At 70.8% G+C, this 55,076-nt stretch carries 47 protein-coding genes and 1 tRNA gene (1 of these 48 cut by a window edge); 9 read left to right on the forward strand and 39 right to left on the reverse strand.

Translation table 11 applies throughout. The features are described 5' to 3' along the window. The 13 genes from aroC to QNO09_RS25520 form a co-directional block, all read right to left on the reverse strand. Positions 1-337 carry the 5' portion of a chorismate synthase gene (gene aroC, locus QNO09_RS25460; protein WP_283972563.1) on the reverse strand. 848 nt of this gene lie to the left of the window's left edge, so only the first 337 of its 1,185 coding nucleotides appear in the window; it begins with the start codon at positions 335-337; its stop codon lies beyond the left edge, outside the window. Positions 338-476: 139 nt separating this feature from the next. Further along, entirely contained in the window at positions 477-890 is a 414-nt protein-coding gene (locus QNO09_RS25465; protein WP_283972564.1) for a hypothetical protein, read from the reverse strand. A gap of 51 nt (positions 891-941) precedes the next feature. Continuing rightward, a complete protein-coding gene (locus QNO09_RS25470) occupies positions 942-1,769 on the reverse strand; it encodes a shikimate dehydrogenase (RefSeq protein WP_283972565.1) in 828 nt (275 codons plus the stop codon). Positions 1,770-1,780: 11 nt separating this feature from the next. Then, a complete protein-coding gene (mltG, locus tag QNO09_RS25475; RefSeq protein WP_283972566.1) occupies positions 1,781-3,466 on the reverse strand; it encodes an endolytic transglycosylase MltG in 1,686 nt (561 codons plus the stop codon). Between the two features lie 121 nt (positions 3,467-3,587). Beyond that, entirely contained in the window at positions 3,588-4,052 is a 465-nt protein-coding gene (gene ruvX / locus QNO09_RS25480) for a Holliday junction resolvase RuvX (RefSeq protein WP_283972567.1), read from the reverse strand. A gap of 18 nt (positions 4,053-4,070) precedes the next feature. After that, positions 4,071-6,743, reverse strand: coding sequence for an alanine--tRNA ligase (gene alaS / locus QNO09_RS25485; RefSeq protein WP_283972568.1), 2,673 nt, complete (start codon positions 6,741-6,743; stop codon positions 4,071-4,073). Next, positions 6,743-7,096 carry a hypothetical protein gene (locus QNO09_RS25490; protein WP_283972569.1) on the reverse strand — a complete coding sequence of 118 codons (354 nt, stop codon included), beginning with the start codon at positions 7,094-7,096 and terminating at the stop codon, positions 6,743-6,745. Before QNO09_RS25490 ends, alaS begins: the two co-directional genes overlap by 1 nt. 9 nt (positions 7,097-7,105) lie before the next feature. Beyond that, a complete protein-coding gene (locus QNO09_RS25495; RefSeq protein WP_283972570.1) occupies positions 7,106-7,546 on the reverse strand; it encodes a DUF948 domain-containing protein in 441 nt (146 codons plus the stop codon). 177 nt (positions 7,547-7,723) lie between these two features. After that, positions 7,724-8,338 carry a 30S ribosomal protein S4 gene (rpsD, locus tag QNO09_RS25500; protein WP_062925769.1) on the reverse strand — a complete coding sequence of 205 codons (615 nt, stop codon included), beginning with the start codon at positions 8,336-8,338 and terminating at the stop codon, positions 7,724-7,726. Between the two features lie 304 nt (positions 8,339-8,642). Next, on the reverse strand, positions 8,643-9,995 hold the full coding sequence (locus QNO09_RS25505) for a replication-associated recombination protein A (protein WP_283972571.1): 1,353 nt from the start codon (positions 9,993-9,995) through the stop codon (positions 8,643-8,645). 80 nt (positions 9,996-10,075) lie between these two features. Beyond that, complete coding sequence (locus tag QNO09_RS25510) at positions 10,076-10,732, reverse strand: vitamin K epoxide reductase family protein (protein ID WP_283972572.1); 657 nt, start codon at positions 10,730-10,732, stop codon at positions 10,076-10,078. Positions 10,733-10,964: 232 nt separating this feature from the next. Then, the gene (hisS, locus tag QNO09_RS25515; protein WP_283972573.1) at positions 10,965-12,227 is read right to left on the reverse strand and encodes a histidine--tRNA ligase; all 1,263 of its coding nucleotides are present in this window, start codon (positions 12,225-12,227) and stop codon (positions 10,965-10,967) included. 11 nt (positions 12,228-12,238) lie between these two features. Next, complete coding sequence (locus QNO09_RS25520; RefSeq protein WP_283972574.1) at positions 12,239-12,946, reverse strand: MBL fold metallo-hydrolase; 708 nt, start codon at positions 12,944-12,946, stop codon at positions 12,239-12,241. A 167-nt stretch (positions 12,947-13,113) separates the two neighbouring features. Here QNO09_RS25520 and QNO09_RS25525 point away from each other — a divergent pair, with 167 nt between their 5' ends. Both QNO09_RS25525 and QNO09_RS25530 read left to right on the forward strand, forming a co-directional pair. Further along, positions 13,114-13,959, forward strand: coding sequence for a peptidylprolyl isomerase (locus QNO09_RS25525; RefSeq protein WP_283972575.1), 846 nt, complete (start codon positions 13,114-13,116; stop codon positions 13,957-13,959). Between the two features lie 136 nt (positions 13,960-14,095). Next, a complete protein-coding gene (locus QNO09_RS25530) occupies positions 14,096-15,325 on the forward strand; it encodes a DUF349 domain-containing protein (protein ID WP_283972576.1) in 1,230 nt (409 codons plus the stop codon). Between the two features lie 81 nt (positions 15,326-15,406). On the opposite strand, the gene relA is transcribed toward QNO09_RS25530, so the two are convergent. The 15 genes from relA to pgsA all read right to left on the reverse strand — a co-directional run bounded on the left by relA (position 15,407) and on the right by pgsA (position 30,881). Next, positions 15,407-17,929 (reverse strand): GTP pyrophosphokinase, encoded by a 2,523-nt coding sequence (gene relA / locus QNO09_RS25535; RefSeq protein ID WP_283972577.1) that lies wholly within the window; start codon positions 17,927-17,929, stop codon positions 15,407-15,409. A 192-nt stretch (positions 17,930-18,121) separates the two neighbouring features. Beyond that, positions 18,122-18,661, reverse strand: a complete 540-nt coding sequence (locus QNO09_RS25540; RefSeq protein ID WP_283972578.1) for an adenine phosphoribosyltransferase — start codon at positions 18,659-18,661, stop codon at positions 18,122-18,124. Further along, positions 18,658-19,776: a protein translocase subunit SecF gene (gene secF / locus QNO09_RS25545; protein WP_283972579.1), complete on the reverse strand. Its 1,119-nt coding sequence runs from the start codon at positions 19,774-19,776 to the stop codon at positions 18,658-18,660. The genes QNO09_RS25540 and secF overlap by 4 nt, the downstream gene beginning before the upstream one ends. Before the next feature lies 1 nt (position 19,777). Continuing rightward, positions 19,778-21,544: a protein translocase subunit SecD gene (secD, locus tag QNO09_RS25550; protein WP_283972580.1), complete on the reverse strand. Its 1,767-nt coding sequence runs from the start codon at positions 21,542-21,544 to the stop codon at positions 19,778-19,780. 132 nt (positions 21,545-21,676) lie between these two features. After that, positions 21,677-22,168 carry a preprotein translocase subunit YajC gene (gene yajC, locus QNO09_RS25555; protein WP_283972581.1) on the reverse strand — a complete coding sequence of 164 codons (492 nt, stop codon included), beginning with the start codon at positions 22,166-22,168 and terminating at the stop codon, positions 21,677-21,679. Positions 22,169-22,353: 185 nt separating this feature from the next. Next, positions 22,354-23,424, reverse strand: coding sequence for a Holliday junction branch migration DNA helicase RuvB (gene ruvB / locus QNO09_RS25560; RefSeq protein ID WP_283972582.1), 1,071 nt, complete (start codon positions 23,422-23,424; stop codon positions 22,354-22,356). Positions 23,425-23,452: 28 nt separating this feature from the next. Beyond that, a complete protein-coding gene (ruvA, locus tag QNO09_RS25565) occupies positions 23,453-24,058 on the reverse strand; it encodes a Holliday junction branch migration protein RuvA (RefSeq protein WP_283972583.1) in 606 nt (201 codons plus the stop codon). Beyond that, positions 24,055-24,585 (reverse strand): crossover junction endodeoxyribonuclease RuvC, encoded by a 531-nt coding sequence (gene ruvC, locus QNO09_RS25570; protein ID WP_283972584.1) that lies wholly within the window; start codon positions 24,583-24,585, stop codon positions 24,055-24,057. Before ruvC ends, ruvA begins: the two co-directional genes overlap by 4 nt. Positions 24,586-24,706: 121 nt before the next feature. Next, positions 24,707-25,459 (reverse strand): YebC/PmpR family DNA-binding transcriptional regulator, encoded by a 753-nt coding sequence (locus QNO09_RS25575; protein ID WP_283972585.1) that lies wholly within the window; start codon positions 25,457-25,459, stop codon positions 24,707-24,709. Positions 25,460-25,507: 48 nt separating this feature from the next. Continuing rightward, entirely contained in the window at positions 25,508-26,116 is a 609-nt protein-coding gene (pdxT, locus tag QNO09_RS25580; RefSeq protein ID WP_283972586.1) for a pyridoxal 5'-phosphate synthase glutaminase subunit PdxT, read from the reverse strand. A gap of 13 nt (positions 26,117-26,129) precedes the next feature. Next, on the reverse strand, positions 26,130-27,035 hold the full coding sequence (gene pdxS, locus QNO09_RS25585) for a pyridoxal 5'-phosphate synthase lyase subunit PdxS (RefSeq protein WP_283972587.1): 906 nt from the start codon (positions 27,033-27,035) through the stop codon (positions 26,130-26,132). A gap of 136 nt (positions 27,036-27,171) precedes the next feature. After that, on the reverse strand, positions 27,172-27,714 hold the full coding sequence (locus QNO09_RS25590) for a LemA family protein (protein WP_283972588.1): 543 nt from the start codon (positions 27,712-27,714) through the stop codon (positions 27,172-27,174). A gap of 337 nt (positions 27,715-28,051) precedes the next feature. Further along, positions 28,052-29,215, reverse strand: coding sequence for a glycosyltransferase family 4 protein (locus QNO09_RS25595; RefSeq protein WP_283972589.1), 1,164 nt, complete (start codon positions 29,213-29,215; stop codon positions 28,052-28,054). After that, on the reverse strand, positions 29,212-30,120 hold the full coding sequence (locus QNO09_RS25600; protein WP_283972590.1) for a phosphatidylinositol mannoside acyltransferase: 909 nt from the start codon (positions 30,118-30,120) through the stop codon (positions 29,212-29,214). The genes QNO09_RS25595 and QNO09_RS25600 overlap by 4 nt, the downstream gene beginning before the upstream one ends. Continuing rightward, complete coding sequence (gene pgsA / locus QNO09_RS25605; protein ID WP_283972591.1) at positions 30,117-30,881, reverse strand: phosphatidylinositol phosphate synthase; 765 nt, start codon at positions 30,879-30,881, stop codon at positions 30,117-30,119. Before pgsA ends, QNO09_RS25600 begins: the two co-directional genes overlap by 4 nt. A 216-nt stretch (positions 30,882-31,097) precedes the next feature. On the opposite strand from pgsA, the gene QNO09_RS25610 reads away from it, so the two are divergent. After that, positions 31,098-33,296: an elongation factor G-like protein EF-G2 gene (locus tag QNO09_RS25610; protein WP_283972592.1), complete on the forward strand. Its 2,199-nt coding sequence runs from the start codon at positions 31,098-31,100 to the stop codon at positions 33,294-33,296. A 171-nt stretch (positions 33,297-33,467) separates the two neighbouring features. Beyond that, entirely contained in the window at positions 33,468-35,135 is a 1,668-nt protein-coding gene (locus tag QNO09_RS25615; protein WP_283972593.1) for an AbeC-like domain-containing protein, read from the forward strand. A gap of 138 nt (positions 35,136-35,273) precedes the next feature. Here QNO09_RS25615 and QNO09_RS25620 read toward each other — a convergent pair whose 3' ends face one another. The 4 genes from QNO09_RS25620 to QNO09_RS25635 all read right to left on the reverse strand — a co-directional run bounded on the left by QNO09_RS25620 (position 35,274) and on the right by QNO09_RS25635 (position 39,759). Then, positions 35,274-35,834, reverse strand: coding sequence for an HIT family protein (locus QNO09_RS25620; protein WP_283972594.1), 561 nt, complete (start codon positions 35,832-35,834; stop codon positions 35,274-35,276). A gap of 66 nt (positions 35,835-35,900) precedes the next feature. Next, positions 35,901-37,877, reverse strand: coding sequence for a threonine--tRNA ligase (gene thrS / locus QNO09_RS25625; RefSeq protein WP_283972595.1), 1,977 nt, complete (start codon positions 37,875-37,877; stop codon positions 35,901-35,903). 92 nt (positions 37,878-37,969) lie between these two features. After that, a complete protein-coding gene (locus tag QNO09_RS25630) occupies positions 37,970-39,196 on the reverse strand; it encodes a hypothetical protein (RefSeq protein ID WP_283972596.1) in 1,227 nt (408 codons plus the stop codon). Next, entirely contained in the window at positions 39,193-39,759 is a 567-nt protein-coding gene (locus tag QNO09_RS25635) for a DUF4365 domain-containing protein (RefSeq protein WP_283972597.1), read from the reverse strand. The genes QNO09_RS25630 and QNO09_RS25635 overlap by 4 nt, the downstream gene beginning before the upstream one ends. 169 nt (positions 39,760-39,928) lie before the next feature. Here QNO09_RS25635 and QNO09_RS25640 point away from each other — a divergent pair, with 169 nt between their 5' ends. Next, positions 39,929-40,657 (forward strand): 3'-5' exonuclease, encoded by a 729-nt coding sequence (locus tag QNO09_RS25640; protein WP_283972611.1) that lies wholly within the window; start codon positions 39,929-39,931, stop codon positions 40,655-40,657. Between the two features lie 68 nt (positions 40,658-40,725). On the opposite strand, the gene QNO09_RS25645 is transcribed toward QNO09_RS25640, so the two are convergent. Together QNO09_RS25645 and QNO09_RS25650 are read right to left on the reverse strand one after the other, a co-directional pair. Beyond that, a tRNA-Val gene (locus tag QNO09_RS25645) sits at positions 40,726-40,797 on the reverse strand. Positions 40,798-40,836: 39 nt separating this feature from the next. Next, positions 40,837-41,283 (reverse strand): SRPBCC family protein, encoded by a 447-nt coding sequence (locus QNO09_RS25650; RefSeq protein WP_283972598.1) that lies wholly within the window; start codon positions 41,281-41,283, stop codon positions 40,837-40,839. A gap of 61 nt (positions 41,284-41,344) precedes the next feature. Between QNO09_RS25650 and QNO09_RS25655 the strand changes: the two genes are divergently transcribed. The 4 genes from QNO09_RS25655 (at position 41,345) to QNO09_RS25670 (ending at position 47,370) form a co-directional block, all read left to right on the forward strand. Beyond that, a complete protein-coding gene (locus QNO09_RS25655) occupies positions 41,345-43,762 on the forward strand; it encodes an SCO7613 C-terminal domain-containing membrane protein (protein ID WP_502962343.1) in 2,418 nt (805 codons plus the stop codon). Positions 43,763-43,892: 130 nt separating this feature from the next. Next, positions 43,893-45,551 (forward strand): helix-turn-helix domain-containing protein, encoded by a 1,659-nt coding sequence (locus QNO09_RS25660; RefSeq protein WP_283972600.1) that lies wholly within the window; start codon positions 43,893-43,895, stop codon positions 45,549-45,551. 243 nt (positions 45,552-45,794) lie between these two features. After that, positions 45,795-47,153: a type III PLP-dependent enzyme domain-containing protein gene (locus QNO09_RS25665; RefSeq protein ID WP_283972601.1), complete on the forward strand. Its 1,359-nt coding sequence runs from the start codon at positions 45,795-45,797 to the stop codon at positions 47,151-47,153. 10 nt (positions 47,154-47,163) lie between these two features. Further along, positions 47,164-47,370: a hypothetical protein gene (locus QNO09_RS25670; RefSeq protein WP_283972602.1), complete on the forward strand. Its 207-nt coding sequence runs from the start codon at positions 47,164-47,166 to the stop codon at positions 47,368-47,370. Positions 47,371-47,425: 55 nt separating this feature from the next. On the opposite strand, the gene QNO09_RS25675 is transcribed toward QNO09_RS25670, so the two are convergent. The 5 genes from QNO09_RS25675 to QNO09_RS25695 form a co-directional block, all read right to left on the reverse strand. Then, on the reverse strand, positions 47,426-50,161 hold the full coding sequence (locus QNO09_RS25675) for an exo-rhamnogalacturonan lyase family protein (RefSeq protein WP_283972603.1): 2,736 nt from the start codon (positions 50,159-50,161) through the stop codon (positions 47,426-47,428). Positions 50,162-50,274: 113 nt separating this feature from the next. Continuing rightward, positions 50,275-50,865 carry a hypothetical protein gene (locus tag QNO09_RS25680; protein ID WP_283972604.1) on the reverse strand — a complete coding sequence of 197 codons (591 nt, stop codon included), beginning with the start codon at positions 50,863-50,865 and terminating at the stop codon, positions 50,275-50,277. Positions 50,866-50,872: 7 nt separating this feature from the next. After that, the gene (locus QNO09_RS25685; RefSeq protein WP_283972605.1) at positions 50,873-51,799 is read right to left on the reverse strand and encodes a carbohydrate ABC transporter permease; all 927 of its coding nucleotides are present in this window, start codon (positions 51,797-51,799) and stop codon (positions 50,873-50,875) included. Then, the gene (locus QNO09_RS25690) at positions 51,796-52,797 is read right to left on the reverse strand and encodes a carbohydrate ABC transporter permease (protein ID WP_283972606.1); all 1,002 of its coding nucleotides are present in this window, start codon (positions 52,795-52,797) and stop codon (positions 51,796-51,798) included. Before QNO09_RS25690 ends, QNO09_RS25685 begins: the two co-directional genes overlap by 4 nt. Beyond that, positions 52,797-54,086 (reverse strand): ABC transporter substrate-binding protein, encoded by a 1,290-nt coding sequence (locus QNO09_RS25695; protein WP_283972607.1) that lies wholly within the window; start codon positions 54,084-54,086, stop codon positions 52,797-52,799. Before QNO09_RS25695 ends, QNO09_RS25690 begins: the two co-directional genes overlap by 1 nt. Between the last annotated feature and the right edge of the window lie 990 nt (positions 54,087-55,076).

Below are 55,076 nucleotides of genomic sequence, written 5' to 3' on the forward strand. Positions count from 1 at the left end.
GCCGGGTCAGCGGGGCGTTGCGGGCCAGCCCCGCCAGAATCTCCGGGTCGACCGGATCGGCGGCCATGACCTGCTCCCACTTGGGCCACTCGGTGTTGCCCACCATGATCGCGACCGGGGAGCCGAGCGTGAGACCGTGCCGGACGCCGCCGAGGAAGGTGACCTCGTCCCGCTCGAACTTCATCCGGGCACCGCGCCCATAACCCAGGCGCCGCCTCGCGAGATGGTCCGCCACCATGTCCGTGGTGATCGGCACACCGGCGGGAAGGCCCTCCAGCGTCGCCACGAGTGCGGGACCGTGGGACTCCCCCGCGGTCAGCCAGCGCAACCTGCTCAACGGTGCTCCTCAGTGCTCGCGCTCTGGTTCTGCTGCGTACGCGCCTCGTCGCGTACGGCGACGGCGCGACCGGGTGCGCGGCCCGGTCCGCCGTCTCCGATCCTCCCACGTCGGGGCCGTCACCCCGGCGGCCGGTCCATCAAGCGGACGCGTTCGCGGACGGACCGTCGCCCTGCCGCTGGCGCGGCGCGTAGGCCCCGAGGAAGTCGGCACCGCTCGGCTGCGGCTCGGGCCGGACGTGCTGCGGGGCGTACGCCCCCAGGTGGTCGGCGCCGCTGCCCTGCTGCCGGGCCGGCTGGGGCTGCTGCGGCGCGTACTGCCCCAGGTAGTCCGCTCCGCGTCCCTGCCCGTACCGGGCCGCCGCGTGCACGGGCTGTCCGTCGCGGACGGCACGCCGGTGGGCCATCTTGCGCTTGATCTTGACGACCCACGACGCCACGACGGCGAGCACGATCAGGGAGAGCACCGTGATCTGCACCCAGTCGGGCAGAAAGCCGAGCAGGGACTCGAATATCTGGGACTTGACGGACGCCTGAGGCAGGCCTGTGGACATGACGGACGTTCCCCTCCCCTGTTCCGCCCCCTGCGGAACCGGGAGTGGATCTTATCGGTCCGCGAGAGCCCGCTCCCCCGCTTTTCGCATGGCCCCCAGGGGCGCCGGGGCGAGCCCCGTCATCAGCTCGACCTGGAGCACGGCCTGGTGGACCAGCAGGTCGAGGCCGCTGACGACGGCACCGCCGTACGTCGACCAGCGGGCGGCGAGGTCGGTCGGCCAGGGGTCGTACAGGACGTCGAAGAGGGCCGCCGGGCGCTCCGGCACCGACCGGGCGAGGGCGTCGGTGACACCGGCCGGCGTGGTGCTGATCACCAGGGGCGCGCGCAGGGCCTGCTCGGCGTCCGCCCAGTCGGCGATGCGGACGGCGACGTCGAGCCGCTCTGCCCACCGCCGCATCTCGGCGGCCCGGGCCTCGCTGCGCACGTAGACGGCGATCTCGCCCGGGCAGATCCGGGACAGCGCGGCCAGCGCGGAGGAGGCGGTGGCGCCGGCGCCGAGGACGGCGGCGGCGTCGACCTTGTCGATGCCGTGCTCGCGCAGCGCCGCGACCATGCCGGGGATGTCGGTGTTGTCCCCGACTCTGCGGCCGTCCGCGGTGGTGACGACGGTGTTGACGGCGTCGACCGAGGCGGCGGTCTCGCTGATCTCGTCGAGCAGCGGGATCACGGCCCGCTTCAGCGGCATGGTCAGCGAGAGCCCGGCCCACTCGGCGCCGAGCGTCTCGAAGAACGCGGGCAGTCCGGCCTCGTCCACCTCGAAGCTGTCGTACGTCCAGTCGGCCAGCCCCAGTTCCCGGTAGGCGGTGCGGTGCAGGACCGGGGAGAGGGAGTGGGCGATCGGGGAGCCGAGTACGGCGGCTCGGCGTGCTGCGGCCATCAGGGTCTTCCTCAGTTGTTCCGCGAGGCGTTGAACTGGTCGACCAGCTTCTGGTGTTCGGCGTTCGTCTTCGTGAACTTGCTGGTCTTGCCGTCGAGCGAGATGAAGTAGTACCAGCCGTCGTCCGTCGGGTTGAGGGCGCCCTTGATGGCGTCCTCACCCGGGTTGTCGATCGGACCGGGCGGCAACCCCTTGTGGAAGTACGTGTTGTAGGGGTTGTCGTAGTTCCGCAGCTCGCTCAGGCTCAGGTCGATCTTGCTCTGGTTCTTGATGTAGTTGTAGGTGGAGTCGAACTCCAGCATGCCGTTGGTCTGCGGGTTCGGCTTCATGCGGTTGTAGATGACCTCGGCCATCTTGCGGAAGTCGTCATGGCTGGTGCCCTCGGCCTGGACCAGGCTGGCGACGGTGACCAGCTGCCACGGGTCTTCGAGTCCGAGGCTCTCGGCCTTCTTCTCGACCCCGAGCTCCGCGTACGTCGAGGTGGCCCGCTCGACCATCTGCTTCAGGACGGCCTCGGGCTTCTGCCCCTCGCTCACGCCGTAGCTGGAGGGGAAGAGGAAGCCCTCCAACGGGTCCTTGACGTCGGCGCGGTTCTGCGCCCAGGAGGGCAGGCCGAGCTTCTTGTAGTCCTTCTCGGCGACCGCGGCGGTGGTGCCGGCCTTGACCTTCAGGCGCTTGTCGATGAGCCGGTAGATGTCGGCGTTGCGCTTGCCCTCGGCGATGATCAGATTGTCGCGGCTCTTCGGACTGAGCATCAGTTCGACCGCACTCTCGGCCGACATTTGCTTCTGCAGCGTGTAGACGCCGTTCTGGATGCTCTTGCCGTTCGGGTTCTCCTGCTGGGCCGCGACGAACGCGTCGACGCTCTTGACGACCCCCGCGCTCTTCAGCACCTGGCCGATCTTGTACCCGAGCGCTCCCTCGGGGATCTCGACGGACACCTGCTGCCCGTTGCCGTCGCCCGCGAAGTCCGGGGCGTCGCCGAAACGATCCTGGTAGAACCGGTAACCGAAGTAGCAGACGCCGCCCAGGACGCCGCCGAGCGCCACGACGACCAGCAGGCAGGCCATGCCGCTGCGGCGCTTCTTCGGTTTGCCGCCGCCCCGCCCCCGCTTGTCCTCGCGCCCGCGGCGCTCCTTCGGCTCGTCGCCGTCGTCATCGTCGTCCCCGCCCGCGAAGAAGGCGTGTTCACCCTGGTCAGGGCCGGGGTCCCAGTCCGTCTCCGGTTCCTGCGCCGGCTCATACGCGTCAGGCGTGCCGTAGTGGTCCTGCCGGCCCCCGTCGTACGCACCGGTCTGCTGCGCGTACGGGTCCTGGGGATCGCCGGGGTACGCGACCTGCTGGTGCGGGTCGTTCGACCAGCCGGTGTTGTCGTACTGCTGCTGGTGGTGGTAGCCCTGAGCCTGCTGATGTCCGTGGTCCTGCCGGCCGGGGTTCTGCTGATGGCCCTGGGGCTGTGCCGCGTACTGCTGGTCGTACGGGTACTGCTGCTGCGCCTGACCGTATCCGGCCTGGTCACCGGTAGCCCAGTCGCCGTACTGCGGCTGCTGCGGCTGCTGCGGGTAGTGCTGCGGCTGGCCGCCGTAAGGGGACTGCTGACCCTGCTGGGCCTGCTGTCCATCCCATCCGCCGTCCCCGTACAACGGGTCCTCCGGATGCCACGGTTCGGAGCCTTGGCCCCGGCCATACTCAGTCATCGATCCCCTAGAGCCGCGAGGCGGCGGTCGCGCGGCTTCCGGCCCGGCTTCCGTTCCGCCTCTTGCTGTGCGGCGGTTGTTCGAACGCCGCCGCATCGCGCGGAACGTTACCGTATCGCGATCAGATGACCACTTCGACGCCTTCGCCGGGTGCTTTGCCTGACACCCGTTCGGATTCGAGAGCCTGTTGCAGGATGATCACGGCCGCTGCCTGGTCGATGACGGACCGGCCCTTCTTGGACTTCACGCCTGAGGCGCGCAGTCCCTGACTGGCCGTCACCGTCGTCATGCGTTCATCGACGAGTCTCACCGGAACCGGGGAGATCATGCGGGCCAGTTCCTGGACGAAGCCACGGACCTTGACCGCGGCCGGGCCCTCGCCCCCCTTGAGGGAGCGCGGGAGACCGACCACCACCTCAATGGGCTCGTACTCCTCGACGAGTTGCTTCAACCGCCGCTGAGCCGCCGGGATGTCGCGCCCCGGGACCGTCTCCACCGGGGTGGCGAGGATCCCGTCGGGGTCGCACGAGGCGACCCCGATGCGGGCGTCCCCGACGTCGATCGCGAGTCGACGTCCTCTACGCATGCTTGTCCGACCCGTCTCTTACTTGGCGGTCTCGGTGACCAGGCGCTCCACGGCGTCCACGGCGTCCCCGATGGCGGCCGGGTTCTGGCCGCCGCCCTGGGCGACGTCCGGCTTGCCGCCACCGCCGCCGCCGAGGGTCTTGGCCGCCGTGCGGACCAGGTCGCCGGCCTTCAGGCCACGCTCGCGGGCGGCTTCGTTGGTGGCGATGACCGTCAGCGGCTTGCCGTTCGCCACGGTGAAGAGGGCAACGACGGCGGCCCGTCCGCCCTGGATCCGCCCGCGCACGTCGAGGACGAGCTTGCGCAGGTCGTCGGCGGTGGTGCCGTCCGGGACCTGGCCCGTCACGACAGCGATGCCACGGATGTCCTTGGCGGACTCGGCGAGACCGCCGGCGGCCTGGAGGACCTTCTCGGCGCGGAACTTCTCGATCTCCTTCTCGGCGTCCTTCAGCTTGCCGAGCATGGCGGAGACCTTCTCCGGGAGCTCCTCCGGGCGGCCCTTGATCAGCTCCTGGAGCTGGGCGACGACTGTGTGCTCACGGGCGAGGAAGTTGTAGGCGTCCACACCGACCAGGGCCTCGATGCGGCGGACACCGGAGCCGATGGACGATTCGCCGAGCAGCTTCACCAGTCCGAGCTGGGCGGTGTTGTGCACGTGCGTGCCGCCGCACAGCTCCTTGGAGAAGTCGCCGATGGTCACGACGCGCACGCGCTCGCCGTACTTCTCGCCGAACTCGGCGATGGCGCCCTGCTTCTTGGCCTCGTCGATGCCCATGACGTCGGCACGGACGTCCAGGTCGCGGGCGAGCACCTCGTTGATCTTCTGCTCGACGTCGGTCATCACGGCCGTCGGGACGGCGGACGGGGAACCGAAGTCGAAGCGGAAGCGGCCGGGCTGGTTCTCGGAACCGGCCTGGGCGGCCGTCGGGCCGAGGGCGTCGCGCAGGGCCTGGTGGGTCAGGTGCGTGGCCGAGTGGGCACGGGCGATGGCCTTGCGGCGGCGGTCGTCGATCGAGGCGTGGGCCTTGGCGCCGACGGTCACCTCGCCGACCTGGACGACGCCCTTGTGGACGTAGACGCCCGGGACCGGCTTCTGGCAGTCGCGGATCTCGATGACGGCACCGGTGTCGACCTTGATGCGGCCGGTGTCGCCGATCTGGCCACCGCCCTCGGCGTAGAACGGGGTACGGTCGAGGACGATCTCGACCTCGTCGCCCTCGGTGGCGGCCGGGGAGGAGGCGCCGTCGACGAGGATGCCGACGATCGTGGACTCGCTCTCGGTGTCGGTGTAACCGATGAAGTCGGTGGCACCGGCCTGGTCGGCGATCTCGCGGTAGGCGCCGGCGCCGGCGTGCCCGGTCTTCTTGGCCTGGGCGTCGGCCTTGGCACGCTCCCGCTGTTCCTTCATCAGGCGCCGGAAGCCGTCCTCGTCCACGGAGAGGCCCTGTTCGGCGGCCATCTCCAGGGTGAGGTCGATCGGGAAGCCCCAGGTGTCGTGGAGCAGGAAGGCCTTGTCGCCGGGCAGGACGCTGCCGCCGGCGGCCTTGGTGTCGCTGACGGCCGTGTCGAGGATGTTGGTGCCGGCCTTCAGCGTCTTGAGGAAGGCGTTCTCCTCGGCGAGGGCGACCTTCTCGATGCGCTCCCGGTCGGTGATGAGCTCTGGGTACTGCTGGCCCATCATCTCGATCACGGTGTCGATCAGGTCCTTCACGACCGGACCGGTGGCGCCGAGCAGGCGCATGTTGCGGATGGCGCGGCGCATGATGCGGCGCAGCACGTAGCCGCGGCCCTCGTTGCCGGGGGTGACGCCGTCGCCGATGAGCATCACGGAGGTGCGCATGTGGTCGGTGACCACGCGCAGGGAGACGTCCGAGCCGTGGGCGTCGCCGTAGCGGACGCCGGTCAGCTCGGTGGCCTTGTTGATGACGGCCATCGAGGTGTCGATCTCGTACATGTTCTGCACGCCCTGCAGAATCATGGCGAGGCGTTCGAGGCCGAGGCCGGTGTCGATGTTCTTGCTGGGCAGGTCCCCGAGGATCTCGAAGTTGTCCTTGCCGATGCCCTCGCCCCGCTCGTACTGCATGAAGACGAGGTTCCAGATCTCCACGTACCGCTCGTCGTTGACGGCGGGGCCGCCCTCGGCGCCGAACTCGGGGCCGCGGTCGTAGTTGATCTCGGAACACGGGCCGCAGGGGCCGGGGACGCCCATGGACCAGTAGTTGTCCTTCATGCCGAGGCGCTGGATGCGCTCCTTCGGCACCCCGACGACCTCGTGCCAGATACGCTCGGCCTCGTCGTCGTCCTTGTAGACGGTGATCCACAGGCGCTCGGGGTCGAGGCCGTAACCGCCCTTGTCCTGGGCGCCGGTGAGCAGCTCCCAGGCGAGCTTGATGGCGCCTTCCTTGAAGTAGTCGCCGAAGGAGAAGTTGCCGCACATCTGGAAGAACGTGCCGTGGCGGGTGGTCTTGCCGACTTCTTCGATGTCGGGCGTGCGCACGCACTTCTGCACACTGGTGGCGCGCGAGAACGGCGGCTTGACCTCACCCAGGAAGTAGGGCTTGAACGGCACCATGCCGGCCGGGACGAGGAGCAGAGTCGGGTCGTCCGCGATGAGCGACGCCGAAGGGACGACGGTGTGACCGCGCTCCTCGAAGAAGCTCAACCAGCGGCGGCGAATCTCAGCCGACTCCATCAGTGGTCCTCATTCCGGTTGTACGGGTACGTCTGGTACGCCGAACCCTCGACGTACTTCGGGTGGTTGCGGTTCTCGATGGCCGTGTGGCGCCGGGGTGCCGGCAGCTCGGGGTTCTCGTTGATCCCGAGGGCGTCGCCCAGCTCGGCCTCCCGCACGGCCATGTTGTCCCGGACGTCGAGCGCGAAGCCCACGGCACGGTCCTTGAGGCGGTGACCGGCCTCGATCGCCTTGTTGCCCGCGGTTCTGGCGAGGCTCTCGGGGGTCAGCTGCTTCAGCTTGCGATTGACCTTGGTGGTGGCCCAGACACCGGCGGCGACACCCGTGCTGAACCAGAAGGTACGGCGGAACATCGCTGGCTCTCAGTCCCTCTTCCCTCGGGCGCCGCGCCGGGTGACCGTGCGGCCCACGATCACGGTACGCCGGGGCGCCTTGGCGGGCACGTCCTCCTTGCGGCCGCCGAGGGCCCGGCGCACGCCGTAGCCGAAGGCCGCGACCTTGACCAGGGGGCCGCCGAAGGTGGAGGCGACGGTGGTCGACAGCGCCGAGGCGTTCGACGTGACCTCCTGGACGTCGGAGGCGATCGAGTCGACCCGGTCGATCTGCGTCTGCGCGGAGCGCACCGCCGCGGAGGCTTCGGCCAGCAGCGGGACGGCCTGATCGGTCACGTCCGCCACGAGCTTGGTGGTCGCCTTGAGCGTCTGGGCCACTCTCGCCAGCGCGACGGCGAGGAAGGAGACCAGGATCGCCCAGAAGACGGCCACCAGGATCCCGGCAACCTCTCCACCGGACACTGTGTGCACCCGCTCCCTGAAACGTGCCTGAACATCGAAAAAGTCGTGCGACGAGCCTATCGCGCCGGGGGTGGCGCTCCGTACCGGATTACCCGTGGGGAGCTCGCCGATCGCGAAAGCCCGCCGCCCCGCCCGCCCACAGGGGCGGGGAGACGACGGGCCGGAGTACCGCGTGCCTGCCGAGGATCAGCGGGCGTAGTACTCGACGACGAGCTGCTCGTCGCAGATCACCGGGATCTCCTTGCGGTTCGGCTCGCGGTCCAGGCGGAACGCCAGGGACTTGAGGTTCACCTGGAGGTAGCGCGGGATCTCACCGTCGGGGGCGAAGCCACCCTCACGAGCGATCGTGAAGAGGGTCTTCTCCTTGGAGCGCTCGCGGACCTGCACGACGTCGTCCGGACGGACACGGAAGGAGGGCTTGTCGACCTTCTTGCCGTTGACGGCGATGTGGCCGTGCACGACCATCTGGCGGGCCTGGTAGATCGTGCGGGCGATGCCCGAACGCAGGACCAGGGCGTCGAGACGGCGCTCCAGCTCGATGATCAGGGCCTCACCGGTCTTGCCCTGGACCTTGGAGGCACGCTCGTAGGCGCGGACGAGCTGGCGCTCGGACACGTCGTACTGCGCGCGCAGACGCTGCTTCTCGAGCAGACGGACCTTGTAGTCCGAGTTCTGCTTGCGGCCACGGCCGTGCTCACCCGGCGGGTAGGGGCGGGCCTCGAAGTACTTGACGGCCTTCGGGGTCAGCGCGATGCCGAGGGCACGCGACTTCTTGACCTTGGGGCGGGACTGGTTCGCCACTGTTTTTCGCTTTCCTTGTATCGGCTTGTCAGGGTTGAGGGAGGTCGCATCCGCAGCCGGGGAAACCCGCCTCGGTCCTGGTGGACCTCGGTGGGCAGCCGCTCCCCTGGTCTGGGCACATACGTGCAGCACGCGAGTGGCCCACCGACCGGTTCCGTCCTGCGACGGGTGGTGGTGGGCTGCCCGCGACACCGTTCGACGGTGCGCGACGCTCCTGGAGCCGATCCCGGAGGATCGGGACTCCGGCCGACTGCCCCGTTCTGACTGCACGGGACGCGGCACTCCGAGCGAGTTTACAGGGTGCTCAGGACCGCTTACGACCGAGGTTCTTCCGGGTCCACTCCACCGCGTCCGCGTAGCGGGCCTCCGCGCCGTGCCGGGTCGGCTCGTAGTACGCGCGGTCCTTCAGCTCGTCCGGGGCGTACTGCTGGGCCGCGATGCCCTCGGGCAGGTCGTGCGGGTAGACGTAGCCCTGGCCGTGGCCCAGCTTGGTCGCGCCTTTGTAGTGGCTGTCGCGCAGGTGGGCCGGCACGGGTCCGGTCAGTCCCTTGCGGACGTCCTCCAGGGCGGCGCCGATCGCGGTGGTCGCGGCGTTGGACTTGGGTGCCAGGGCGAGGGCGATCGTGGCGTGGCTGAGGGTGAGCGCGGCCTCGGGGAAGCCGATCATGGCAACGGCCTGGGCGGCGGCGACCGCCGTCTGCAGAGCGGTCGGGTCGGCCAGGCCGATGTCCTCGCTGGCGGAGATCATCAGGCGCCGGGCGATGAAGCGGGGGTCCTCACCGGCCTCGATCATCCGGGCCAGGTAGTGCAGGGCGGCGTCGACGTCGGAGCCCCGGATGGACTTGATCAGGGCACTGGCCACGTCGTAGTGCTGGTCGCCGTCGCGGTCGTACTTCACGGCGGCCCGGTCGACCGTCTCCTCGAGGGTCGTCAGGCCGATCTCCGCCTCGCCCTTGTCGAGGGCGGCCCCGGCGGCCGCCTCCAGGGCGGTGAGGGCGCGGCGGGCGTCGCCGCCGGCGATGCGCAGGAGGTGGGCCTCGGTCTCCTCGGGGAGGGTGACGGCGCCCTTGAGGCCGCGCTCGTCGGTCAGGGCGCGGCGGATGAGGCTGCTGATGTCCTCGTCCGTGAGCGGTTCGAGGGTGAGCAGCAGGGAGCGGGACAGCAGGGGCGAGATGACCGAGAAGTACGGGTTCTCCGTGGTCGCCGCGATGAGCGTCACCCAGCGGTTCTCGACGGCGGGGAGCAGGGAGTCCTGCTGGGCCTTGCTGAAGCGGTGGATCTCGTCGAGGAAAAGGACGGTCTCCTTGCCGTACCCGCCGGTGGCGCGACGGGCGCCGTCGATGACCGCGCGGACCTCCTTGACACCGGCCGTGATCGCCGACAGCTCCACGAAGCGGGCGTCGGTCGCCCTGGAGACGACGTACGCCAAGGTGGTCTTGCCGGTGCCGGGCGGGCCCCACAGGAGCACGGAGGAGGGTCCGGCCGGGCCGGAGGCCTCCCCGACCAGTCTGCGCAGGGGTGAGCCCGGCTTCAGAAGATGCTGCTGGCCCACCACCTCGTCGAGGGTGCGCGGGCGCATCCGCACGGCCAGGGGGCTGCTGGACGGCTCCTTCTCCTGGCGTTCTTCGGCTGCGGCGGTGAACAGGTCGGGCTCCACGTCCCAAACCCTAAGTCACGGCACCGACAATCCGGCCGGGCCCCCGAATCCCTGGCTCGGGCGGTCCCTCAGGCGGTCTCTCAGGCGAACCAGAAGTCCCACCAGCGGGTCAGGACCAGCATGCCGATGATGCCGATGTGCAGCACGGGCATGACCCAGGTGAACTCGCCGAAGAAGGTCTTGAGCCAGCTCGGGGCGGGCAGGAAGCCCTTGCGGATGTTGAACGAGGTCACGTACCAGAACATCAGGATCGTGGCGACCCAGGCCAGGGTGCACCACAGGCAGAGCGCGTTGATCCGGTACAGGGACTGGAACATCAGCCAGGCGCAGAAGCTCACGCCGAACAGGCAGCCGGCGTTGAAGGTGAGCCAGTACCAGCGCGGGAAGCGGGCGCGGGCGAGCAGGCTCACGCCGACGCCGATGACGATGCCGTAGGCGACGAGGCCGAGCATCGGGTTCGGGAAGCCGAAGACCGCGGCCTGCTTGCTCTCCATGACGCTGCCACAGGAGACGACGGGGTTGAGGCTGCAGCCGGGCGTGAACGTCGTGCCCGCGACCTTGGCTTCGAGGATCTTGAACTTGTCGATCGTGATGACCCACGCGGCGAGCAGTCCGGCCGCGCCGGTGATCACCAGCAGCAGGGCGAGGGCCCGGCTGCCGCCCTCCGCGCGGGGTGCGATCTCGGCACGCTCCGGCTCGGGCTCGGTGGAGACGTCCTTGACTGTCGTCTTGCTCATCACGCCGATTCCGTCACTGGAGACTGAACATCTTCGGGCAGGGCCATTGTGCCGCACGGGTGCCGGTGTCCACCGTTCAGTGAACATAAGGAGGTCCGCCCGGTCGCCCCTGGGGGTTGTGTTTCGGCCGACGTGCGTCGCAGGGCAGCACAAGGGTGCGAAGCACCGGGAGACGGCGAAGGCGCCGGACCCTGGTCGGGTGTCCGGCGCCTTCGGGCGGGCTGAGCGCCGGCTAGCCCAGCCGGGCTTCCAGCTCTGCCACGATCTCGTTCACGCCCACCGCCGTCTGCTCGCCCGAATCCATGTCCTTGAGCTGGACGACGCCCTCGGCGAGGTCGCGTTCGCCGGCGACGACCGTGTAGCGGGCGCCGCTGCGGTTGGCGTTCTTCATGGCGCCCTTGAGGCCCTTGCCGCCGTAGGAGAAGTCGGCCGCGATGCCGTTCTTGCGCAGTTCGGTGACCTTGGCGAACAGGACCCGGCGGGCCTCCTCGCCGAGCGGGACGGCGAACACGCTGGTGGTGGCCGGGAGTTCCAGCTCGACGCCCTCCGCCTCCAGCGCGAGGACCGTGCGGTCGACGCCGAGGGCCCAGCCGACGGACGGCAGCGCGGGGCCGCCGATCATCTCGGACAGGCCGTCGTAGCGGCCGCCGCCGCCCACCGCGGACTGCGAGCCGAGGCCGTCGTGGACGAACTCGAAGGTGGTGCGGGTGTAGTAGTCCAGGCCGCGCACCAGCTTCGGGTCGTCCTCGAAGGCGACGCCCGCCGCCGTGATCAGCTCGCGGACCTCCTCGTGGTACGCCTTGCACGCGTCGCACAGGTGGTCACGCAGCAGCGGCGCGTCCCCCAGCTGCTTCTGGACGGACTCGCGCTTGTCGTCCAGGACGCGCAGCGGGTTGATCTCCGCGCGGCGCAGGGTGTCCTCGTCCAGGTCCAGTCCGCGCAGGAACTCCTGGAGCGCCGACCGGTAGGCGGGGCGGCAATCCTGGTCGCCCAGGCTGTTCAGCAGGATCCGGAAGTCCCTCAGGCCCAGCGAGCGGTACGCCTGGTCGGCCAGGATGATCAGCTCGGCGTCCAGCGCCGGGTCCTCCGCGCCGATCGCCTCGGCACCGACCTGGGAGAAGTGGCGGTAGCGGCCCTTCTGCGGACGCTCGTAGCGGTAGTACGAGCCGGAGTACCAGAGCTTGACCGGGAGGTTGCCGGCCTTGTGCAGGTTGGCCTCCAGCGCCGCGCGCAGGACGGACGCCGTGCCCTCGGGGCGCAGGGCGAGCTTGTCGCCGCCCTTGGTCTCGAAGGCGTACATCTCCTTGGTCACGATGTCGGTGGACTCACCGACCCCGCGCGCGAAGAGCTCGACGCTCTCGAAGCCGGGCGTCTCGATGTAGCCGTAGCCGGAGTTGCGCAGCGGCGCGGCGATGGCCTCGCGGACCGCGAGGTACGTGGCGCTGTCCGGCGGGATCAGGTCGTACGTGCCCTTGGGGGCCTTGAAGGTGCTCACGGAAGGTCTCGTCACATTCCTCGTCGGGGAGCCTCGAAGGCTCCCTGGCCGGCCGCCACCTGCCGCAGATACGGGTTGGCGGCGCGCTCCTGGCCGATGGTCGTCTGGGGGCCGTGGCCGGACAGCACCACGGTCGAGTCGTCGAGCGGCAGGCACACGCGGGCCAGCGAGTCGAGCATCTCGGCCATGTCGCCGCCGGGCAGGTCGGTGCGTCCGATGGAGCCGGCGAACAGCAGGTCGCCCGAGAAGAGGATCGGCGGGATGTCCGCCGCCTCGGGCAGGCCGAAGGTCACCGACCCCTTGGTATGACCGGGCGCGTGTGCGACGGACAGCTCAAGGCCCGCCAGCTCCAGCTTCGCCCCGTCGGCCAGTTCCTTGACGTCATCGGGCTCCCCCACGGTCAGCTCACCCATCAGCGGCATCCCGATGGAACGGCCGAGCGCCTTCCCGGGGTCGCTCATCATGTACCGGTCGTCGGGGTGGATCCAGGCCGGCACGTCGTGGGCGCCGCACACCGGGACGACCGAGGCCACGTGGTCGATGTGGCCGTGGGTGAGGACGACGGCGACCGGCTTGAGCCGGTGCTTGGCGATCGCTTCCGCGACGCCGTCGGCGGCCTGATGGCCGGGGTCGATGATCACGCACTCCTCACCGGCGGCGGGGGCGACGAGGTAACAGTTCGTCCCCCAGGCCCCGGCGGGGAACCCGGCAATGAGCACGATCGTCCTTCGTTGTGTCGGTACGGGCGGCTACGGCTGCGCACAGAGCCTACCGGCGCTGCCGATTCCTCAGCGAACCCATATACGGTACGGGGCACACGCAGGCGCTCGGCACACAGGACGCACGCGTACCGGTCGATGTATCAGACCCAAGAGGAGAGAACCCGGTGGTCAGCCAGGAACAGCGGCGGCGTCAGCTCGCCCGGGAGAAGTTCTTGCGGCAGCAGCAGCGACGCACGGACGCGCGACGCAAGGCCCGTATCCGCAACTCCGTGATCGCCTCGGCTCTCGGCGTGATCGTGGTGCTCTCGGTGACGGTCTTCCTGACCAAGCCGTTCGAGGACAACGGCAAGACGGAGAACGCCAACGCGGACGTCACGCCCAGCGCCACGCCCAGCAAGGCCCCGGACCCGTGCGAGAAGCCCGCCCCGGGCAAGGTCGAGTCGCAGACCTGGAAGAAGGAACCGGCGCTGACCATCGACAAGTCGGCGACGTACACGATGAAGCTGGACACGACCTGCGGCGAGATAGACGTCGCGCTGAAGGCGTCGGCCGCCCCGCGCACCGTCAACTCGTTCAACTTCCTTCTCGGCAAGGGCTACTTGGACCACACCAAGTGCCACCGGCTCACGGACCGGAACATCTACGTCCTGCAGTGCGGCGACCCGCAGGGTACCGGCATGGGCGGACCGGGCTACACCATCCCGGACGAGAACCTCAAGGACAAGAGCCTCAAGGGCGGGGTGTACCCGGCGGGCACGGTCGCGATGGCGAACCAGTACAACGCGCAGACGAAGCAGGGCCGCGACAGCGGCGGCAGTCAGTTCTTCCTCGTCTACCAGGACAGTCAGTTGCCGCCCGACTACACACCGTTCGGCACGGTGTCGGAAGCGGGCATGAAGGTTCTGCAGAAAATCGCCAAGGCGGGGGCGCAGGCTCCCGACCCTCAGACGGGCAACACGGCGCCCAACGCGACGGTCGTGATCAACAAGGCCACGATCACCGAATCCTGAGCCCCAACTGCGAAATTTCGGTCGCGCGGGATGCGGACAGGCCCCCCGCCGGTCGCCTATGTTGGCCGTGACGAAACTGTGGACGATGCCCGGGGGAGCTACAGGCCCCTCGCAGGCATCATGTGGAGGAGGCGCTGTGAGCAGCGACCCGTGGGGCCGCGTCGACGAGACGGGGACCGTGTACGTGCGTACGGCCGACGGCGAGCAGGTCGTCGGTTCCTGGCAGGCGGGCTCCCCCGAGGAGGCGCTGGCCTATTTCGAGCGCAAGTACGAGGGCCTGGTTGTCGAGATCGGCCTCCTCGAGAAGCGAGTGAAGACCACCGACCTGTCGGCGAAGGACGCCCACGCCGCGATCGGCCACATCCGGGAGCAGGTCGACGCGCATCACGCGGTGGGCGACCTGAACGCCCTGCGGGTCCGGCTGGACAAGCTCGTGGAGCTGGTGGAGGCGCGCCGTGAGGAGCGCAAGGCGCAGCGGGCGAAGCAGTCCGACGAGGCCCGCCACGCCAAGGAGGCGCTGGTCGCCGAGGCGGAGGAGCTGTCGCAGTCCGACCAGTGGCGGGCGGCCGGTGAGCGGTTGCGGGCCCTGGTGGACACCTGGAAGGGCCTGCCGCGGCTGGACCGCAAGTCCGACGACGAGCTGTGGCACCGGTTCTCGCACGCCCGGTCGGCGTTCTCCAAGCGGCGCAAGCAGCACTTCGCGCAGCTGGACGCGCAGCGCGAGGAGGCCCGCAAGACCAAGGAGCGGCTGGTCGCCGAGGCCGAGGCGCTGTCGAACTCGACGGACTGGGGCGTGACGGCGGCGCGTTACCGCGAGCTGATGTCCGAGTGGAAGGCCGCGGGCCGTGCCCAGCGCGAGCACGAGGACGACCTGTGGAACCGCTTCCGCGGCGCCCAGGACGTCTTCTTCGCGGCCCGCAGCTCGGTCTTCGCGGAGCGGGACGCGGAGCAGACGGAGAACCTCAAGCTCAAGGAGGAGCTCGCCGAGGAGGCCGAGAAGCTCCTGCCGATCACGGACCTGAAGGCGGCCCGCGCCGCGTTCCGGAACGTGAACGAGCGCTGGGAGGCCATCGGTCATGTGCCGCGCGACGCCCGGCCCAAGGTCGAGGGCCGGATGCACGCGGTCGAGCGGGCCATCCAGGAGGCCGAGGAGGCCGAGTGGCGCCGGACGAACCCGGAGGCACGTGCGCGTGCCGAGGGTCTGACCGGTCAGCTCCAGGCCGCCGTGGACAAGCTGCGGGGCCAGATCGAGCAGGCTCGTGCGCAGGGCAACAACGCCAAGGCCGACAAGCTCCAGCGTGAGCTCGACGGCCGCCAGGCGCTGCTGGACCAGGCGCTGAAGGGCCTGCAGGAGTTCGGCGGCTGAGCAGTCGGTCGAAAGCCGGTCGAAAAAGGGCTCCCGTACACCGTGTACGGGAGCCCTTTCGTGTGGTCCTGCGGCGACCGGCTACGACCTGCTGCGCGCCGACGTCACCCGGTACACGTCGTAGACGCCCTCCACGCCCCGGACCGCCTTCAGGACGTGGCCCAGGTGCTTCGGGTCGCCCATCTCGAAGGTGAAGCGGGAGGTGGCGACGCGGTCCCGGGAGGTCTGGACGGCCGCGGACAGGATGTTGACGTGCTGGTCGGACAGCACGCGGGTGACGTCCGACAGCAGCCGGGAGCGATCCAGGGCCTCGACCTGGATGGCGACCAGGAAGACCGAGGACTGGGTGGGCGCCCACTCGACGTCGAGGATGCGCTCGGGCTCCCGGGACAGCGAGTCGACGTTCACACAGTCGCTGCGGTGAACCGATACGCCACTGCCGCGGGTGACGAAGCCGATGATGGGGTCGCCCGGGACGGGCGTGCAGCAGCGGGCCAGCTTGACCCACACATCGTCGACGCCCTTGACGACGACGCCCGGGTCGGCGCTGGAGCGGCGCTTGCTGCTGCGTCCGCGGGCCGGCGGGACCGACTCGTCGATCTCCTCGGTGGCGGCCTCCTCACCGCCCAGGGCCTGGACCAGCTTCTGCACGATGTTCTGCGCGGAGACATGGCCCTCGCCGATCGCCGCGTACAGCGCGGAGATGTCGGCGTAGCGCATCTCGTGCGCGAGGGTCACCAGGGAGTCGCCGGTCAGGATGCGCTGGATCGGCAGGTTCTGCTTGCGCATCGCGCGGACGATGGCGTCCTTGCCCTGCTCGATCGCCTCGTCGCGGCGCTCCTTGGAGAACCAGGCGCGGATCTTGTTGCGGGCCCGCGGTGACTTGACGAAGCCGAGCCAGTCGCGGGAGGGGCCGGCGCCGGCCGCCTTGGAGGTGAAGACCTCCACCAGGTCGCCGTTGTCGAGGGTCGACTCCAGCGGGACCAGCCGGCCGTTGACGCGGGCGCCTATCGTGCGGTGGCCCACCTCGGTGTGCACCGCGTAGGCGAAGTCGACCGGAGTAGCCCCGGCCGGGAGCGCTATGACATCGCCCTTGGGGGTGAAGACGAAGACCTCGTTGCGCGAGAGGTCGAAGCGCAGGGACTCCAGGAACTCGCCCGGGTCCTCGGTCTCCTTCTGCCAGTCCAGGAGCTGGCGCAGCCACGCCATGTCGTTGAGGTGGTCGTCCTTGCCCTTGCCGGACGACTTGGGGGCGTCGCTGCGCACCTTGGACGCGCCGGCGACGGCCTCCTGCTTGTACTTCCAGTGCGCGGCGATGCCGTACTCGGCGCGGCGGTGCATGTCGAACGTGCGGATCTGCAGCTCGACCGGCTTGCCGCCGGGGCCGATGACCGTCGTGTGCAGCGACTGGTACATGTTGAACTTGGGCATCGCGATGTAGTCCTTGAACCGGCCGGGGACCGGGTTCCACCGCGCGTGCACCGTGCCGAGGGCCGCGTAGCAGTCGCGGACGGTGTCCACGAGGACGCGGATGCCCACCAGGTCGTAGATCTCCGCGAAGTCACGGCCGCGGACGATCATCTTCTGGTAGACGCTGTAGTAGTGCTTCGGGCGGCCGGTGACCGTCGCCTTGATGCGGGCCGCGCGCAGGTCCTGCTGCACCTCGTCGGTGACGATGGCCAGGTACTCGTCGCGCTTGGGCGCCCGCTCGGCCACGAGGCGGACGATCTCGTCGTACATCTTGGGGTAGAGGATCGCGAAGGCGAGGTCCTCCAGCTCCCACTTGATGGTGTTCATGCCCAGGCGGTGGGCGAGCGGCGCGTAGATCTCCAGGGTCTCGCGCGCCTTCTTCTCCTGCTTCTCGCGCTTGAGGTAGCGCATGGTGCGCATGTTGTGCAGGCGGTCGGCCAGCTTGATGACCAGGACGCGCGGGTCCTTGGCCATGGCGACGACCATCTTGCGCACGGTCTCCGCCTGCGCGGCCTCGCCGAACTTGACCTTGTCCAGCTTGGTGACGCCGTCGACGAGCAGGGTGACGACGTCGCCGAAGTCGCGGCGCAGGTCCTCCAGGCCGTACTCGGTGTCCTCGACCGTGTCGTGCAGCAGGCCCGCCATCAGCGTGGCCGGATCCATGCCCAGCTCGGCGAGGATGGTGGTGACGGCGAGCGGGTGCGTGATGTACGGATCGCCGCTCTTGCGCTTCTGGCCGCGGTGCCACCGCTCGGCGACCTGGTAGGCACGCTCGATCTGGCGGAGGGTGGCCGTCTCGATCTTCGGGTCGTTGCTGCGCACTATCCGCAGCAGGGGCTCCAGCACCGGGTTGTACGGGTTCGCGCGCTGCACACCGAGCCGGGCCAGCCGGGCGCGGACGCGGTTGGAGGAGCCGGAGCGGGCCGGCTGTCCGGCGGCCTGGCGCACCGCGGGCGGCGGCGTGGGCTTGGGCCGCGACTGCTCGTCCGGCTTGTCGACCGGCGCCGCCTGGGCGTGCTCGACCGGCCCGCGGGTGTCGTTCTTCGCGTGGGGCGCGTTCGGCGCGGGCTTCGCCGCGGCCGCCGAGGCGGACTCGGGCTTGGCGGCGGTCAGGTGCTGGGCCTCGTCTGGCAAGAGGACTCCTCGTGCGCGATCCGGGTCCCCCGGTCAGGCTCCGGACCCCCATGGTAGCGATCCTGAGCTCCAGGATCGTCTTCAGGCCGATGTGAGGACCGTCTACCCCGGAAACGCACGAGGCGGGCACCGGATTCCTCCGGGCCCGCCTGCGCGGTGTGGTGCCGGTGTCGCCGGACCGCCACGCGGTCGCTAGACCGTGAGCAGCGCCTCCAGCGGGGCGCCGTTCAGCGCCGGCTCCAGGCGGGCGCGGCCGCTCAGGAAGCCGAGCTCCATGAGGACGGCGAGACCGGCCACCTCGGCGCCGGCCCGGCGGATGAGCTGGACCGAGGCCTCGGCGGTGCCGCCGGTGGCGAGGACGTCGTCGACGATCAGGACGCGATCGCCCGCGGTGAGGTCCTCGGCGTGCACCTCGATCTCCGCCGAGCCGTACTCCAGGTCGTAGGCCTGGGCGAGGGTGGCTCCGGGGAGCTTGCCCGCCTTGCGTACGGGGATGAAGCCGAGGCCGGCGCGGACGGCGACCGGGGCGCCGAGGATGAAGCCCCGTGCTTCCAGGCCGACGACCTTGGTGGCGCCGGTGCGCTCGGCGATGTCGGCGAGGGCGTCGGTCAGCGCGGTGAACGCCGACGGGTCCGCCAGGAGCGGGGTGATGTCCTTGAACATCACGCCCGGCTCCGGGTAGTCGGCCACGTCGCGGATGCGGCTGAGCAGCAGCTCCCTGATGTCGGTCATCGACGCTTCCCCGAGGGACGGCCGCGGCCGCGGTTGCGGGAGGCGGGCTGGTTGCGGGGGCCGACGACCGCGGGTGCGGCGTCCTCGGGCTCGTCGGCGTACGTCTCCTCACCGCCCTGCGCGTCGAGCGTCTCGCCCTTGGCGTCGGACTGGGCCCGCTTGGCCAGGACGCGCTTCCTCAGGGCCTTCATCGCCGGCTCGCGTTCCTTGAGGTCGGCGACGAGCGGCGTGGCGATGAAGATCGAGGAGTAGGCACCGGCGGCGAGGCCGACGAACAGCGACAACGAGATGTCGTTCAGCATGCCGGCGCCGAGGACACCGCCACCGATGAACAGCAGGCCCGCCACCGGCAGCAGCGCGACCACCGTGGTGTTGACGGAGCGGACCAGCGTGCTGTTGATCGACCGGTTGGCGACGTCGCTGTAGGTCCAGCGGGTCTGCTTGGTGAGGTCCTTTGTCTGTTCCTTGAGGCTGTCGAAGACCACGACCGTGTCGTAGAGCGAGTAACCGAGGATGGTCAGCAGACCGATCACCGTGCCCGGGGTGACCTCGAAGCCGACCAGGGCGTAGATGCCGACCGTGATGGTGATGTCGTGGATCAGTGCGACGAACGCGGCCACGGCCATGCGCCACTCGAAGGCGATCGCCAGGTAGATCACCACCAGGACCAGGAAGATCCCGAGGCCCTGCCATGCCTTGTTCGCGATCTGCTCACCCCAGCTGGGGCCGACCAGTTCGGCGTTGATCTGCTCCGGGTCGATCTTGAGGTCGTCGGCGAGGGTGTTCTTGATCTGGTTCGCCGCGCCGGTGTCGATGCCGGCGACCTGGATGCGCAGGCTGCCGTCGCCGAGCTTCTGGACGATCGCGTCGTGGCCGGAGGCCTCTTCCGCGTACTCCTCCGCCTGGGACACCGACGCGCTGGTGCTCTTCGGGGTGTTGAAGACGGCGCCGCCCTGGAACTCGATGCCCATGTTCAGGCCCCGCACCGCCAGGCCGACGATGGCCAAGATGGTGATCAGGATGGAGACGCCGTACCAGATCTTGCGGTTCTTGACGAAGTCGTAGCCGACCTCGCCGCGGTGCAGTCGGGCGCCGAGGGTGCCGAGTTTCGACATCTCAGGCCTCCTTGGGGTCGACGGGGGCGACGGGGCGACGGGTGCGGCGCAGCGGCGGCTGGGCACCCAGGCTCTTCGGGTCGAGGCCGGACCACTTGTGGCCGTTCGCGAAGAACGGGCGGCGGGCCATCAGGGTCAGCAGCGGCTTGGTGAAGAGGAACACGACGACCACGTCGAGCAGGGTGGTCAGGCCGAGCGTGAACGCGAAGCCCTGGACCTTGCCGACGGTGACGATGAAGAGCACCGCCGCGGCGAGGAACGACACGAAGTCGGAGACCAGGATGGTGCGCCGGGCGCGCGGCCAGGCCCTCTCGACGGCGGGGCGCAGGGTGCGGCCCTCGCGGATCTCGTCGCGGACGCGTTCGAAGTACACGATGAACGAGTCCGCGGTGATGCCGATCGCGACGATGGCACCGCACACGGCCGGCAGGTTCAGCGCGAAGCCGATGGCCGGGCCGAGGAGGGACATGAGCGTGTAGGTGAGGGCGGCCGAGACCAGCAGCGAGAGGATCGCGATGAACGACAGGCCGCGGTAGTAGGCCAGCAGGTAGATGATGACCAGCGCGAGACCGATGGCTCCGGCGATCAGACCGGCCTCCAGCTGGTCATCGCCCAGCGCGGCGGTCACGGTCGTCATGCTGTCCACCTTGAAGGTCAGCGGCAGCGCGCCGTACGACAGCATGTTGGCGAGTTCCTGGGCGGACTGCTGGGTGAAGTTGCCGGAGATCTCGGCGTTGCCGCCGGTCAGGGCCTGCCGGACGTACGGGTCGGAGACGACCTCGCCGTCCAGGACGATCGCGAACTGGTTCTGCGGGGACTGGTTCTGCGCCAGCTTGCCGGTGATGTTCGCGAACTTCTTGGCGCCGGAGTCCGTGAAGTCCATCGTGACCGTCCAGCCCGCACCGGTCTGCGTGTTCAGGACGGCCTGGGCCTCGTCGACGTCCGTGCCGTCGACCTCGGCGGGGCCGAGGATGTACTTCTGCCACTGGCCCTGCGAGTTCTTGCCGCAGGCCAGCGTCGGGGCGGAGGCCTTCACGCCGTCGCCGACGGTGGAGCGGGTCTTCTCGTCGGTGCAGTCGAGCTTGGCGTACTTCTCCTGCAGCGCGCTCGCGTCGCCCTCGGCGGTGCCGCCGCTCGCCGACGGGGAGGGGCTGGCCCCGGCCTTGTCCGAGGCGCTCGCGGACGGTGTGGCGTCGGCCTTCAGCCCGTCCGTGACCGCGCGGCCCTGCGTGGTGGCGGAGGCGGACGGGGACGCGGATCCCTTGTCGGTGGCCGCCGGCTTGTCGGTGGCCTCGCCGGACGGCTTGTCCGTGGGGCTGCCGGTGGGGCTCGGGGAGGGACTGGCCGCACCCTGGCCGCCGGAGACCTCGGTGGCGAGGACCGGGCGGAAGTAGAGCTTGGCGGTGGTGCCGACCTGCTTGCGGGCCTGCTCCGAGTTGGTGCCCTTGGGAATGTTGACGATGATGTTTTCCCGGCCCTGCGTCTGGACCTCGGCCTCGGAGACGCCCAGACCATTGACACGGCGCTCCATGATGGAGACGGCCGTGTCCATGTTGGTCTTGTTGATCGCCGCCTCGTTGCCGGCCTCGGGGACCGCGCGGAGCGTGATGCTCGTACCGCCGGCAAGGTCGATGCCGAGACGGGGCTTCGTGTGCCCCGAGGCGAACATCCCACCGGTGAGCGCCACGATGGCGATCAGGATCAGGGCCAGCGAGCGCCCCGGCTTGCTCTGGGCGCTCGCGCTCCTGCCCTTTTTAGGTGTGGCCACCTTCTCGTACTCCCTCTCGGGCCACCTCGCTCCGGATCGGCGGACGGGCGGCCATGACATGGTGTCGGGATTCCGTGCGAGCTGGGCGTGTCCCGGGGTGCGCGGGCCGGGCCCGCGCACCCCGGGACACGACTACTTCGCGTCGGAGTCGCCGTCGGTCTTCTTCGGCTCTGCGTCCGTCTTCGCCTCGGCCGCGTCGTCGGCCGGCTCCACGGCCGCGTCCTTCTTGCCGAGGTCGACGGCCTTGTCGTCAGCGGGAGCCTCGGCAGCCAGGTCGTCGGTCTCGGTGAGGGAGGAGGCGTCGTCCGGGACGAGGTCGGCGTCGGACTTCAGGTCGTGCTCGACGCCGTGCACGATGCGGTTGTACTCGTCGTCGGTCAGGACGGCGCCGATGGAGTTCTTGGCGAAGAGGAGGTCGACGCCCGGACCGGCGTCGACGAGGACGGTGTCCTCGTTGACCTCCTTGACCGTGGCGTACATGCCCCCGATGGTGCGGATACCGCTGCCGGGCTGCATCTGGTTCCGCATCTCGGCGGCCTGCTGCTGCTTCTTCTTGGCCGACCGGGTCATCAGGAACATGGCCCCGATGAGCACGATGAACGGGAGGAGGGTCAGGAGACTCACGGGTCGGTACTTCCTTCACACGACCGCGCTGTGAGCGGCCAGATGGTTGGGGGTGTGTGCACCGCCGGCAAAGGCGGCATCGGCGGAGTCTAAGCGAGTCCGCGCGCAGGGAACAACGCTCAGCATGGCACCGGGGTTCCTGCTCCGGCCACTGACCTCGCCGCCCCGGAGACGTAACGGTGCCGTCACGCCCCGAACAGGTCCTGTTGTCCGTTTCCGGCGGTCTGGGAGCGTGGCGGGGTGAGGCCGAGATGCGCCCATGCGGCGGGGGTGGCGACCCGGCCGCGCGGGGTGCGGGCCAGCAGCCCCTCGCGTACGAGGAACGGCTCGGCGACCTCCTCCACGGTCTCACGTTCCTCCCCCACCGCGACAGCGAGCGTGGACAGACCGACCGGACCACCGCCGAACAGCTTGAGCAGTGCCTCCAGCACGCCCCGGTCGAGGCGGTCGAGGCCACGCGCGTCGACCTCGTACACCGCGAGCGCGGCCGCCGCGATGTCCCTGGTGATCAGCCCGTCGGCCTTGACCTGCGCGTAGTCCCGGACGCGGCGCAGCAGGCGGTTGGCGATACGGGGCGTGCCGCGGGAGCGCCCGGCGATCTCGGCGGCGCCCTCCGGGTCGATCTCGACCTCCAGAAGGTTCGCCGAGCGGTGGATGACCCGCTCCAGCTCGGCCGGTTCGTAGAACTCCATGTGGGCGGTGAAGCCGAAGCGGTCGCGCAGCGGGGGCGGCAGCAGGCCCGCGCGGGTGGTGGCGCCGACCAGGGTGAAGGGGGGCAGCTCCAGCGGGATGGCCGTGGCGCCGGGGCCCTTGCCGACGATGACGTCGACGCGGAAGTCCTCCATCGCCATGTACAGCATCTCTTCGGCGGGCCGGGACATGCGGTGGATCTCGTCGAGGAAGAGGACCTCGCCCTCCTGGAGGGAGGAGAGGATCGCGGCGAGGTCGCCGGCGTGCTGGATGGCGGGGCCCGAGGTGATGCGGATGGGGGCACCCATCTCGGCCGCGATGATCATCGACAGGGTGGTCTTGCCGAGGCCGGGGGCGCCGGAGAGCAGCACGTGGTCGGCGGTCGCGCCCCGCGCGCGTGCGGCACGCAGGACGAGGTCGAGCTGTTCGCGGACCTTCTCCTGGCCGATGAACTCGTCCAGGTCCTTGGGGCGCAGGGCGGCCTCGACGGCCTGGTCCTCACGGTCGGCGACGGAGTCCACCAGCCGCTCCGCGGCATCGGCGTCGGTCGTGTCGTCCCAGTTCATGGAGTGTGCCTCGGAATCTCGGTACGGACTATCGGGCGCGGTTCAGGGTCTGCAGGGCCGCCTTCAGCAGCCGGCCCACCTGGGGCGTGCCCTCGGCGGCCTCGGCCTGCGGGGCCACCGCGGACACCGCCTCGTCGGCCTCCCGGGTGGCGTACCCGAGGCCGATCAGCGCCGCGTGCAGCTGGTCGCGCCAGCCGGTGCTGACCGCCGCGCCCACGGCGGGGGCGCCGACGGGCGCGCCGAGCCGGTCCTTCAGCTCCAGGAGGAGCTTTTGCGCGCCCTTCTTGCCGATGCCGGGGACGGCGGTGAGGGCCTTCTCGTCGGCGGATGCGACGGCCCGGCGCAGCGCGTCCGGGCTGTGCACGGCGAGCATGGCCTGGGCCAGCCGGGGTCCGACACCGCTGGCCGTCTGAAGCAGCTCGAAGACCTGCCGCTCGTCGTCGTCCGCGAACCCGTAGAGGGTCAGGGAGTCCTCGCGCACGACGAGGGAGGTGTGCAGGGTGGCGGGCCGGCCCATGCGGAGCGTGGACAGGGTGTTGGGCGTGCACTGGACGGCCATGCCGACGCCGCCGACCTCGACGACCACGGCGTCCGGGGCGAGCGCGGCGACCGTGCCGCTGACGAAGGCGATCATGCCGTCCGGCCTTTCGAGGTGTGCAGGGCTACGGCCTGCTGGAGTCGGTTCTGTGCGGGGGCGCGCCAGATGTGGCAGATGGCGAGCGCGAGGGCGTCGGCCGCGTCGGCGGGCTTGGGCGGTGCGCCGAGCCGCAGCAGGCGGGTGACCATCGCGCCCACCTGTGCCTTGTCGGCCCGGCCGCTGCCGGTGACGGCGGCCTTGACCTCGCTCGGGGTGTGCAGCGCGACCGGGATTCCCCGGCGGGCGGCACAGAGCATGGCGACGGCGCTGGCCTGGGCCGTGCCCATCACCGTACGGACGTTGTGCTGGCTGAAGACGCGCTCCACGGCGACGCATTCCGGCCGGTGCTCGTCGAGCCAGTGCTCGATGCCCTGCTCGACGGCGACGAGGCGGTGGCCGAGGTCGGCGTCCGCGGGCGTGCGCACGACGCCGACGCCCAGCATCGTCAGCGGCCGGCCCGCGACCCCCTCGACGACGCCCACACCGCACCGCGTCAGTCCGGGGTCCACCCCGAGTACGCGCACCCGCCCCTCCTTCAATCGCCTGTTCGTGCAGGCTATCGGGTACCCCTGACAACGCGACGGGCCGACGGGTGTGTCCCGTCGGCCCGTTGAGCCCGTCGAGCCGGTGCGGCCCGCGGCGGCGTCAGGCGTCGACCTTCTCCATGACCTCGTCGCTGACGTCGAAGTTGGCGAAGACGTTCTGCACGTCGTCACTGTCCTCCAGCGCGTCGATCAGCTTGAAGATCTTCTTGGCGCCCTCCTCGTCCAGCTCGACCTGCATGGTCGGGACGAAGTTGGCGTCGGCGGAGTCGTAGTCGATGCCGGCGTCCTGGAGGGCGGTGCGGACCGCGACCAGGTCGGTGGCCTCGCTCAGCACCTCGAAGCTCTCTCCGAGGTCGTTGACCTCCTCGGCGCCCGCGTCGAGCACGGCGGTCAGCACGTCGTCCTCGGTCAGTTCGCCCTTGGGGACGATCACGACGCCCTTGCGGTTGAACAGGTACGACACCGAGCCCGGGTCGGCCATGGAGCCGCCGTTGCGGGTCATGGCGACGCGGACCTCGGAGGCGGCGCGGTTGCGGTTGTCGGTGAGGCACTCGATGAGCACCGCGACACCGTTCGGGCCGTAGCCCTCGTACATGATCGTCTCGTAGTCGGCGCCGCCGGCCTCCAGGCCCGCGCCGCGCTTGACCGCCGAGTCGATGTTCTTGTTGGGGACCGACGACTTCTTCGCCTTCTGGATGGCGTCGTAGAGCGTCGGGTTGCCATCGATGTCGGCGCCGCCCATCCGTGCCGCGACCTCGATGTTCTTGATCAGCTTCGCGAAGAGCTTGCCGCGCTTGGCATCGATGACGGCCTTCTTGTGCTTCGTCGTGGCCCATTTAGAGTGGCCGGACATCTGCCTGTCTCCTTCGCGTAACCCATCTCAGCAACGAACGCAGGAATCCTACAAGGACTCGGCTGCCCGGTTCGCCCGCACCATGTCGACGAACAGGGCGTGCACGCGGTGGTCGCCGGTCAGTTCCGGGTGGAACGACGTGGCCAGCGCGGTGCCCTGGCGGACCGCGACGATGTGGCCGCCGTGCTCGGCGAGCACCTCGGCCCGCGCGCCGACGGACTCCACCCAGGGGGCGCGGATGAAGACGCCCTCCACCGGGTCGCCCTCGATGCCCCGCAGGGCGACGGAGGCCTCGAAGGACTCGTTCTGCCGTCCGAAGGCGTTGCGGCGCACGATCATGTCGATGCCGCCGACGGTCTCCTGGCCCGAGCGCGGGTCGAGGATCTTGTCGGCGAGCATGATCATGCCGGCGCAGGTGCCGTAGACGGGCATGCCGTCCCGCACGCGCGCGCGAAGGGGCTCCATCAGGCCGAACAGGACGGCCAGCTTGGAGATGGTGGTCGATTCGCCGCCGGGGATGACGAGACCGTCCACCTCGGCGAGTTCCTCGGGGCGCCGCACCGGCCTGGCCACGGCGTCGGCCGCGGCCAGGGCGACGAGGTGCTCCCGAACGTCGCCCTGGAGGGCCAGGACGCCTATGACGGGGGTGTCGCTCATGGGTTCCTGTGCCTTACCAGCCGCGGTTGGCGTAGCGCTCGGCCTCGGGCAGGGTGTCGCAGTTGATGCCGACCATGGCCTCGCCCAGGTTGCGGGAGGCGTCCGCGATGATCTTCGGGTCGTCGTAGAAGGTGGTGGCCTTCACGATGGCGGCGGCGCGCTTGGCCGGGTCGCCGGACTTGAAGATGCCGGAGCCGACGAAGACGCCCTCGGCGCCGAGCTGGCGCATCAGGGCGGCGTCGGCCGGGGTGGCGACACCGCCGGCGGAGAACAGCACCACGGGGAGCTTGCCGAGCTCGGAGACTTCCCTGACGAGCTCGTACGGGGCGCGCAGCTCCTTGGCGGCGGCGTACAGCTCGTTGTTGTCGTAGCCGCGCAGACGGGCGATCTCGTTCTTGATCTGACGCAGGTGGCGGACGGCCTCGACGACGTTGCCGGTACCGGCCTCGCCCTTGGAGCGGATCATCGCGGCGCCCTCGGCGATGCGGCGCAGGGCCTCGCCCAGGTTGGTCGCGCCACAGACGAACGGCGTGGTGAAGGCCCACTTGTCGGAGTGGTTGACCTCGTCGGCCGGGGTGAGGACCTCGGACTCGTCGATGTAGTCGACGCCGAGGGACTGCAGGACCTGGGCCTCGACGAAGTGGCCGATGCGGGACTTGGCCATGACCGGGATCGAGACGGCGTCGATGATGCCCTCGATCATGTCCGGGTCGGACATGCGGGCCACGCCGCCGTCCTTGCGGATGTCGGCCGGGACCCGCTCCAGCGCCATGACGGCCACGGCGCCCGCGTCCTCGGCGATCTTCGCCTGCTCCGGCGTGACGACGTCCATGATCACGCCGCCCTTGAGCTGCTCGGCCATGCCGCGCTTCACTCGGGCGGTGCCGGTCTCGGGAGCCTGGTTTTCGGAGATGGACACGGGTGACCTCGCTGAGGGGAAAGGGGATTTCTGCAGCACTGAGGAAACGTGAGGAAACCAGGCCACAGCAAGGGCCAATGGGAAGGCCGTGGATCCTTTTTGCTACGGACGGCCGGAAAACGACCCGTGAAGGGGCTCAGGCGGCCCGGTCCACCAGGGCCACCGGAGGCTCGTCGTCCATTTCGAAGGCCAGGGGGAAGGGCGCGTGACCGGCCAGGCGGAACCAGCGCACCTTGCGGTGGCGGCGCAGGGCCCGGGCCGCGCGGACGGCGTCGTTGTGGAAGCGCCGGGCCATCGGCACCCTGCGGACCGCCTCGGTGAGTTCCCGGGCCGCTTCCTCTCCCCCGGGCGCCTCGCGTACCGCCTCCACCTGCGGAGCCTCCCCGAAAACGGCCCGCAGCGCCTGACTCAGGTCGCTCTCGGCCACCTCCCGCTGCTCTTCCTCGGCCTGCCGGGCGGCGTGCGCGGCCTCGTAGAGCACGATCGAGGCGGCCGGATCCAGGACCCCCGACGTCGCCAGTTCCTGGGCCACCGAGGCCCGGCGCAGCAGTTGCGCGTCCAGGGCGGCCCGGGCGGCGTCGATCCGGGCGTGGAGACGGTCGAGCCGGCCCGCGGTCCAGCTCAGGTAGAGCCCGATCGCGACCAGGGCGACAACGATCCAGATGAGAGTGGTGGTCACGGGCGGCAAGGCTAGCGGCACACCCGGGCCACCGGTTCACCCCGCCCCACCCGACGTCCCGGTGCGCCGGGCAGCAGGTGTGCGGAGTGCACGGTGCGCGGAGTGCACGGTGCGCGGAGTGCACGGTGCGCGGAACGCACGGTGCGCGGAACGCACGGTGCGCGGAACGCACGGTGCGCGGAACGCACGGTGCGCGGAACGCACGGTGCGCGGAACGCACGGTGCGCGGAACGCACGGTGCGCGGAACGCACGGTGCGCGGAGTGGACATGTCCGGGCTGGGGTGCGCGGGCTGGTGGAGGTGCGCGGGGCCGAAGCGGACCCGCCGTGCCCGGCGGTCAGTCCCGGGCGAACCCCAGCCGCCCCCACAGCCCGGTCGTGCGCTCGTCCTCGGCGACCGCCGCCGCACCGTCCGTCACCGTCTCGTAGACGGACAGGATGTCCGCGCCGACGGTCGACCAGTCGAAGCGCCGTACATGGGCGCTCCCCCGCTCGCGCAGCTCCGCTCGTCGCTCCGGGTCCTCCAGGAGGCGCACGGCCGCGTCGGCCAGGGCGTCCGCGTCCTCGTTGGGGAACAGTTCACCGGCCGCTCCCCGGTCCAGGACCTGGGCGAAGGCGTCCAGGTCGGAGGCGAGGACGGGGGCTCCGGCGGACATGGCCTCGACCAGGATGATGCCGAAGCTCTCGCCGCCGGTGTTGGGCGCGACGTACAGGTCGACGCTGCGCAGGAAGCGGGCCTTGTCCTCGTCGCTGACCATGCCGAGGAACTCGACGCGGGAACGCAGTTCGGCGGGCAGGGACTCCACGGCCTCTTCCTCGTCGCCGCGTCCGGCCACCAGCAGCCGGGTCCCGGGGCGCGCGGCGAGGATCTTCGGCAGGGCCTTCATCAGCACGGGGAGTCCCTTGCGGGGCTCGTCGATGCGCCCTATGAAGCCGATGGTCTCGCCCTGCCACTCGGCCTTGGGCTCGGCCTCGGCGAAGAAGTCGACGTCGACACCGTTGGGGATCACGACGGCGTCCCCGCCGAGGTGCTCGACCAGGGTGCGGCGGGCGTACTCGCTCACGGCGATCCGGGCGCTGATCTTCTCGAGGGCGGCCTGGAGGATCGAGTACGCGGCGATCATCGCGCGGGAGCGCGGGTTGGAGGTGTGGAACGTGGCCACGATCGGCCCCCGGGCGGCCCAGCAGGTCAGCAGGCCCAGCGAGGGCGAGGTCGGCTCGTGGATGTGGATCACGTCGAAGGCACCGTCGTGCAGCCAGCGGCGCACCCGGGCGGCGCTCAGGAAGCCGAAGTTGAGCCGGGCCACCGAGCCGTTGTACGGCACCGGCACCGCGCGCCCGGCCGAGACCACGTACGGCGGCAGCGGGGTGTCGTCGTCGGCCGGGGCGAGGACGGACACCTCGTGGCCGAGGCGGAGGAAGTACTCGGCGAGGTCGCGGATGTGGAACTGGACGCCTCCCGGCACGTCCCAGGAGTACGGGCAGACGATGCCGATCCTCACGTGGATCCCTTCGCTGGATCGAGGTCCGCGAGCCACAGGCGCTGCAGCATGTGCCAGTCCTCCGGACGGTCGGCGATCCCGGCGGCGAAGGCGTCGGCCAGCGCCTGGGTCATGACGGACGTCTTCTCGGCGCGCGTGCCCGTCTCGGGAACCTCGACGGGCGGGTGGACGAGGCCTCGCATGACGGGCGAGTCGTCGTACCGGAGGGTGGCGGGCAGCAGCAGGGCGCCGGTCTGCTGGGCGAGCAGGGCGGGTCCGGCCGGCATCCGGGCCGTGTCGCCGAAGAAGTCCACCTCGACGCCGGAGGCCGACAGGTCGCGGTCGGCGACCAGGCAGACCAGGCCGCCGTCGCGCAGCCGCCGGGCCAGGGTGCCGAAGGCCGTGCCGCCGCTGTGCGGCAGGACCTCCATGCCGAGGCCCTCGCGGTAGGCGACGAACCGGTCGTAGAGCGTCTCGGGCTTCAGGCGCTCGGCGACCGTCGTGAAGGGGATGCCCAGCTTGGTGGTGACCCAGGCGCCGGCGAGGTCCCAGTTGGCCAGGTGGGGCAGGGCGAGGATGACACCCTTGCCCGCCGCCATGCCCTCCTGCAGGTAATGCAGGTCCTTGACGTCGACGCCCGCCCTGATGCGCTCGGCGCTCCAGGCGGGGAGCCGGAACGACTCCATCCAGTAGCGCAGGTAGGAGCGCATGCCCGCGCGGGACAGCTCGGCGAGGCGCTCGGGGCTCGCGCCGGGCACCACGCGCGCGTAGTTGCTCTCCAGGCGCCGGACGCCCTTGCCGCGCTGTTTCCAGGCCAGGTCGGCGATGGTCCGGCCGAGCCGTACGGCGACCGGCTCGGGGAGCTTGCGGACCGTGCCCCAGCCGAGGCCGTACAGGGCGTCCGTCAGCCGGTCCTGTGTGCTCACGTGGCCGCCTCGCTCCCGTGAGAGGCGTTCCGCTGCTCGTCCCCATGGTCCTGGGTGTCCTGGCCGTCCTGCGCGGCCTCGGCCTCCGCGGACTCCCGGCGGACGGTGACGACCCGCTGGATCAGCGTCACCAGGCTGCCCACGGCGACGATCCACAGGGCGACGGGCAGCAGGTACTGGATGCCCGGCACACCGAAGGCGTGCAGGCCCGCCAACCCTGCGGCGACCAGCGAGATCACCAGCCGCTCGGCCCGCTCGACGAGCCCGTTGACCGCGACCGGCAGGCCGATCGACTCGCCCCGGGCCTTGGTGTAGGACACCACCTGGCCACTGGCCAGGCAGAAGATCGAGACGGCGCACAGGACGAGGTCGTCGCCCCCGCCAGCGTACCAGAGGATGAAGCCGCCGAAGATCGCGCCGTCGGCGACCCGGTCGAGCGTGGAGTCCAGGAAGGCGCCCCAGCGGCTGGAGCGGCCGAGCTGGCGGGCCATGTTGCCGTCGACGAGGTCGGAGAACACGAAGAGCGTGATCACGACCGTGCCCCAGAAGAACTCGCCCACGGGGTAGAAGACCAGCGCGCCCGCGACCACACCGGCGGTGCCGATGAGCGTGACGGTGTCGGGGCTCACGCCCCGGCGGATCAGAAACGCGGCGAACGGTGTGAGGACACGCGTGAAGAATGCACGCGCGTACTTGTTCAGCATGGCCTTCCCGAGGGTCGGTGTCGCCGCATGGCCCCTGCTGACCACCGGCTGGCCCATCGTAGTCACGCGCGCGCGTGGGCGAGGGGCGGGCACCGGGACCCCTCCGGTGAAACCGACGCGTCGCTGGTGGAAGGCGGGATCACGTCGTTCGTATGGACGCACCGTGACCGGAGTGGAAAGCTCGAAGAACCGCGGGCGTCGCCGGAGCCGCCACCGTACGCGGGCGGCATGTCCGCGCCCACAGTGACCTCACCGTGCACGGGAGGCAGAATCATGGGCGACAAGGCACAGACACACCCTGGGGCCGCCGGCAGGGCACGAGCGGCCGACCACCCTCAGTCCGTACGGAATGTGGTGCTGGTCGGCCACTCCGGATCGGGCAAGACGACATTGGTGGAGGCCCTCGCACTCACGGCGGGGGCGGTGAACCGGGCGGGCCGCGTGGAGGACGGCGGCACCGTCTCCGACTACGACGACATCGAGCACCGGCAACAGCGCTCGGTCCAGCTGTCCATGGTGCCGGTCGAGTGGGACGGCATCAAGGTCAATCTGCTCGACACCCCCGGATACGCCGACTTCGTCGGGGAGCTCAGGGCCGGTCTGCGCGCGGCGGACGCGGCCCTCTTCGTCGTCTCGGCCTCGGACGGCGTGGACGGCTCGACCCGCGTGGTGTGGGAGGAGTGCGCGGCCGTGGGCATGCCCCGGGCCATTGTCGTCACACACCTGGAGTCGGCGCGTTCCGACTTCGAGGAGATGATCCGGAACTGCGCGGAGGCCTTCGGCGCGGACGACCCGGACGCGGTCCTGCCGCTCTACCTGCCGCTGCACGGCCCCCAGACTCCCGACGGGCACGCACCCGTGACCGGTCTGATCGGGCTGCTGTCGCAGAAGCTGTTCGACTACTCGGCCGGCGAGCGCAAGGAGTCCGAGCCGGGCGAGGACCAGCTGCCGCTGATCGAGGAGGCCCGCAACCGGCTCATCGAGGGGATCATCGCCGAGAGCGAGGACGAGACCCTCATGGACCGCTACCTCGGCGGGGAGCCGATCGACGTCAAGACGCTCATCGAGGACCTGGAGCGGGCCGTCGCGCGCGGCGTCTTCTTCCCCGTGCTGTCCGCCGCCCCGGCGGGCGAGGGCGCCCGACAGGGGCTCGGCACCGTGGAACTGCTGGAGCTGATCACGCGGGGCTTCCCGACGCCGCTGGAGCACGAGACGGTGCGGGTCACGACCATCGACGGCACGCCGCGCGAGCTCACGCCCTGCGATCCGGACGCTCCGCTGGTCGCGGAGGTCGTGAAGACCTCCTCGGACCCCTACGTGGGACGGCTGTCGCTGATCCGCCTGTTCTCCGGCACCCTGCGCGCCGACCAGACGGTCCACGTCTCCGGGCACGGGCTGGCCGACCGCGGGCACGAGGACCACGACGTCGACGAGCGGATCGGCGCCCTGTCCACGCCGTTCGGCAAACAGCAGCGCCCGGTGTCGCACGTCATTGCGGGCGACCTGGCCTGTGTGGCCAAACTGAGCCGTGCCGAGACCGGCGACACCCTGTCCGCCAAGGACGACCCGCTGCTGATGGAGCCGTGGCAGATGCCCGACCCGCTGCTGCCGCTGGCCATCCAGGCACACAGCAAACCGGACGAGGACAAGCTGTCCCAGGGCCTGGCCCGGCTGGTGGCCGAGGACCCGACGATGCGGCTCGAACAGAACCAGGACACCCACCAGGTGGTCCTGTGGTGTCTGGGCGAGGCGCACGCCGACGTCGCCCTGGAGCGGCTGCGCAGCCGGTACGGCGTCCAGGTCGACGTCGTCCCCCACCGGGTGTCCCTGCGCGAGACGTTCGCGACCAAGGCGGCCGGCCGGGGCAGGCACGTCAAACAGTCCGGCGGGCACGGGCAGTTCGCCATCTGCGAGATCGAGGTCGAGCCGCTGCCCGGCGGCTCCGGCATCGAGTTCGTCGACAAGGTCGTGGGCGGCGCGGTGCCCCGGCAGTTCATCCCGTCGGTGGAGAAGGGCGTACGGGCCCAGGCGGCCAGGGGCGTCGCGGCCGGGTACCCGCTCATCGACGTCCGGGTGACCCTCCTGGACGGCAAGGCGCACTCGGTGGACTCCTCCGACGCCGCGTTCCAGACGGCCGGCGCGCTCGCCCTGCGGGAGGCCGCGGCCGGCGCGAAGATCCATCTGCTGGAGCCGGTGGCCGAGGTGTCGGTGCTGGTCGGCGACGACTTCGTGGGCGCCGTGATGAGCGATCTGTCGGGGCGGCGCGGCCGGGTGCTCGGTACCGAGCAGACACCCGGCGGACGCACGCTGATCCGGGCCGAGGTGCCCGAGATCGAGATCGGCCGGTACGCGATCGACCTCAGGTCGATGGCGCACGGCACCGCGGGGTTCAGTCGCCGGTACGCGCGGCACGAGCCGATGCCGCAGCAGGTCGCGGACCGGGTGCGTGAAGAGGAGCGCAAGGCCTCGTAGGTGGCGCCGGGCGCCACCAAGTGCCCTTGTGAGGGCTTCCCTGCGCGGGGGCGGGCGGCTTGACGGGCCACCCGCCCCCGCGTGCCGGTGCGGACGGATACGCTGATGACCTGATCAACAGGTGTGCGGAGCGCGGAAGTCGGGAAGGCCGCAGATGCGGATGCGGCAGCGATGGGGGCGGCAGTGACGGACGGATTCGACTTCAGCCCGGGGGCCCAGGTGCCCTTGGCGGGTGCGAGCGGCCAGACAGCGGCGACCTACGCGCTGGCCGCGGCGGCGTACCGGGACGACGAGGTCACCAAGATCCTCAACGCCGACAACGAGTGGCACCAGTCCAAGGTGACCCCGCCGCGCTCCTGGGCGAAGATCTTCCGCCCCAGGTTCGGCGAGGCCTTCTCCCGCGCGGTGATCGACCGGATGCTGGGCGCCGGGCGCAAGCCGGTCATCCAGTCCTTCGGCATCGAGCCCCAGGTCGTCGTGGAGCACTCTCTGGCGGCCCACCGCATCCGCCGCGACCGCGACAACTGGCTCTCGGCGATCACGGTGATCTGCGGGGTGCTCTTCCTGCCGGGCTTTCTCGTGTGGTTGCTGGTCTTCACACTGCGCTCCACCATGACCAGGCGCGAGGACAAGCGGGCCGGCGCCCTCGCCACCACGCTGCTGCTCGCCGTGGGCGCGCTGGCCGTGCTGTTCCTGATCCGCATGCCGTTCACGGGTTTCTGGGCCCTGTACGGACGCGCGGCGGTGATCATGCCGGTCGTCGGCTGGTTCTGGGCCAAGCAGATCTGTGAGCGGACCGCGCGTGACCTGCGGGACCGCTGGTCGAGCATGCTGTCGGGTGGCGGCGTGGGCGCCAAGATCCCCGAGGCCGTTCCCGGCAACCCCGGTGACGCGGCCGAGCAGGTCCGCAAGGAACTGGCCCGCCTCGCCGCCGAGCAGCGGTCCAACTCGGTCTTCTACGCGGGCCCCAAGGGCATACTCGGCATGGGCACGCGGTGGGGCAGCTGGCAGCTGGCCGAGGAGCTGGTCTCCGCCGAGCCGGGCAAGGAGTTCCACCCCTTCCGCAGCTGGGACGTCATCGTGGCGATCCAGGGCGGCCTGCGCATGCTGGAGCGCACATCCATCAACACCGGCGGCTTCCCCAAGCCGTCCATCACGCACTGGGTGGTCACGCCGATCGGCGAGAAGGCGACGGAGGTGTCCCGGCCGAGCGGCACGGACGTCGATGCTTACACGGTGCGGACGCACGCCGTCCAGGACATCTGCAACAAGCAGCAGTTCGGCAGCGGTGACCGGCACTACCTGGGCGTGCAGTGGACCCTGTGGGACGGCCACCTGGTCATCACGATGCTGATCACGGTGACCGTGCTGCACGACACCCTGCGCATCGAGGTCACCGGGCACGCGCTGGGGCCGGTCAACTCGCTGTTCAACGAGAAGCCGGCGGCCAAGGAGAAGACCGTCCAAAAGGCCTTCCGCTTCTGGGAGACGCGCACCGTGAAGATGCCCCTGATCGACGCCGACGAGGTGGTCCGGCTCGCCGCGCGCGCCCCGCTGACCTGGTATCCGCCGCTGCTGAACTGGCTCGGGGGCAGTCTGACGCTGCCGGAGCCGTTCGGTCTGCGGCACGCGTGGGCCGACCAGCCGTGGCGGCATCGCTTCATGGCCGACGACGCGCTGCGCGCGGCCACGCCCGTGCTGCGGGTGGTGCATGCGGCGGCGCTGAAGGTGCTGCGGGAGAACGGGGTGGACGTGGAGAAGTTCGGGTCCAGGTCCGCGGCGCTCAGCGGGGCGGTTCAGGACGCTGCGCCGAAGAAGGCCGACGTCTACGACGCGTAGGCTCCGGCGGCCGAGCCGATCAGCCGCGGGCCGACGGTGGCCGGTGCCCCTGGGGGCTGCGCCCCCAGACCCGGGCATCGGCCTGAACGGCCTCGTCCTCGAACGCCGGACGGGCTGAGGACGCCGCACCCGCCGGGATCAAGCGGTCGGCCAGGCCTCCGCCAGCATCTTCCTCGTGTCGGCGAGCAACTGCGGCAGCACCCGGGTGTGACCCACCACCGGCATGAAGTTGGTGTCGCCGCCCCAGCGGGGCACGATGTGCTGGTGCAGGTGCGCGGCGATGCCCGCGCCGGCGACCGAGCCCTGGTTCATGCCGATGTTGAAGCCGTGTGCGCCGGAGGCCGTGCGCAGGGCCGTCATCGCCTGCTTGGTGAGTTCGCCGAGCTCGGCGGTCTCCCCCGCCGTCAGGTCCGTGTAGTCGGCGACGTGCCGGTAGGGCACGGTCATGAGGTGCCCGCCGGTGTACGGGTAGAGATTGAGCACCGCGTAGACCTGCTCGCCACGGCGGACGACGAGCCCGTCCTCGTCGGACTTGGCCGGGATGGAGCAGAAGGGGCAGCCGTCGCCGGCGCCCGGGCCGGTCGGCTTGTTCTCGCCCTGGATGTAGGCCATCCGATGGGGCGTCCACAGTCGCTGGAACGCGTCCTGCGTCCCCACTCCCAGCTGCTGCTCCGGCTCACTCGTCATGCAGTGCAGCATATGGCGTCGAGCTGGAGGGACGGCAAAGGCCCCCGAGGTCTCCCCGGGGGCCCGAACGCCGTGGGATCAGACCTGAGCGCGCTCTTCGACGACCTTCTGGATCTTCGCGATGGCCTCGTCGAAGGGGATGCCGTTCTCCTGCGAGCCGTCGCGGTAGCGGAAGGACACGGACGCGTGGGACATGTCCTCGTCGCCCGCGATGACCATGAAGGGCACCTTCTGCTTCTGCGCGTTGCGGATCTTCTTCTGCATGCGGTCGGAGGAGGAGTCGACCTCGACGCGCAGGCCCTTCTTCCTGGCCGCCGCGGCGAACTTCTCCAGGTAGTCGACGTGCGCGTCGCCGATCGGGATACCGACCGCCTGGACGGGGGCCAGCCAGGCCGGGAAGGCGCCCGCGTAGTGCTCCAGGAGCACCGCGAAGAACCGCTCGATCGAGCCGAACAGCGCGCGGTGGATCATGACGGGGCGCTGCTTGGCGCCGTCCGGACCCGTGTACTCCAGGTCGAAGCGCTCCGGCAGGTTGAAGTCGAGCTGGATGGTCGACATCTGCCAGGTGCGGCCGATGGCGTCCTTGGTCTGGACGGAGATCTTCGGGCCGTAGAAGGCGGCGCCGCCCGGGTCGGGTACCAGGGGCAGGCCCTGCTTCTCGGCGACCTGGCGCAGCGTCTCGGTCGCCTCCTCCCAGGCCTCGTCGGAGCCGACGAACTTCTCCGGGTCCTTGGTGGACAGCTCCAGGTAGAAGTCGGTCAGGCCGTAGTCGCGCAGCAGGCCGAGGACGAAGGTGAGCGTCTTGTCGAGCTCCTCCGACATCTGCTCACGGGTGCAGTAGATGTGCGCGTCGTCCTGGGTGAAGCCGCGGGCCCGGGTGAGACCGTGCACGACGCCCGACTTCTCGTACCGGTACACCGTCCCGAACTCGAAGAGGCGCAACGGCAGTTCACGGTAGGAACGTCCGCGCGCATCGAAGATCAGGTTGTGCATCGGGCAGTTCATGGGCTTGAGGTAGTAGTCCACGCCCTCGTCGAGCTGCATGGGCGGGTACATGCCGTCGGCGTACCAGTCCAGGTGGCCCGAGGTCTCGAAGAGCTTCCCCTTGGTGGCGTGCGGGGTGTAGACGAACTCGTAGCCCTCTTCCTCGTGGCGGCGGCGCGAGTAGTCCTCCATGACCCGGCGGATGATGCCGCCCTTGGGGTGGAAGACGGCGAGGCCGGAGCCGATCTGCTCCGGGACGGAGAACAGGTCGAGCTCGCTGCCCAGCTTGCGGTGGTCGCGCTTCTCGGCCTCGGCGAGGAACTCCAGGTGCGCCTTCAGCTCGTCCTTGGTGGGCCAGGCGGTGCCGTAGATGCGCTGGAGCATGGGGTTCTTCTCGCTGCCGCGCCAGTAGGCGGCCGCGTTGCGCATCAGCTTGAACGCCGGGATGGCACGGGTCGACGGCAGGTGAGGGCCTCGGCAGAGGTCCTTCCAGCACAGGTCGCCGGTCTTGGCGTCCAGGTTGTCGTAGATCGTCAGCTCACCGGCGCCGACCTCGACGTCCGCGCCGTCGTCGGACGAGGCGGAGCCCTTGAGGCCGATCAGCTCCAGCTTGTAGGGCTCGCCGGCCAGCTCCTCGCGGGCGGCCTCGTCGGTGACGACCCGGCGGGAGAACCTCTGCCCGCGCTTCTGGATCTCCTGCATCTTCTTCTCGATGGACTTGAGATCCTCGGGCGTGAACGGCTTCTCGACGTCGAAGTCGTAGTAGAAGCCGTCCTTGACGGGCGGGCCGATGCCGAGCTTGGCCTCGGGGAAGAGCTCCTGCACGGCCTGCGCCATGACGTGCGCGGTGGAGTGGCGCAGGATGTTCAGGCCGTCCTCGGAGGAGATCTCGACGCCCTCGACCTCGTCGCCCTCGGACAGGGCGTACGACAGGTCCCTGAGCTCGCCGGCCACGCGGGCGGCGATGATCGAGCGCTCACCGGCGAAGAGCTCGGCGGCCGTAGTGCCCGTCGTCACCACGCGTTCTTCCCGCTCGGAATCGCGCTGGATGATCACACGGACGTCTGACACCGGTCTCTCCTGACTGAAGGGGGCTGCGGGCGCCATACCGGAGCGCGCGCACGAGTAAGGATCGTACCGACCCGGGACCGCCCTTCGCGAAATCAGTCCCCGCAGTCACCTCCGCAGGCCTCTTCGAAGAAGTCGAGGTTCTCGTGCAGCTCCTTCATCAGCCGGTCCCGCTCGGCGTCGTCGACCTGGACGGGGACGACGCCGTGGGCGCCGGTGAGGCGGCGGAATCCGCCCCGGCTCTCCAGGCGGCCCTGCACCCGCACGGGGAGCCCGACGAGGTGGGCGTGCCCGGCGATCCGGTACGCCTCCTCGTCGAGGGTGACGCGCACGTTCGGCACATCGGCCCCGGCGAGCACCCGCAGCCGTACGGTGCCCTCGCCGCGCGGCCCGGACCGGCGCAGCCGGACCACGGCTCCCGTGATCCGCACCGGCACGGCGGGTTCCTCCCGCAGGTAGCGGGCGCCCGCCTCGCGCAGCACGGCCAGGTCGCCGGGTGAGAACTCGACGGGTTCGGCGCAGGGCGCGCAGCCCTCGGGCACCCCGGCCGCCGGGGCCCACTCGACGGCGATCCGGGCTCCCTCGGTCCCCCGGACGAGGGCGACGAGGGCCTCGGTGAGTTCGTGGCTCACCCCGGCCTCGACCGCCGCGTCGAAGGCGTCCATGCCACCGGTGGCGCGCTGGTAGTCGATGGCCTCGCGCGTGGCGAAGAGTGCCTGGTGAAGACGGACGGCGAGGGGGCGGGCGGCCGGGACGGGCACGAAGGCGGTGAGCCGGCCGCCGCCGGCGGAGCCGACGAGGACGTGGCCCAGGGCCACGGCGGCGGAGCGGCGGTGGCGGGCGCCGTGGTATCCGGCCCGGGCGCGGGTGGCGAGGGCCGCGGCGAGCAGCATCCCGCGGGCGGCGCCGCGCAGCCGGTCCTCGACGGTCCAGGGCGCGGTGCCGGCGGGTCCGGCGGGGACGTCCTGCCACCAGCGGATCTCGTCGCTGGGCACGGCGAGGGAGACGAGGACCTCGCGGGCCGACGGCGTGCCGCTGCGGGACAGCGCGAGCAGGGCCTCGCCGAGCAGGTCGTCGCTGTCGGGGAAGGCGCGGCTCTCGGGAACCAGGAGGCTGGTGGAGCTGCCGCCGGGGCCGGGCGGGGTCCAGCGGCCGTAGCGCCCCGGGGCGCCGCCGCGTCGCTGCCAGCCGTGCCGCCGCAGCAGGGCGCTGAGCACGGCCGGGTCGACCTCGCCGGGCTCGGGCGGAGAGCCGCTCCAGGGGGTGTCCACGGGGTGGGGCCGCACGGGCCTCAGTGGCTCCTCGGTCGGGCGGTGCGTCACGGTTTCCCTCCCGTCCCGACCCGCGTCATGATCTCGCACAGGGCCCGGTCGTCGAAGATGCGCGCGGTCGGTATGCGCACGGTGGTGCGGCGGCGGCCGGTGACGGGCTGTCCGGCGAGGTTGGTCCAGTAGCAGCAGTGCCTGAGGTCGAGCCGGTCGTGGCCGGCGCGCAGCCAGTCGTCCTGGGTGCGCGGCACCAGCATCACCACCAGGATCTTGTGCACCGACACGGGTGTGCGGGCGAGCTTCGCCAGGTGGTCGTTGTCGAGCGTGAAGGAGAAGGTGCGGCCCGGTGGGTCGGGCGGCACCTGATAGGTGGCCTTGAGCTGCACCTTGATGGTGACCTCGTCGTCGACCGTGTGCCCGGGTGCGCTGTGGCTGACGTGCCAGTCGATGCCGTTGTCGGGAAAGGGCTGGGACAGCGAGCAGCCGGCGGCTGCCGCGACGGCGTGCAGATAGCCGACCTGCAGGGTCTCCATGCAGGCGGTGACGGCGAGTGTGCCGCGGGAGGGAGCCGTGCGCTCGGGCAGCAGCCCGCCCCGTTCGGGCTGCGCTACGGCCATGGCCAACAGCCTTCCAGAACAAGTGTTTCCCCGCTGCGGGCCGCTGAACTGCGTCGACCCGTACTCCTGTTGTCTCCTTCCGGCGTACGGCGCAAACAGCCCGGGTATCACCGGATCGGGCAGCGGACGGTGCGTCAACTGCCGAGGGTGAACGAGGGGTTGTGTGGCTATGACGACGTGCTGGTACGAGGGGCCGCTGGCCGCCTTCGACACGGAGACGACGGGCGTGGACGTCGAGACCGACCGGATCGTGTCGGCCGCCGTCGTCGTCCAGGATGCCCCGGGCATCCGGCCGCGGGTGAGCCGCTGGCTGGTGAACCCGGGGGTGCCGGTGCCCGCCGGGGCGACGGCGGTGCACGGGCTGACGGAGGAGCACCTGCAGCGCAACGGCCGGTGGCCGGCGCCGGTGATGTACGAGATAGCGCAGGCGCTGGCCGAGCAGGCGCACGCGGGACGGCCGGTCGTGGTGATGAACGCGCCGTTCGATCTGACCCTGCTGGACCGGGAGTTGCGCCGTCACCGCGCCTCGGCGCTCGGCCGCTGGTTCGAGTCGGCGCCGCTGTCCGTGCTCGACCCGCGGGTCCTGGACAAGCATCTGGACCGCTACCGCAAGGGCCGCCGCACCCTGACCGACCTGTGCGCGCACTACGGCGTCGCCCTGGAGGGCGCGCACGACGCGGCGGCGGACGCCGTGGCGGCGCTGGAGGTCACCCGGGCGGTGGGCCGCCGGTTCGCGTCCCGGCTGGAGCGGCTCGCCCCGGGTGAGCTGCACACCCTCCAGGCGGTGTGGCACGCGGCCCAGGCACGGGGTCTGCAGGCGTGGTTCGCGCGCAGCGGTGTGGACGAGGCGGTCGACCCGGCGTGGCCGCTGCGTCCGGACTTGCCCGCGGCGGCCTGAACACCTGGTACGGGGCCCGCGAGGGCATGAAAAAACCGGTCCGTCTGAGACGGACCGGCTGTTTCCGGTGGGCGATACTGGGTTCGAACCAGTGACCTCTTCGGTGTGAACGAAGCGCTCTCCCACTGAGCTAATCGCCCGGGAACGCACTGAACCATACAGGTCCGGGCACGCTTCCTTCAAACCGCTCGGAGGTACCCGCACAGTCCGCGCCGCCCGGACCGCATCATCAGCGCGTGGTTGGCGCGGAAGACGGGCCGACCCGGGACGGCGAACCGCCGCAGCAGCGGCTTGCGCACGCTGACCACCTGGTCGTACCGCGCGAGACTGCCCGTTGCGTGCGGTGCGACCGTCCAGCGCGCCCAGCCCTCGATGTCTCCGGTCAGGGCGGTCTCCAGCACCCCGGCCGCGGGGTCGCGCCGCACCTCCCTTGCCGTGAAGGTCATGTCGTACGGCAGGACGGAGCGGATGCGGATCACCCCGGTGGTGTCGTCGAGCCGGGTCACCTCCCTCACCTGCCGCCACCAGCGCGGGTAGTCCTCGGGGCGTTCCAGCACGTCGAAGACGGTGGTGGGGGGTACGGGGAGGGGCCAGAGACTGCGGAAGCGGTAGTGGTTCCAGTCCATGTCGGCAGTCTGCCCACTCGCGGCGTGGACCGGGTGAGTACGCGCCTGAGTATCCGCACTCATGCCGTGCGAGGTGACGCGGAGCACACTGCCGTGCATGACCCACCTTCCGCCACCGGCCGAGGAATTGCGGCTCCTCGACGCCGAACTCTGGCAACTGGACACCCGCCGTGCCCAGTTGCTGAACCGTCGCGCCTGGCTGGTCGCGGCCCTGCACCAGACGCAGCAGCCGCGGGCCCATGCCTCGGCGCGTCCGTCGGCCGCCGCACCGCCCCGTCCGGAGACGTCCGCGCCCAGCGTGCAGAACGCGCTGCTGGTCCTCGGCGGTGTCCTGCTCACGCTCGCTGCAGCGGTGTTCACGCTGGTCAGCTGGGGGCAGATGGGGGTCGCCGGGCGGGCCCTGGTCCTCGGCGCGGTCACGCTGGCCACGCTCGCCGCGCCCGCGGCCCTGCTGAAGCGGGGGTTGCGGTCGACGGCCGAGTCGGTGGCGGGCCTCGGGCTGGCCCTGACCGCCCTGGACGCCTACGCGCTGTACGCGGCGGCCCTCTCCGGGACGGACGGCACCGGGTACGCGGCCGCCGCGTCGGCGGTCCTGGCGGCGGTCTGGGCGGCGTACGGCCTGCTTCCGGCCACGGCCGCGCTGCGTCTGCCGCTGCCCTGCGCCCTGGCAGCGGCCCAGCTGCCGTTGCTGCTGGGGGCCCTGGCCGCCGACGCGAGTGCGTACGTGATCACGGCCGCGCTGCTGGTGACGGCCGGACTCGACGCGGTGGCGGTGGTGCGGTTGCCGGCCGGTGCCGTGCGGATCACCGCCGTCGTCGGTGCGTACGGCATGGGCGGCTGGGGTGTACTGGGCGCCGGCTGGCTGTCCTTGAGCGCCGGCGGTCCCGGCGCGGCCTCCCGCGCCGGGGCGCTGCTGCTTCTCGCCGCGGCGATCGCCCTGGCCGCGGCCCTGCGGGGACCGGGCACACGGCACGCGCTCGGTCTCGCGACCACGTCCGGGCTGCTCGTCGTGGCCGCGCTCGGTGGGGTGGCGCGTTCGGGCGTGCCGTCGCAGTGGGCGGTGCCGGCTCATCTGGCCGTCGGCATCGCCCTGTTGGCGGCGGTGCGCAGGGAACGGCTGCCCGACGCCGTGCGGCGGGGCTTCACCTGGGCCTCCGGTGCCGTACAGACGCTGGCCGTGCTGTGGGCGCTGCCCGTCGTCGCCGTGGTGCTGCTGGGCCCGGCGGGCCGGCTGGACCGGGTGTGGAGCGGTGCTCCCGCCGACGCCCGTGCGGCAGTGACCGTGGAGGTGCCCTGGCCGTACGGGGCGACCGTCGCTCCCCTCGTGCTGGTGGCGGTCGCCGCCGTGCTCGCCCTGGCGGTGCGCGCGGAGCCGTGGCGTGGGCGGGCCCTGCTCGGATCCCTGGGGCTGCTGTGGGCGGCGGCCCTGACGCTTCCGGCGGTTTTCGAGGTTCCCTACCCGGCGGGGATGCTGGTCCTGGGCGTGCTGACGGCGACCGCGCTGTACGCGTGCCGGATCACGGCGTCGGCCGCGCGGGTCATGGCCCTCGTCCTGGCTCTGGTCACGGCCGCCGGCCTCGCCCTGGTCTCCCTCGCCTCCCAGTCCGCGACCCTCGTCGCGCTGTCCGTGCTGACGGTGCTGTTCGCCGCGGCCTCGTGGCGGACGGTGGTCGCGCCCTTCACGGCTCCGGCGGCTCTCGTGTACGGCGCCGCGCTGGCCTCGGCGTCCGGTGCCGCCGCGGACTGGCCGCCGGCCCGCATCGCCCTGCCGGTCCTGGTGGTTCCCGCCGCTGCCGCCCTGCTGGCGCCGCGGCTGGGCGCGTTGCGGGCGACGGTGCCCGTCGAGGCCGTGGGAGCCGCCCTCGGGCTGTTCGCCGTGGCTCTCGCCCTCACCGATCCGCCGATGCTCGCCCTGGTGCTGGCCCTGTGCGGGGTGATCGCCGCGGGCACGGCCCTGCGCGCCGAGCGCCGTCCCGTGGGCTACGCGGCCACGGCCCTGTTCGTGCTGGCCGCCTGGGTGCGCCTGGCCGCCTGGGACGTCGGCACGCCCGAGGCGTACACGCTCCCGGTGACCGTCCCGGCGCTGCTCGTCGGAGCGCTGCGTCGGCGCCGGGATCCGGGAGTGTCCTCCTGGACGGCGTACGGCCCCGGGCTCGTGGCCACCCTCCTGCCGAGCCTGGTCGCGGCCTGGGCCGATCAGCACTGGACGCGTCCTCTCCTGCTCGGCGGCGCCGCGCTGCTGGTCACCCTGCTGGGTGCCCGCCACCGTCTCCAGGCACCGCTGGCGCTCGGCGGCTCGGTACTGACCCTGGTCACCCTGCACGAACTCGCCCCTTACGTCGTGCAGGTGACGGGAGCCCTGCCCCGCTGGGCACCTCCCGCCCTCGCCGGGCTCCTGCTGCTCGCGCTCGGGGCGACGTACGAACAGCGGATCCGCGACGTCCGGCGGGTCAGGGAGGTGCTGGGGAGGATGAACTAGCACTCGTCCGGGTGCCGTTGGTCCCTTTGTGTGCCGTCGGGGCCTCTCGACTGCGGACAAGGCGCGTGATGTCATACGTTCTCCGTTCGGCCGTCGGCGGCACGGTCGGCGGGGGGGACGGGGAGGCATCTTGACGGACCTGGGGGAAGCACCGGGCGGAGGCGGCGCCGAGGAGCAGGGGACCCTGGAGCGCCTGCTCTCGGTGGTGGGCGCGGGAGCCGTGGAGTTGCACACGGCCCCGGAGGGACTGCGGACGAGCGTCACCGGCGTCCATGTGCTGGACGCGCTGGAACCCGTGATCAGACCGCGGGAGTTACTGCTCGCCGTCGGTGTCGACCCGCGCTCGGCGCACGCCGTCGACGTGGTGCGCCGGGCCGGTGAGGCCGGTGCGGCGGGTGTGGTGTTCGGCCCGGGGCGGCCGGAGCCCACCGCGCGGGCGTTGCGGGCGGCCGCGGAGGAGAGCGGCACGGCGGTGTTCTTCCGCACCGCCTGGTGCACCTGGGCACAGCTCGTGGGGGTGCTGAGAGCGGGGCTGGCCGCGGCGGGTGTCCACCCTGTGCCGGCGACCGGCGGTGTGCGTCTGGGCGATCTGGACTCGCTGGCCGACGCGGTGGCGGCCCTGGTGGGAGGCTCGGTGACCATCGAGGACACGGAGTCGCGGGTGCTGGCGTACTCCTCCACCGAGGAGAACGTGGACGAGATGCGCCGGCTGACCATCCTCGGCCGTCGGGTGCCGCCCTGGCGGGTGGCGGCCATGCGGGAGGCGGGGTTCTTCCAGGCTCTGTGGGGTGCGGGCGATGTGCTGCACCGGCCCGCCCACGGCCAGGATCCGGAGCGTCTGGTCGGCGCCGTGCGGGCGGGCGGAGAGGCGCTGGGGTCCCTCTGGGTGGCGGCGGTCGCCGGCCGCCCGCTCGCGCCGAACGCGGCGGAGACGCTGCGCGCCGCCGCCCGGGCCGCCGCCGCCCACCTGTTGCATCACCGCACCCACCGCTCGGACGACCGCTTGGTGGAGGATGCGGCCCGGGCGCTGCTGGAGGACCGTGGATCCGTCGAGGTGCTCGCGGAGCGGGCCTCGCTGCCGCCCCGGCAGCCCTGTGCCGTCCTGGCGGTCGGAACCGGCTCGGGCCGCTACGAGGACGATGCCCCGTCCGGGCTGTACGGGCTGCTCACCCTGCACTGCGCGGCGCTGGGCCACCGTGTCGTGGTGGTCCCGGCGGGCGGCAGGACCCTGGTGCTGCTGACCGGGCTGGAGCACGACCCGGGGCGGGCGGACGGTCAGGTGCGGCGGCTCGGGGAAGCACTGGCCGATCAGCTGTCGGCGACGATCGGCCCGGCGGTGAAGGTGGGGCTGGGCCACGTGGTCCCCGGCTTGGCAGGGGCGCCCGCATCACGCCGGTCGGCCGAGCAAACCCTGCAGGCGCTCATCGCGGCCCCCGGGCCGCGCACGGTCGCGCGGAGCGAGGACGTCGCCGACACCGTGGGAATCCTCCAGGTCGTCGACGCCCTGCGGGACGTGGTGCTGCCACCCGGGACCTCGGTGGCCCGGCTGAGGGAGTTCGACGCCGATCACAGCGGCGGCTGCCTGGTGGAGACCCTGCGCGCCTACCTCGACCACTTCGGTGACGTGTCGGCCGCCTCGCGGGCGCTGGGCGTGCATTCCAACAGCCTGCGCTACCGGTTGCGCAGGATCACGCAGGTGTCGGGGCTGGACCTGGAGAGTCCCGACGCCCGGCTGCTCGCCCAGGTGCAGTTGCGTCTGAGCCGGGACTCCGACGGCGCACGGCCTTGAGCGAACGGCACGAGGCGGCCTCGGACGCGCGTCGCCTTGGCCGCGGCCACCGCCGAAGGGCCGCTCCTTCGTCGTACCGCACAACGCCCGTGCCCGACACGGAGGTTGTCGCACCCCGGTGCTGTGGGCGGGGCCCGCGTCTTTGACGACTCGACGAAGACGCCCTCCGGGCGCGGACAGCAGCCTGGTACTCCACCCGGGGGCGGACCCGGGCGTTGCGCGTACGACACCGGAAGGCTCACCATGACCGGACTGACCCCCGCCGCCGAGCGGCGTGAACGGATCCTCCAGGAAGCGGTGCGACAGGGACTGCTGGACGCCGGGCAGTCCCAGCTCGCCGCCTTCGTCGACCTCGACGGCGTCGCGGCGACCGTCGCGTCCCTGCACCGCGCCTTTCCCGCTCCGCCGCGTGTGCTGCACGCGTTCGCCGCCAAGGCGAACTGCCTGGTGCCGGTGCTGGCGGAGCTGCGGCGGCTCGGCATGGGTTGCGAGGTGGCCACCGCGGGTGAACTGGCCCGTGCGCTGGCCGCCGGGTTCGCGCCGGATCGGATCGTCTTCGACTCTCCGGCCAAGACGGAGGCCGAACTGCGGCACGCCCTCGGCCTGGGGGTGACCGTCAACGCCGACAACTACCAGGAACTGGCCAGAATCGACCGGGCACTGGGCGGGCGTGTGCCGGTGTCGCGGATCGGGGTGCGCGTCAACTCCCAGCTCGGCGGCGGCAGCATCGCCGCGATGAGCACGGCGACGAGCACCTCCAAGTTCGGCGTCCCCCTGGCGGACCCGGGAAGCCGGCGGCGTCTGCTGCGCGCCTACCACGACCACCCGTGGCTGACCTGGGTGCACACCCACGCCGGTTCGCAGGGCTGTCCGCTCGACCTCATGGCCGGCGGGGTCGCGCAGGCCGTGGCGTTCGCCGAGGAGGTCAACGCCTCACTCGGCCGGCGCCAGGTCGTCGGCATCGACATCGGCGGCGGGCTCCCCGTCAACTTCGCCGACGACGAGACCACGCCCACCTTCGGCACGTACGTCCGGCAGCTGCGCGCCCAGGCGCCCGCGCTGTTCTCCGGCGGGTACGAGATCGTCACCGAGTTCGGGCGTTCCGTCCTCGCGAAGAACGGGTTCACCGCCGCGTACGTCGAGTACACGAAGAGCGTGGGCGGCCGGCCGATCGCGGTCACCCACGCCGGGGTGCAGGTGGCCACCCGGACGGTGTTCAACCCCGACGCGTGGCCCCTGCGGATCGAGGTGCACGACAGGAGCGGCACCGCCAAGCGCGGCGGATCGGTCCGCCAGGACATCGCGGGGCCCGCCTGCTTCGCCGGGGACCTGCTGGCCCGTGACCGCGCGTTGCCGCTCCTGGAGCCCGGCGACCTCATCACCGTCCCGGACACCGGCGCCTACTACTTCTCGACGCCCTTCCACTACAACAGCCTGCCCGAACCGGCCGTGCACGGGGTCCGCACGAGCGGTGACGGCACGGTCCGCTTCGAACTCCTGCGTCCCGCGCAGGATCCGTGGGACGTGCCGGTGCCTGGCCCGGGCGGACGGGACACTCCCCCGCGGCGACGAGCGCACGAGACCGTCCACGGCGTCGGATAGGGAGCACCGAGTGGCACAGACCGACCGTCGGGGACCCGGCCGGGACGGACCGCTCCTCAGCCAGCGCGCCGCGATCGTCTTCCTGCTGGCAGCCCTGGTCGGCATCGGTGCCACTGTCCTGGCGGCGCTGGCCGGCAACGGGTGGCCGGTCGCGGTGAGCGTCGGGGGCGGGGTGGTGGGCCCGGCCGTCCTGTTCTTCCACCAGATCATCGACTAGGGCGAGCGGTTCCCGCTTCGGCGTCGCCGCGGGAACCGCTCGTCCGGCTCTCCCGTTACGGCATCCTGTCCCCCAGCAGTGCCAGGTTCTCGATGGCGGCGAGGCCGTACAGCGCGGTGTCGTTCGTGGACACCCAGGTGGCCTCACTGCCCGGCACGAGTGCGGCCGGGCCGTTCAGCTTCTCCGTCCGCCAGGGCGCGGACTCCTTGTAGCCGTCGGAGTTGTAGAACTTCTCCCACGCCCGCTTGGCGAGCTTCTCGTCGCCGGTCTTGACGGCCGCGTACGCGTCGAGGCGCGAGTGGCCCTGGAAGAGCAGCAGGTTGCCGAAGTGGGAGCCGTACCGGGCCGCCTGCTCGGCCTTGGTGGCGTTGAAGTAGCGGCAGTAGTCGAAGTACGCCTCGTTGAACTTCGGCATGTCGACGAGGTCGATGAGCTCGGCGCACAGCTCGTTGAGGCCGAAGACGGCCGACAGGTGCGAGACCTCCACCTTGGGGGCCCCGGCGACGGCGAACCTGCCGGTGTCCAGGTCGTACAGGCCGCTGCCCTGGACGAAGCCGTTGGGCTGGGCGGCGATGGTCTCCATGGTGGACAGCACACGCGCCTTGGCCTTCTCCCACTTGGGGCCCTTGCGTTCCCACTCGGTCAGCCACGCCGAGACCAGGCCGCTCCAGTCGGTGCCGAAGCCGATCGACAGGGCGTGCCGGTCGGGGGTGTACGGCTCGGTGCGGATCTTGCGGAGCGGGTCGAGGGCGAGGAACGTCTCGTCGGAGTCGACGTTGGCGTGCATGAGGTCGCCGACGCGTTCGTCCGCCGTGAGGAAGTAGTAGTAGCGCCGGTAGGTGGTGTTGGCGATGCGCTGCTGCTTGGCGCTGTCGGCGAAGTGCTGCACGCCGTGCCGGGTGCCGAGGCCCGCCCATTGGCCCAGGTGGTAGACGTCGACCTCGCCGGTGTGCCGGGTCATCGCCTCCGCGAAGCGGAAGATGTCGGCGCGGCCGGAGCGCAGGTAGGCGAACCAGAGCCACAGGTCCGGCGACAGTTCGGAGTTGTCCCAGGCGTAGCCGCCGATGTCGTACCGCCACTGGTGCCGGAACGTGTCGTAGGTGTGCATGATGTCGCCGTAGTCCCAGAAGCCGTACCAGCGGCGCTGTTCCACCTGGTCCTTGTAGTACGTGAAGAGGAAGTCGAGGTGGTCCTCGATCTTCGCCTTGGCCGGGGTGGAGCGGTCGGGCTCGGAGTACAGGTTCGGCCCGAAGACCTTGGCCTTGATGAGCTGCTTGGGCGGGGCGGCCAGCTGCGGCAGCACGCGGACGGCTTCGACCTGCTCGGCGAGCCGGTCCGGGCTCGGGGTCGAGTCGTTGGCCCAGAAGAGTAGTTCGGAGGTGCGGGCGATGCCGTACGGGGTGCCGAACTCCGGCTCGTAGTCCTCGTAGGTGATGTTGAGGCCTTCGAGCTGTTCGGGGTGGGTGTCCTGGCCCATGCCGTCGTGGTAGAAGCGCATGTCCATGGGCTGCGCCTCGGGCGACCAGAGCCAGAGGGTGACCTCGGCCTCGTCGGTGTGGGCGTCCCGGATGTCGAGCTGGGCGGGGAACTTCTCCCAGAAGTCGCGCAGTCCGAAGGAGAACCCGCCGCTCGCCCCGCCGACGTAGCCGAAGCCGGAGGCGCGCCGGCCACCGCCCGCGGCGACCCAGCCGTGGCCCTTCTTGGTGCGCTTGCGCAGCGTGAACCCGTCGGCGGAGAGCTGGGAGAGGGTGTAGTCGCCCCATTCGGGGATGTACTGCAACCGGGTCGTCACCCGCTGGTCCCAGGTGGCGGGATCGGGCAGCTTCTTGCCCTCGAACTGGGCCGCCTGCACGGCCGCGCCCGGGTCCCGGCGCAGTCCGGTGATGCCCTTGACGGCCTCGCGGAGCATTCCGGTGCCGTCGCCGCCGATGCGGATGTGACGGTCGTACGACTCGTCGCGCAGGGGCACGGTGAAGCGGACTCCGAGGCCGCGGACGAAGTCGCCACTGGCCTTGCCCGGCTCCTGCTTGCCGTCGTAGGTGATGGTGTGCACCATGCGGAAGGAGTCGGCGCCCGCGTAGAAGTAGAGCCTGATCGAGAAGGGCAGCCAGCTGCGGCCGCCCTTGCGGTGCTTGCCGTCGACGCGCACGACCGCGCGGACCGGACCCGCCTGCTCGACCTCGACCTTGGAGATCGCGCCGTCGAAGCGCTCGGTCTTGACCGCGCCCTGGTCCTCGTCCTCGATCTCGGGCTGGCGGATCAGCACGAGCCGGCCGTTCTTCGCGATCTCGGTGGAGCCCCGGGTGACGGACTTGACGATCGTGGAGCCGGACGTGCCGATCTTCGCGGTGATGACGCCGGTCGAGATGCCGATGGTGCCGCCGCGCTTCTCGACGGTCACCTTCTTCTCGGGTGCGGCGGGTGTTCCGGCGGCGAGGGTGAGCTTTCCGTCCCCCGACGCGACGGCGTGCGCGGTCCACTTGAGGGACCCGTCGGGCCAGTAGGCGATCGGCCAGGACTGCACGGGTACGGCCTTGCCGCCGGCGTCCGTCAGTGCGAAGGTCTGGTCCTTCTGGTAGGCGCCCTTGGGCCACGGGACGCCGACGGTGGAGCCCGGCGCCGCGCCGAGGCCGCCGTCCTCCAGCCAGTCCAGGGTCACCGGGTCGGCGTCGGCCGGCTCGGCTCCGGGGACGGCCTGCGCGTCCTGTGTCCCCAGGGCCCAGCTGAACTGGGCGGCGGCTCCGGCGACGGCGGCCGCCTTGAGGAGGTTCCTACGGGGGATGGGAGACATAAAGAGGCTGCCTTTCCTTGTCCGTGCGGGAAGCACATCCGTGCGCTGGTCAGGGGCATGACAGTGAGAGGCGCGGCGTCCTGGACGCCGGCCTGGGACGAGGGCACCGCCGGTCAGCGGTGCCGGTACCGCTCCTCCACGGCGACGGCCGCCGCCGCGACGGCCCCGAGGACGGGGACCGCCAGCGGCGCGGTGAACCAGGCGGACACGGCCACCACGGCCAGCCCGGTGATGATCAGGAAGGACCCGGCCGGGTCGAGGACCGTCCGGCGCCAGGCGGACGCGAGCAGGGTCCGCCAGCGGGCGCCCGGCTCCCAGACCGCCGCCGCGCGCAGCCCCGCCACGACGAGGCCGATCAGTGCGAGCACTCCGACGGCCCCGACCAGCGGCCCGCCGGGAATCCCCGCACGGACCGCCTGGACGTCCACCCAGACCGCGGCCACCGCCGCCCACCCGGCGAGCCCTGCGAGCCACCCGCCGCGCACGGCCGTGCGGAAGTCGGCGACGAACTCCCGCCGGCCACCGCCCTCGTGAGCGGCACGGCGCCGCAGGTGCCGTGCCCCGGCGGCGAAGGCGGCGGGATACGTGACGACCCCCAGCGACGCCACCGCGATCCACACCCCCGTCAGCAGACACTCGGCGAACACACCGAACCGCTCGGCGAAGGCCGACTCCCCCCGTGCCTTCACTCGGGTCCCAGCCATGCTCACCTCAGCCCTTCAGACCGGACGTCGCCATGCCGTCGATCAGATACCGCTGGAAGGCGAGGAAGAAGGCGAGGACCGGCAGCAGGGCCACCAGCGACATGGCGATCATGCCGCCGTAGTTGGCCAGTCCCTCCTGGTCGACGAACATCTTCAGGCCGAGCGAGACCGTGTACTTGTCGGGCTCGTTGAGGTAGATCAGCGGGCCCATGAAGTCGTTCCAGGAGTTGATGAAGGTGAAGATGGCGCTGGTGATCAGGGCCGGACGGCTCAGCGGCAGCACGATCGACCAGTAGATCCGGAAGTGCCCGCAGCCGTCGAGGCGGGCCGCCTCGTCGAGTTCCTTGGGCATGTTGCGCATGAACTGCACCATCAGGAAGACGAAGAACGCCTCGATGGCCAGGTACTTCCCGAGCAGCAGCGGCGTGTAGGTATTGATCATCTCCATGTTGCGGAACAGCACGTACTGCGGGATCAGCAGCACGTGGTAGGGCAGCAGGAGCGTGCCGATCATCAACGTGAAGAGCAGATTGCGGCCGGCGAAGCGGATCCTCGCGAAGGCGTAGGCCGTCAGCGAACAGGACACCAGGATCCCGATCACGGAACCGACCGCGAGGAACAGCGAGTTGAAGAAGAACGTGGAGATCGGGATGTCGGCGATGCCGTCGGCGAGACTCTTGTAGTTGGCGATGACCGGGTCGGCCGGGAGAAGGTCCAGACTGCCGACGATCTCCTCGCTCTTCTTGAAGGACCCGCCGATGACCCAGATCACCGGGTAGAGGATCACCGCGAGGATCAGCAGCGACCCGAGGTGCCAGGCGAGGGAGCCGGGCAGCTTGTGACGGAGCGCCCCGCCTCCGACGGAGGGCTTGATATCGGTGGCCGATGGGGGTGCCCCCTGATCGAGCGGAGTCGAGAGATTGGGGGAGCTCATCGGGCGCCCTCCTCGTAGTGCACCCAGCGCTTCTGGGACCAGAACAGCACCGCCGTCACCAGGGCCACCGCGACGAGCAGCATCCAGGCCATCGCGGAGGCCAGACCCATCCGGCTGTTCTCGAAGCCCTGGACGTAGAGGTAGCAGGTATAGACCATCGAGCCGTCGGCCGGACCACAGGCGTTGCCTCCGGCGCCGCCGCCGACGATGTACGCCGAGCTGAAGATCTGGAAGGAGTGGATCGTCTCCAGCAGGACGTTGAAGAAGAGCACCGGGGAGATCATCGGGAGCGTGATGTTCCAGAACCGCCGCAGCTTGCCCGCCCCGTCGACCTCGGCCGCCTCGTACAGCTCACGCGGGACCTGCTTGAGGCCGGCCAGGAAGATGACCATCGGCGCGCCGAACTGCCAGACGGTGAGCGCCACCAGGCTGTAGATGATCATGTCCGGGTCGCCGGTCCAGCCGCCGACGTCGATCCCGAACATCTTCTGGGTACGGTCGACGATCGCGTCGTCCGAGAAGATCGCCTTCCAGACGATCGCGATGGAGACGCTCGCGCCGATCAGCGACGGCGCGTAGAAGGCGGCCCGGTAGAAGGCCTGCCCGCGCCGGCTCTGGGCGAGCAGCAGCGCCACACCGAGGGCCGCGACCAGCTTGAGCGGCGTTCCGACGACGACGTACCAGACCGTCACCTCCACCGAGTGGCGCCAGCGGGGATCGCCGAACATCTCGGAGAAGTTGTCGAAGCCGATCCACTTGGGCGCGTCGAACAGGTTGTAGTCGGTGAACGCGAAGTAGAGCGAGGCGACCATCGGGCCCGCGGTGAGCAGCAGGAACCCGGCGATCCAGGGAGACATGAAGAGATAGCCGGCCAGGTTCTCCCGGCGCCGCCGCCGCTTGAGGGCGGCGGGGCGCGCGGGCTGCACCGGACCGTGCCGCGGCTCGGAGTCCTGGGACAGGCCCTCCATCGCAGGGGCGTGTGTCACGGTGGTTCCCATCAGGTGCCGAGAGCCGTCTTCGACTCGGTGAGGAACTGCTTGACGGCCTCGTCCACCGACCGCTTGCCCAGGGCGAGTTCCTCGGCGATGCGCAGGAACGCGGACTCACAGATGTCCGCCCCGTTCGGGTGCGGGGTGATCGGCTCCAGGACACCCGCCTCGACGAGGGACTCCTCGTAGGCGGCTATCGCCTTGTTGACCTCGTCGGTCGGCTTGTACGCGTCGTACTGGGCCTGCGTCGCGGGCACGCCCCGGTCGTAGCCCATGATCTTGGCGACCTCCGGCTCGTGCACCATGAAGTCGATGAACTGGGCGACCTCCTTGGGGTGCTGGGTGCGCTTGGAGGCGCTCAGCATGAGCGAGCCGAGGTACTGGCCGGTCTTCTTGCCGTCCGTGGTCGGGATGGGAGCGAGGGCGTACTCGCTCTTTCCCTCGGAGGTGTAGCGGACCGTGAAGTTGTCCCAAGTGAACTCGCCACCACAGAGCTCCGCGGCGAGCGCCGACTTGGGCTTGATCTGGACGACCTTCTTGGCGTCGGCGTAGCGGCCGTCCTCCACACCCTTCTTCGCCTTCGTCCACCAGTCCGACAGATCCGACTCGGTGAAGCCGAGACCCTCCTCCGTGAAGAACGCCTTGCCGTTCTGACGCAGGTACAGGTCATAGAGGTACATGACGCCGTACATGCCGCTGTCGCCGGCGCGGCCCGTCTTGTCACGGATCTTCTTCATCGCCGCGTCGAAGTCGTCCCAGGTCCAGCCCTGCTCCGGCTTGACACCGGCGCGGGTGTACACGGGCTTGTCGATGACGAGGGCCATCGAGTTGGAACCGACCGGAACGCCGAGGAGTTTGCCGTCGATCTCGCCGAACTTCTCCAGACCCGCACGGAATCCCTCCATCCGGAGGTTGCCGGCCTTGACCTGCTCGCTGAGATCGAGCAGCACGTTCTTCGCGTCGTATTTGCGCAGGAAGCCCACGGCATTCTGGAAGACGTCCGGCGGATTTCCGCCCGAGGCCTGGGTGTTGAACTTCTTCCAGAAGTCGGGATATTGCTGGAAGTCCGTTTTCACCTTGATCTTCGGGTACTTCTTGTGGAAGAGCTCGATCGTCTTGTTGATTCTCTCGGCGCGGTCCTCCGCACCCCACCACGCGTAACGGATCGTCACCGTCCCGTCCGCGGAGGCCCCTCCGTCACCGCCGCAACCGGTCGTCGCGGCCAGCCCCAGGGTGGCCGCCGTAGCCCCGGCCGCCTTCAGGATCGTACGTCTCTCAACATTCCTGCCGTTCACCACGGTTGGACCTCCCCGCACGTCGTGCCGCTCGCATGAATCGTTTCAAGTAAGCGCTTGCTGGCACAAGTTACGGAGGGGCTGAGAGTGCGTCAATGATTCGGACAAGATTTTCTTACCGAGGGGGGCGGGAGACGGACCGAGTGGAGGAGGCGGGACGGGCGCCGGGCTCGGCCGACGTCGCTGGTGACGGCGGTGCGGTCGAAGCACCGGACGGCGGAGGGCCGGTCGTGCGGGCTTCTTGCCCGAGCGAAGGGCGACGGTGGGCGGCGGGAGCGGAGCCGGGGGTGAGGGGCCGGGTGGCGTCGGGGCGTGTTCGGGGTTGCGGATGGGACCTGGAGGCGCCGGAGCTCGCTGGACGAGATGGGGCCTGACGTGCAAGGGCCGGCGGCGAGGTGCCTACGGCGGAGGTCGGCCGGCGTGAGCGCCACGGCAGACGGCGTCGGCGCCGGTAGCCCGCCGGGCAGGGGAATCCGCAGGGGCCCGGCCCGGGACGGGAGGCCGTGCTCGTGCCGTCCCGACGGCGGAACCTCTGCGGCGCGAGAGGTCCGCGAGGCAGGGGCCCGAGGGTGTCCTCACCGGCACGTCGTCCGTCCGGAGGGCGGGCCCTGCGGCATCCGGTGCGTGCTCTCGACATGCCGGGTGGACGCCCGCGTGCTGGTCGTGCTCGGAATGCGCCTGTGCGGCGAGCGGCGAGGAGCGGCTCTTGGGCGCGGATGCGGGAGCTCGAGAGCGTGCCGGGCGTCACGAGAGGGGCGGGCGGACCGCGTTTCACGCCACAGCCCGGCCACCCGCGGAACCGACAGCGCGTGCGGTCCGCCGGACGGAGTCGGCCTCGGCGGGAGCGGCTCGGCGGTGGAGTGTCCGGCCACGCCGCCGGGCGGGCGACGCCGACGGCGAGAGTCACCGTCCGGCACCCCGCCCGAGCGAGGCGATGCCCTGCCCGGTGAAGGTGAAACACCGGCGGCCCACCTGCTGATCGCAGGTGGGCCG

The sequence above is a fragment of the Streptomyces sp. 378 genome, assembly GCF_030124145.1.
Classification (GTDB): domain Bacteria; phylum Actinomycetota; class Actinomycetes; order Streptomycetales; family Streptomycetaceae; genus Streptomyces.

What these genes read in the sequence shown, in the direction of transcription:
- QNO09_RS25465 (WP_283972564.1), bottom strand. Translation starts at nt 890, where the DNA reads ATGTCCACAGGCCTGCCTCAGGCGTCCGTCAAGTCCCAGATATTCGAG.
- QNO09_RS25470 (WP_283972565.1), bottom strand. Translation starts at nt 1,769, where the DNA reads ATGGCCGCAGCACGCCGAGCCGCCGTACTCGGCTCCCCGATCGCCCAC.
- mltG (WP_283972566.1), bottom strand. Translation starts at nt 3,466, where the DNA reads ATGACTGAGTATGGCCGGGGCCAAGGCTCCGAACCGTGGCATCCGGAG.
- ruvX (WP_283972567.1), bottom strand. Translation starts at nt 4,052, where the DNA reads ATGCGTAGAGGACGTCGACTCGCGATCGACGTCGGGGACGCCCGCATC.
- alaS (WP_283972568.1), bottom strand. Translation starts at nt 6,743, where the DNA reads ATGGAGTCGGCTGAGATTCGCCGCCGCTGGTTGAGCTTCTTCGAGGAG.
- QNO09_RS25490 (WP_283972569.1), bottom strand. Translation starts at nt 7,096, where the DNA reads ATGTTCCGCCGTACCTTCTGGTTCAGCACGGGTGTCGCCGCCGGTGTC.
- QNO09_RS25510 (WP_283972572.1), bottom strand. Translation starts at nt 10,732, where the DNA reads ATGAGCAAGACGACAGTCAAGGACGTCTCCACCGAGCCCGAGCCGGAG.
- QNO09_RS25540 (WP_283972578.1), bottom strand. Translation starts at nt 18,661, where the DNA reads ATGACCGACATCAGGGAGCTGCTGCTCAGCCGCATCCGCGACGTGGCC.
- secF (WP_283972579.1), bottom strand. Translation starts at nt 19,776, where the DNA reads ATGTCGAAACTCGGCACCCTCGGCGCCCGACTGCACCGCGGCGAGGTC.
- ruvB (WP_283972582.1), bottom strand. Translation starts at nt 23,424, where the DNA reads ATGAACTGGGACGACACGACCGACGCCGATGCCGCGGAGCGGCTGGTG.
- ruvA (WP_283972583.1), bottom strand. Translation starts at nt 24,058, where the DNA reads ATGATCGCCTTCGTCAGCGGCACGGTCGCCGCGCTCGCCCCGGACGCC.
- QNO09_RS25575 (WP_283972585.1), bottom strand. Translation starts at nt 25,459, where the DNA reads ATGTCCGGCCACTCTAAATGGGCCACGACGAAGCACAAGAAGGCCGTC.
- pdxT (WP_283972586.1), bottom strand. Translation starts at nt 26,116, where the DNA reads ATGAGCGACACCCCCGTCATAGGCGTCCTGGCCCTCCAGGGCGACGTT.
- pgsA (WP_283972591.1), bottom strand. Translation starts at nt 30,881, where the DNA reads ATGGGCCAGCCGGTGGTCAGCAGGGGCCATGCGGCGACACCGACCCTC.
- QNO09_RS25610 (WP_283972592.1), top strand. Translation starts at nt 31,098, where the DNA reads ATGGGCGACAAGGCACAGACACACCCTGGGGCCGCCGGCAGGGCACGA.
- QNO09_RS25615 (WP_283972593.1), top strand. Translation starts at nt 33,468, where the DNA reads ATGGGGGCGGCAGTGACGGACGGATTCGACTTCAGCCCGGGGGCCCAG.
- QNO09_RS25620 (WP_283972594.1), bottom strand. Translation starts at nt 35,834, where the DNA reads ATGCTGCACTGCATGACGAGTGAGCCGGAGCAGCAGCTGGGAGTGGGG.
- QNO09_RS25635 (WP_283972597.1), bottom strand. Translation starts at nt 39,759, where the DNA reads ATGGCCGTAGCGCAGCCCGAACGGGGCGGGCTGCTGCCCGAGCGCACG.
- QNO09_RS25640 (WP_283972611.1), top strand. Translation starts at nt 39,929, where the DNA reads ATGACGACGTGCTGGTACGAGGGGCCGCTGGCCGCCTTCGACACGGAG.
- QNO09_RS25650 (WP_283972598.1), bottom strand. Translation starts at nt 41,283, where the DNA reads ATGGACTGGAACCACTACCGCTTCCGCAGTCTCTGGCCCCTCCCCGTA.
- QNO09_RS25655 (WP_502962343.1), top strand. Translation starts at nt 41,345, where the DNA reads ATGCCGTGCGAGGTGACGCGGAGCACACTGCCGTGCATGACCCACCTT.
- QNO09_RS25665 (WP_283972601.1), top strand. Translation starts at nt 45,795, where the DNA reads ATGACCGGACTGACCCCCGCCGCCGAGCGGCGTGAACGGATCCTCCAG.
- QNO09_RS25675 (WP_283972603.1), bottom strand. Translation starts at nt 50,161, where the DNA reads ATGTCTCCCATCCCCCGTAGGAACCTCCTCAAGGCGGCCGCCGTCGCC.
- QNO09_RS25680 (WP_283972604.1), bottom strand. Translation starts at nt 50,865, where the DNA reads ATGGCTGGGACCCGAGTGAAGGCACGGGGGGAGTCGGCCTTCGCCGAG.
- QNO09_RS25685 (WP_283972605.1), bottom strand. Translation starts at nt 51,799, where the DNA reads ATGAGCTCCCCCAATCTCTCGACTCCGCTCGATCAGGGGGCACCCCCA.
- QNO09_RS25690 (WP_283972606.1), bottom strand. Translation starts at nt 52,797, where the DNA reads ATGGGAACCACCGTGACACACGCCCCTGCGATGGAGGGCCTGTCCCAG.